Raw genomic sequence first — 57,671 nt, 5'->3', positions numbered from 1 at the left:
TGTTTAAACTGGGCCAAGTCTCCTTTGGAGGATGCATATAAATATGCAGCACCTAAGTCTAGTTGTTTTTTCTGTCCAGCGGCGAAATCTGTAGAGAGTGTTAAGAATTGATTAAGCATAAATGGTGGCTTAATTCCCATTTGGCCAGCCAGATTGACTGACTTTAAATACTTATCGGCTTTATCAATATGATGTTGCTTGCATATTGCTAATGCTGCCTTGGCGGCTAATTTTTCAAACTGTGGGTTATTGGCACTTGCTTGCTGCAATTCAGATAATTCCAGCCGCGTTTGTAAATAAAAATCAGAGTCAGTTATCATTCTCAAAATATCACGACTATCTAATACATCATGATTTAAGTTAAAAAATTCAGCAAGTGACGTTTTACTCTCAGCACATAGTTCCGTTATTAATATTCTTTTTCCACTAATCGATCTAATATATCAATAACCTTTTTAGTTCGTGAACTAAGCGACTCTAACTCGAATTTATATACTGCTATTTCACTGTACGTTTCTGTTTTAACCGCTTCTGGAGAAAATAAGGTGGTGGATTTTTTAACTACACCTTTAGTTAAATCAATATCCATGACTGATGGATTATCATTTTTGTAGTTTATTAACATATTGATATTATATCGTAGATCTTTTACAGCACTATCAAAGCTATCAGCAGGGATATGGATATTAAATTTATTATCCACAGCCGTTACCTCTATCACTACGTTTTTAACCCGCCATTCCCCTGATACTCTTTTTTCAAGAGAATAGTCAATCACTTTTGCCGTAGACTTTGATGGTAAATCAAAGATGATTTTATTTTCTTTTAATGATTTGACAATATAGGCTTGCTCACCCTCTTGTGCTTGTTTCCATATGCTATTATCTTGACGCGGTCTATCATCACCTTCAAATAGACTATAACCAACACTAATCTCCATATTTTTAAGTTTTTCTTCTGAAAAACCATATAGAACTCCTATCGGTATGCCTTTCGTTTTAGAGTTAGGTATAGTATTGGGCATACGCAGAAAATCAAATACACCCTGTTCAAAATCTGCATGACTATTATATTGTTTTGCCCCAAAATTTGGATCAAAAAAAGTCCAATGAGTATTATTATTACTATCTATGATGACAGATATTGCCATAGCGTGATTAGGCGAACTAATAGTTATATAGCTATTTTTCTTAACATCGGCTAAATCATTAATCAATAAGTTAAGTTTCCTGCTACCTTCAAAATAATCATTTTTCATCCGAGTACGTCTGGTTTCTGCATCACCATAGCCAACAATGAGCAACCCCCTATCTTGTAAATAACCTCCATAAACGTTGTTTGAACGAACCTTTTCACTATTAATTGCAACACCCAGCATCTCGCCAAATATGTTTGAAGTTACCTTATCTACCTTACTAGCCAGATACTGCCCATTTTCTTCTTTAACACTATTGCCATTCATATGTTGTTTGGCTAAATTATCTATTATAGCGCTAATTAAATATATTTTATTCTTACCCTTTTCTCGTGAATTACTTATTGATTTTTTAAAATCATTATCGTCACTTACTATATATTTTCCAATAACATCTATTAAGTCGTTGTTGGATATTTTCCCTGCTATCGACCTCTCATGTATCTCTTGCGTAAATGCATAAACATCCACAATAGCATTAATTTTTTTATTATTTTTCAGAACGGAAATCACCCCTTTAAGATCACCATCTATACTTTGATAGTTTATTTTTATATTTTGGCTGTTATGTATTGTTTGTATTCTTTCTAACTCAGTATAAAGAAACTGTCTATCATACTGCATAAGTATCTTTGCCGTTATATTATCAAGATCTCCACTTACTATCTGAGCATTCCCTTTATAACTATTAATTGCCTTTAACATAAATTCAAAATACTTTTTACCACCGCCAGAACCATTACGTTCCGCAGCTATAAATTCTGCAGATAATGCGTAACATAACCCTGTAGTAAGCCTTTCGGCAGCAACTGCATCTCCTGGCGTAACGGAGTAATAGTTTATTTCATAAATTGATTTCTTAATTTTGGTGAGTAAATCACGGCTTTGAGAAAACTCAAAAGAATAGTTTATTTCAAATGACATATATATCCCCCATGTTAAATTTTATGTTTAAAATTACATAATTGTAATTGAAATAATATCAATAAACATAAGGAAAATATAATTACAAAGTATTTATAACATTATATAAATATTTATTAACCAATAAATAATTGAAATAAGACACAAGTAAATATGGAAATATATAATTAATGGATGACTGCGAAAGGATTATTAAAACCAGAGGTTGCGGGATAGCTCGATTGACTACCCCGCCAAAAAGGTTACTTCAATACACCAGAAAGGAACTGCTGCAAACGGGGACTTTTAGGATGGCCAAACAGCTCGGCGGGCGGGCCTTCTTCTTCAATTAGCCCTTTGTGCAAAAAGATAACATGGCTGGAAACATGGCGGGCGAACTCCATTTCATGGGTGACTACCACCATCGTTTTGCCCTCTTCAGCCAGTTTCTGCATAATGCGCAATACTTCACCGACCAACTCAGGGTCTAGCGCGGAGGTAGGTTCATCAAACAATAAGACATCCGGCTCCATTGCTAAGGCACGCGCAATAGAAACACGCTGTTGCTGACCACCTGACAGGTGCACAGGGTATTTGGCACGCGCGCGCTCATCAATCCCCACCTTATCCAGATAACGAATGGCTCGCTCTTTAGCCACTGGCTTACTTAATCCCAACACTTGTACCGGCGCTTCCATCACGTTTTCCAACACCGTCATATGGCTCCACAAATTAAAGTGTTGGAACACCATCGTCAGACGAGTACGCAACAATTGCAGCTCTTTTTTATCAAAGACTTTTAGCTGCCCGTCTTTATCACGTACCAACCGGATATTCTGATTATTAACACTAATAGAGCCTTCACTGGGTTTTTCCAAAAAGTTAATACAGCGTAAAAAGGTACTTTTCCCCGAGCCGGATGAGCCAATAATAGAGATAACATCTCCTGCCTTCGCTGACAGCGATACACCTTTTAATACCTCGTGCTCCCCATAATGTTTATGCAATTCAGTTACAGACAGTTTGGTTTCAGCGATTTTAGTTTCTAAAGTATTAGTCATAATATCTCCATACTTAATGCGATGCCTGAGGTTTTATATGGGCCAGCCAACGTTTTTCTGCCTGGCGGAACAGGCTAATTAACGTATAGGAGATAATCAGATAAAGTACGGCAGCAATACCAAATGCATAAAACGGCTGATAAGTTGCAGCGTTAATATCGCGTGCTATTTTCAGTATATCCGGCACTGTCGCAGTAAAAGCCAGCGCCGTAGAATGCAGCATTAAAATGACTTCATTACTGTAGGCCGGTAAAGCAATACGCAGTGCGGAAGGTAAAATAATACAGCGATACAGTTTAAAACGTGAAAATCCATAGGCTCTGGCGGCTTCTATTTCACCGTGTGGCACTGCACGAATAGCACCCGCAAAGATTTCTGTAGTATAAGCACAGGTATTCAGTGTGAGAGCTAAAATAGTGCAATTCAATCCACTGCGGAAAAAGGCATTTAGCAGGTCATTGCCTCGGATAATCTCCAAACTGTATACGCCAGAATATAACACCAATAATTGTACATATAATGGCGTGCCGCGAAAGATATAGGTAAAAACCAGACAGGTAAACGGACCCAGCGCCGCTCATCAACCCGAGCTACCGCTAATGGGATGGCCACTAACCCCCCCATCACTACCGAGGAAATGAGTAACCACAATGTAATAGCCACACCTGTAAAGCGGTAACCATCACTCCAAAGCAGTGCTTGCCAGTATTGATGTAGAATATCAATCATAGCTCAGCCCTCTTCACCCCGTGGGAATAACGCCGCTCCAACCACAGCAGCACTCCGTTCGATAGTGTAGTGAAAATCAGGTAAACCGCCCCAGCCACTAAAGCAAAGAAGAAAGGTTGATATGTCCCCTTGCCGGCTAACTGTGTGGCTTTGACCACATCATTCAAACCCAGAATAGAAACCAGCGCTGTCGCTTTAAGGATAACCTGCCAGTTATTACCGATACCAGGTAAGGCATAACGCATCATGGCAGGAAACATAATTCTGCGAAAAATCTGGCTGGATGTGAAACCAAATGCAATGGCAGCTTCAATTTGCCCTCGAGGAACCGCCATATAAGCACCGCGGAAAGTTTCAGTGAAATAGGCACCATAAATAAAGCCAAGAGTAATTATCCCGGCAGAGAGAGGGTCAATATTGATTTGTGCAAAACCAAAGAATTCAGTAATGCTATTTAGGGTTATCTGCAAACCGTAAAAGATCAGTAGCATCAAGACCAAATCAGGCACACCGCGGATCAACGTGGTGTAGCACTCAAATAAACCAGATAACAGCCGGTTTGATGATAGCTTTCCTCCGGCACCCATCAGGCCGATAACCACCGAAAGCAGCACTGAACTCAGTGCCAGTTCCAGTGTCACCAGCGCACCCTCAAATATCAGTTTCGAATATCCATCCAGCATCTGGGTTATCCTATTTTACTGAGTAAGGAGTCTGGTTAATGACTTTGGGTTGCCCCATAACAGCCCCTGCCCAATTTAGGCAGAGGCGGTTACAGCAAACGGAATTAACCGCCGTAAACATCAAAATCGAAATATTTTTTCGCGAGCTTATCGTAAGTGCCATCTTTGCGCATTTCTGCAAAGGCTTTATCCAGCGCGGCTTTCAGTTCTACGTCATCTTTACGCAGCCCCATCCCCGTACCGACACCAAAGAATTCATCATTTTTAACTGATGGGCCAGCGAAGGCATACCCTTTACCTGCCGCTTGTTTCAGGAAACCTTCACTCGCTGCAACTTCATCCTGGAATGCTGCGTCAATGCGGCCTGAGGCTAAATCAGCATAAATCAGATCCTGATTTTGGTAGGCAACAACATCAATCCCTTTTGGCTGCCACTCAGCATTGGCATAGGCTTCCTGAGTCGAACCTTGTAATACCCCAACACGCTTACCTTTTAAGGCGACGAGTGTTGGCTCAACTTTGCTGCCTTGCGTCGCGATCAAGCGAGAGTTAGCAGCGAAAAGTTTGTCTGTAAAGGCAATTTCTTTTTGGCGTTTCTCAGTGATAGAGAGCGAGGAGATAATGGCATCAATTTTTTTAGCTTTCAGTGATGGGATTAAGGCGTCGAAATCACTTTCTACAAAAGTGCATTTAGTATCAATACGTTTGCATAACTCTTTCGCTATATCGATATCAAAACCCACCAACTCACCGCTGGCATTTTTAGATTCAAAAGGCGCGTAAGTAGGATCAGTTCCAATTTTGACATCTTTTGGAATAGCAGCAAAAGCACTGCTCGCAGCAGCTAGTGCTAATACCAAAGGAAGGACAAACATCTTCTTATTCATACGTAACCCTCAAATTGATTTTCGATGTCACAAAGCGCGCTAGATTTCTATACAAGCCCGAGCTGTCATAAATCAATTTGCACTAATCATGCCAGTAATCGTCTGGAAGGAAACTCTGTTCCGCCCAGCTATTTTCTTGCACTATCATCACTAAAATCGATAAACGCGAAGGCATCAGATTGTAAACAGAAACCCAATACGCAATTCATGCCACAGTACGCAAGGTGAAACAGGATCATTGTGGTGCATAATCCGCCTCATTTCAGTGCGATGTTGCACAAATGTATCAAATTAGTGAGAAATGTTAACTGTGACCTTGCCAACGGATAAATAGATCGGTAGGGAGTTCGATATCGAATTGATCGACGATACGATTGACTGTCTGATCAACAATATCCTGAATAGTTTGTGGTTGATGATAGAACGCGGGCATAGGCGGCATAATGACAGCACCCAGTTCAGCAGCCTGTACCATTAGACGCAAATGGCCCAGATGTAGCGGGGTTTCGCGCACGCAAAGTACCAGTGGGCGGCGCTCTTTGAGTATCACATCGGCAGCTCGAGTCAGTAAACCGTCCGTATAACTATGAACAATGCCAGATAATGTTTTGATTGAACAAGGTAAAATGACCATACCACAGGTCTTGAATGAACCTGAGGAGATACAGGCTGCGATATCGCGTGAATCGTGGACGACATCAGCCATTGCCTGCACATCTTTAACACTGAATTCGGTTTCCAGCGCCAACGTCTGACGCGCCGCATTACTGAGAATCAGATGAGTTTCCACCCCCTCGACCTGCTGCAACACCTGCAAGAGCCGCACACCATAAATGGCTCCGCTGGCACCACTGATGCCGATAATAAGTCGTTTCATGGAAAACTGCCCCTCGCGCTGGCATTGCACTTTTTAACTAAAGCACAATATGAAGAAATATCGGCAAACTTTGCCGCATCAAGTAGGGATTAGCAAGTCATGCTTCCGTATCTTATATCCAATAAATTTCAAGATACAGGCAAGCTGAAAGGCATATAACAAAAAAGGTGCACCGCGCCGAAACGTAGGTTGCACCTTTTTGATTCAAACTCTCTTTCCAGCGGTGGCAGCACACAGCCTCTGCCACCTACGGATGTAACTTGGGGTATCAGCCCTCGTTATGCATCTCCAGATTTTCTGCTTCGTTATGATTACGTAATGCCTGCGCATCATCGTTACGTAACGACTCAAGATACTCCAGATAGCTCTGATCTACGTCTTTAGTGACGTAAATACCGTCAAAAACCGAGCACTCGAACTGGATGATATCTGGGTTATCTTCGCGAACTGCCTCGATAAGGTCACTAAGATCCTGAAAAATTAGCTCATCAGCACCAATCAACTTACAGATTTCATCCACTTCGCGGCCATGTGCAATCAACTCATTGGCACTTGGCATATCGATGCCGTACACATTCGGAAAACGGATTTCCGGTGCGGCAGAGGCAAAATAAACTTTTTTTGCACCAGCCTCGCGCGCCATCTCGACAATCTGTTCTGATGTGGTTCCACGCACGATGGAATCATCCACTAATAACACGTTCTTACCACGGAATTCGGCGCGGTTGGCATTCAGTTTACGACGTACAGATTTACGGCGTTCCTGCTGCCCCGGCATGATAAAGGTACGACCCACATAGCGATTTTTTACAAAACCCTGGCGGTACGGTTTATCCAGAATACGGGCAATTTCCAGCGCGATGTCACAGGAAGTCTCTGGGATAGGAATAACCACATCAATATCCAAGTCTTCCCACTGCTTAGCAATTTTAACACCCAACTTCTGGCCCATGCGCACGCGGGCGCTGTAGACAGAAATTTTATCGATAAATGAGTCAGGACGGGCAAAATAAACGTACTCAAACAAGCACGGATTGTATTTTGGGTTCTCAGCGCATTGGCGGGTGAACAACTGGCCTTTTTCGGTGATATACACCGCTTCACCCGGAGCGACATCGCGCAGGAACTCAAAGCCCAATGTATCCAGTGCCACACTTTCAGACGCCACCATATACTCACTGCGGCCATCTGCCAGCGTACGTTTACCGATAACCAATGGGCGGATACCATTAGGATCGCGGAAAGCAACCATACCGTGGCCGATAATCATCGCGACACAAGCATAAGCTCCACGAATCAATTGGTGCATTGCAGCCACAGCCGCAAAGATGTTGTCAGATTCCAGCGGGTAATGCTGGAAACGGTCCAATTCACTGGCAAAAATATTCAGTAAAATCTCCGAGTCAGACGTGGTATTCACATGACGGCGAGAAACTTCGAATAGTTTTTTTCTCAGTTGGTGAGCGTTGGTCAGATTACCGTTATGCGCCAGGGTAATGCCGAACGGTGAGTTAACATAGAAGGGTTGAGCTTCAGAGGCACTTGAACTGCCTGCGGTCGGGTAACGAACATGGCCAATTCCCATATTCCCCTGCAAGCGCAGCATATGCCGGGTTTCAAATACATCCTTTACCAAGCCGTTTGCTTTGCGCAGACGGAACCCATTATGGGCATCAATAGTAACGATGCCCGCAGCATCCTGACCTCGGTGCTGAAGCACCGTCAACGCATCATAAATCGACTGGTTTACCGGTGTAAAACCGGCGATACCGACAATACCGCACATGTTGTCTTTTCCTCATAAGCCGCTCCGAATCGGTAATTGATTCGGCAAGAAACTCGACGTGCTCTGCAGGTAGTCAAAGAACCACCTGATGATATAACTGAACTGCGGGATCAATTGTGACTGCTTCCAGTCGGCACTTTGTGAAAAACCGGTAAACGTATCCAGAAAGAACAACATGGCGGAGACAATCAGTACGCCGCGCAATGCGCCAAAACAGACGCCCAGCACCCGGTCAGTTCCTGATAACCCAGTACGTTCTACCAATGAACCAATCACATAGTTAACAATCGCCCCGACGATCAATGTCGCGATGAACAAAATGCCGATGGCAATTCCGTTGCGAACAACTTCATCTTCAAAACGGGTGAAGTAGATAGCAAGATAAGTGTAGAAATGACTGGCAACAAAAAACGCACATCCCCATGTTACAAGTGATAATGCTTCACGGACAAAACCTCGGATCAAACTGACCAATGCAGAAAATCCGATAATCCCTATTATGACGTAATCAATCCAGACCATGACTATTCCAATGACGAAATCACCGCTACATCCTGTTCGCGGCGAATTCTAACAGAAAAAGAAAACGTTTGCGTAGGGCTTTTCCGACCCAGCAACAAATTAAAGTGCGGCGATTTTAAAAACAACAATCGCCGCACAAATGAAGCCACTAAAACCGCATGGACTCGGACAACCTAATACCCCAATCCTTAACGCGCCGTGCCATAAGGCTTCACTTGCCCATTCAGCCCACTTAATGAATTAAGCTCTGGCAAGGCCGATTGCAGTTTCGGTTTTGACGCATCCGGCCCGACAAATACGCGAGTTATCTGGCCCTGAACGGGTGTTGCAGGCACGGTAAATGCCCGGTGGCCCGACAGACGCAGTGTTGCCACAATTTCATTTACTTTAGCGGCGTTCTTCAGCGCGCCTAACTGAACCACATATGCCTGCCCAACCGGTGCTTTTTCTTCCACTACCGGTTTGGTTTCTGGCTGAACGTCCGGTTTAACTTCAGGTTTAACCTCTGGTTTAGGTTTTACTTCCTGCGGTTTTTTCTCTGCCGGAGTGGGTTTAATTTCAACCGGTTTCTTCTCGACAGGTTTCACCTCAACCGGCTTACTTTGCAGCGGTGGTGGTGTCACTATCGTCGGCTCTGCGGGTAGATTACCGGCATCATTCGCGGCCTGAGAACCCGAATTATCTTTCGGCGGTTCCACCGCTTGCGCAGCACCTTCCGGTGGAGCAATAGGCAGAGGTTGGCTGACTGGCCCAACCGCATCAATCTCCTGGCTATCGCCCGGTTTTGGCACTAATGGGATGGCTGCGAACTCATCCTCATAATGCTTTTTTTTACCATCCAGTAGCCCCGGCAGCACAATCACGCCCAAGGCCACCAGAATGATGGTTCCGACTAAACGGTTCTGGAACTTACTTGCCACTCGCACTCCCCAATTCAATGCCTTGATAAACTCACGCTGTTACAAATCCATTGCCGCCATCACATGGGCAACAGTATGGAAAGAGCCACAGACAATGACGACATCCTGTCGTTCCGAATCTTGCATGGCCTGACGCCAGGCCGTTGCTACATCGCTAAACTGACGAGACACCATCAGATGATCGGCTAGCTGCTGCGCAGTCGCCCCACGCGGCCCTTCCAGCGGCGCGCAATACCATTCATCAACCTGCTCGGATAAGCACGCCAGCGTACCACCAATATCTTTATCTGAGAGCATCCCGACCACGGCTCGTACTTTACCCCGTTTCGGCAAATGGGCCAGCTTATCGGTCAGATAGCGAGCCGCATGTGGATTATGAGCCACATCCAGAATCAGCAAGGGTTGCTCACTGACTATCTGAAAACGCCCTGGCAAACTTGCGGCCATCAGCCCTTGTCGGATAACCTCATCACTCAATGGCAAGCCGGAGTAATGCAGCACCGCCAACGCAGTAGCTGCATTGGCTAACGGTACATTAGGTAATGGCAGGTTAGCCCATTGATGGTCAACACACTGCCAGCTCCAACTGTTTTTTTGCTGACTTAATGGCTCCTGCTGACTAAATTGCCACGTATCATCGCGGCGATACAGTTTTGCCCCCAGCTCTGCGGCAACATCCGCAATTGACTGCGGCATATCTGGCTCGCCCACGACGGCAGGCTTACCTGCGCGGAACACGCCCGCTTTTTCGCGGCCAATGCTCTCACGCGAGAATCCAAGCCAGTCAGTATGGTCTATTGCGATACTGGTGATAGCCGCCACATCAGAATCAACAATATTGGTCGCATCCAACCGCCCACCCAGCCCTACTTCGAGGATCACCACATCAAGCTTAGCCTGCTTAAATAATTGCAGCGCAGATAAGGTACCAAATTCAAAGTAAGTCAGCGAGATACCGGCACGACCGGCTTCGATTTGTGCAAAGGAGTGGCTATGTTCCGCCTCAGATAATTCTTGCCCCTGAATGCGAACGCGCTCGGTATAACTCAAAAGATGAGGTGAACTGTAAACGCCGACTCGCAGGCCAGCCGCGAGCAAGATTGATTCCAGCGTACAGCAGGTGGTGCCTTTGCCATTGGTACCTGCAACGGTAAAGACTTTGGGGGCAGGTTTAAGCAAGTCCAAACGCTCAGCAACCTGTTTAACACGTTCCAAACCCAGCTCAATGGGCTGAGAATGCAAACGTTCAAGATAGTCAAGCCACGCGGCCAAAGGCGACGTGGCTTGGGGAATTTGATGATTGTCCATGAGTCCCACCACTGGCCTTTATACCCATCATACTTCAAGCTGCATATGCGTTGGCTGCTTTCATTCACCCGAATCATTGACTGGCGTCGACTCATCAGGATTATGAGCCTCCTCTGAGGCTCACCCTGCGGGCCAGCTCAAGCGTTGTTCAAACCGCTCTCCGACCGATTTGTCACTCAATTGCCGCCTTCCTGCAACTCGACATATTTTGGATAAACATTTTCTTTTTTAAAGCGACAAATGCTCAAGCTACAACAATGCACAGTAATCGGACACCACCGTATTAGGGTGATGCCCGTTAGGTTAATCAGGCATCAGCTTGATTGTCTGTCGTAACAGCATCGGCTTTGACTTCAACCGCGCTTGGCTGCGACTGATGAGTCAATTTAGACAAGATGCTCGCCAGTGTCTGGCGCATCACCGGACGACGAACGATCATGTCGATCGCACCTTTCTCAATCAAAAACTCACTGCGCTGGAAGCCCGGCGGTAGTTTCTCGCGTACGGTCTGCTCAATAACCCGAGGGCCGGCAAAACCGATCAGCGCCTTTGGCTCCGCAATATTGATATCACCCAACATTGCCAGACTGGCAGAAACGCCACCCATAGTAGGATCGGTCAGCACGGAAATATAGGGTAAACCGCGCTCTTGCATTTTAGCCAGTGCTGCACTGGTTTTTGCCATTTGCATCAATGACATCAGTGCTTCTTGCATACGTGCGCCGCCACTGGAAGAGAAACAGACCAACGGGCAATTATCTTCCAGTGCCTGTTCAACTGCGCGAACAAAGCGAGCGCCCACAACAGATGCCATTGAACCGCCCATAAAGGCAAATTCAAATGAGACGGCAACGATAGGCATCCTCTCTAAAGTCCCTTTCATCGCGACCAGAGCATCTTTCTCGCCCGTCTCTTTTTGTGCAGCAGCGAGGCGATCTTTATACTTTTTGGAATCCTTGAATTTCAGGAGATCCTTCGGCTCCAGTTCGCTACCCAATTCAACTTCACTGCCTTCATCCAATAGCATATGTAGCCGTGCTCGGGCTGTCATTCGCATATGATGATCACACTTAGGACAAACTTCCAGATTACGCTCCAGCTCGGCACGATAAAGTACCTGGCCACAGCTATCACATTTTGTCCACACCCCTTCAGGAATACTCGCTTTACGGGTTTGTGTGATGTTGCTTTTGTTAAGAATTCGTTCAATCCAGCTCATCGATGACCTTTCTGTTTGAACCTGGCTGTTGCCAGTTCGCTGTTCATGCTTTAACCATCTCCCTGAAAACCCCCCAATAAAAAATGCCTAAGATATACACCAATACGGCGTAACTAAGGCACTTAACTCGGGTTGTCCGCAGGAACAGACCATAAATGTTACTCATTAAACCATATTGGCTCGACAGTGTAGATAAAAAACTGGTCGAACCCGCAGCTTAGGCAACGTTTTTACTGATTTTTCTGACGCGCTGCTGCCCGCCGATGCCGCCAAACCTCGAATACACCCGGCAAGATTGACACCACGATAATAGCGACAATCAGCAATTTCAGATTATCCTGAACAAAAGGCATGTTGCCAAACCAGTAGCCAGCATAGGTGAATAACAGTACCCATACCAACGCGCCAATCACGTTATAGGCTGCAAAGTGGCGGTAGGACATTTTACCCATTCCGGCGACGAAGGGGGCAAATGTACGGATAATTGGAACAAAACGCGCAAGAACAATCGCTTTTCCACCGTGTTTTTCGTAAAACTGATGGGTTTTATCAAGATAGCTGCGACGAAAAATTTTGGAATCCGGATTACTGAACAGTTTTTCACCGAAAACCCGACCAATAGTATAATTAATAGCATCACCGAGAATAGCAGCAACCACCATCAAGGCAACCATCATATGCACATTGAGATCATTAGACGGTAATGATGCCAGCGCACCTGCCACAAACAGCAAAGAGTCACCAGGCAGGAACGGAGTGACCACCAACCCGGTTTCACAGAATAAAATCAGGAATAAAATGGCATAAACCCAGATACCATATTGCGCCACCAGTTCAGCCAGATGGACATCAATATGCAGAATAAAATCAATAACGAAACGTATAAATTCCATAAATACTCTCAAGTCATAAACGTAACGAATATCTCACCAGATGAATGAGATTAGCTGAACTTCCTTAGGTATTCCTTAGCCTGAAGTCTGCCTCAACTCAAACCTATTATTCGCCACGATCTATCATTTTAATAAACTCAATCATCCGCCAGAAACAGCGGTCCCATCGGTACTTTTGGTAAACCAAAGTGTTCAGGATAGTCGACCGAGACTAAATAAAGCCCTTCTGATTTCGCGGTTGCAGCGGCGCGCGTTCTATCTTTGAGTGCCAGCAACTGAGCCATCCAGGTCACATCTTGATTACCGCAGCCAACTTCAATCAAACTTCCCACGATATTGCGCACCATGTGGTGAACGAATGCGTTGGCCTTGATATCTATCACGATATACGCGCCGTGTCGGGTAACTTTGATATGTTTTACATTTCGCCACGGCGTGCGGGACTGACATTGTACTGCGCGGAACGAGGTAAAGTCATGCTCACCCAGTAAGCACTGCGCGGCCTGTTTCATCTTTTCGGCGTCCAGCGGCATATAGCAATGGGTCACCCCTTGCGCCAATACCGCCGGGCGATAACGATGATTGAAAATAATGTAACGATAACGCCGTGCGGTGGCGCTAAAGCGTGCGTGAAAATCATTATCGACGGTTTTCACCCAACGCACTGCAATATCTGGCGGCAAATGGGTATTCACGCCCATAGTCCAGGCCGCATCTTTACGCACTGCGTGAGTAACAAAATGTACCACCTGCCCGGTGGCATGAACTCCGGTGTCCGTGCGGCCCGCACAGAAAACACCAATAGGTTCATTGGCCACTTTCGACAACGCAGCCTCCAGGCTAGACTGTACGCTCACGACATCCAACTGCCGTTGCCAGCCAAAATAGCGGCTACCGTTATATTCAATACCCAATGCAATTTTCAGCCCGGCATTCTTAGCCGTTTCTTGCTCAACGAACGTATCTTGCTGAGCCAACTCAAGTTCGGACATCAGTATAGTTGCTCCTGCAACAGGCGCTCCGCCGTTTCAATTGCCATCAACGCACCGCCAAAACGAATGTTGTCGGCCACTGACCAGAACTGCAAAATTTCCGGAATACCGTAGTCATTACGCACACAGCCGATACTCAACACATCGCTGCCAGAGGCATCACTGACCTGAGTGGGGTAGTCATCTTCTTCAGATAACTGAATATCTTCGCAATTTTCCAGTTCGCTGCGGGCTTCATCAGACGACATTGGGCGCAGCGCTTCCAGATGTACCACCTGTGCCTGACCATAAAATACTGGCGACTGAATACAGTTCACTGAGATAGGTAAACCTCCGTCCTGCAATACTTTACGTACCTGATCCACTAAGCGGCGCTCTTCACGCACACTGCCCTCGCCATCCGCCAGCAGCGGTAAGACGTTAAATGCCAGTTGCTTGGGGAAGAAACCCGGTTCGGCAGGAATACCATTCAATAATTTCGCACTTTGCCCTGCCAGGTCATCCACAGCGGTTTTACCGTATGCGGAGGCGGAAATCAGCGCGGTGACATGTAATCGGGATAAACCGGCTTGCTCGGTCAGCGGTTTAATTGCTGTCAATAATTGGCAGGTTAAGCTATCGGCTACCGCCACAATATTGCGATTGCGGTATTCCGCCAGCACTTGTGGATTCACACTTGGCACCACCAGCGGCACATCCGGCTCCATTGCGAACAAGCCGCTGCTGTCGATGACCAGACAACCCGCATTTGCCGCTTCTTCGGCATATTGCTGCGAGGCTTCATGCCCCGCGACAAAAAAGGCTAACTGGGCTTGGGACCAGTCAAACTCGGCGGCATTTTCAACCAGCAGACTTTTGCCGTTAAAACGCACGGTCGCACCGGCACTGCGCTCACTGGCCAGTGGATACAATTCACCAACTGGGAACTGGCGCTCATTTAGCAGCTCCAGCAAGGCTTCACCTACTGCGCCCGTTGCTCCTAACAGAGCAATATTCCAGCCGTCAGACATGTTGGTTTTCTCCACAATGATTCATTGAATTACAAGGATTTATACAAATACAAACAGGCGGTAGAACACCGCCTAATAATCAATATGTTATCGGCTTATCGTCACTGAGTACTAAACCCTAACGCCTGCAACAGCTCCGCACTGGCAGCGTCATCGCACTGGACACAAAGTGATGACCATTCGCGCCGTTCCTGATAGTGCTTACGCAACCGGTCAAACTCACCGCGAATGCCAGCAACACGGCGCAATGGCGCATCATCGCGGCGCACATCATACACTAAGTGCATCAATCGTTTTAATTTGCCTTCATCCAGCGCACCATTGAGGCGCACATGACTGAATTCAGGCGATGGTAGCAATGAAGCCAGTTCGACCGATTGCGGTTGCCCCAAATGCTGACTAAAGGCTTCAAACACTTGTGTCGTCCCTCGAGCCTTACCCTCCAGCGTATAACCTGCAATATGTGGCGTACCGATATCGACACGAGCTAGCAACGGCAACGATAGCTCCGGTTCCGGCTCCCAGACATCCAGTACCACGCTGAGTTTTTTACCTTGCTCCAGCGCCTTTAACAGTGCGGCGTTATCCACCACCGCACCACGGCAGGCGTTGATCAGAATACGGCCATCGGGCAGTGCTGCCAGTAATGCGTCGTCGGCCATGTGCACACTTTGGTAAACACCGCTTTTATTTAGCGGAGTATGGAAAGTAAGTACATCGGCTTCACGCACCAGTTTTTCCAACGGCCAGAAAGTTTCGTTATCACCACGATCGGCACGCGGAGGATCGCACAATAACGTGCGAACGCCCAGCGCTTGCAGGCGTGCATTCAGCCGCGAACCGACATTACCGACGCCGATAATACCAACCGTTTTATCACGTAACTGGAAGTTGTCACGTTCAGCCATCATCATCAACGCAGAAAAGACATACTCAACGACGGCAATCGCGTTGCAACCAGGAGCCGCAGAGAAGCCAATGCCTTGCTGTCGTAGCCAGTTGTCATCGACATGATCGGTACCGGCAGTCGCCGTGCCCACAAAGCCAATTGAGGTGCCTTGCAGCAACGCTTCGTTCACTTTGGTCACCGAGCGCACCATCAGGGCATCGGCGTCAGCCAGGGCATCGCGGGGAATTGGCCGCCCCGGTACCGCCTGTACATGACCTAAACGCCGGAATAGCTCATCGGCATACGGCATATTCTCATCGACCAGAATTTTCACTTTGTTCTCCGGCAGTTTACTGCCCCATAAAGTAGGCGTTCAGTATATACCCAAAGCGTTTAGAGTTGCAGCCAACACCCTGCGGCGTCAAGGGCGCAAGGGATTGTATCGGCGAAAACGTTCTGGCGTAGTCCCTGCGATTTGTTGGAACATGGCGATAAAAGCGGATGCCGAGCTATAACCCACATCCAGCGCCACACTTTGTACGGTTTTCCCTTGTTCTAACAACGAAATAGCATGGAGAAAGCGTAACCGCTGCCGCCACTCGCTAAACGCCATGCCTAACTCTTGCTGGCAGCGGCGCGATAAGGTGCGCTCAGTGGTATAAACCCGTTTGGCCCAGAGTGCCAGCGAGGTGTTATCCGAGGGGCAGCGCTCTAATGCCGCCAAAATGGGCGACAGCAGTTTGTCTTGCGAGGTCGGCAGATAGGTGCGCTGTACTGGTGAGACTCGGAGCTGATCAATCAAAACGCGCGCTAAGCGTATATCCTGTTCACTCTCCGGCATCAATAAACCACGGGAGAAGCAATCCTCGACAATGGCATTAAAAATTGGGCTAACATTCAGCAGGCAGGCAGAATCCGGTAACTCATCGCAAAATTCCAACGCAATATCAATGGCGCGAAACTGCATCGGCTTACGGTTATAGCTGGAATGCTCCACTCCGGCAGGTATCCAAACGCTGAATTCCGGTGGAGCGAGAAAGCGCTGACCAGAGATACTCATAGCCACCACACCTGATTTTACGCAAATCAATTGCCCGTAGGGATGGGTGTGTGGCAGGAATTCAGTATTGGCATTAAATTCTTCACAGCGAAAAGACAACCTCGGCACAACCGTGTTTATCACCGCAGGGAAAGAGGGTTCAGTCATCGTAAGCTATCTCCTGTAAAAGTAATTCTCGCCGAAATTGTCCTAATTACAGCAATTATTGTCTGGTTATCAGTATATAGAATAAATCAGACAACTGTAGACTACGTCACATATTATTTAGATGAGAATTATTACCATGAATGCACTATTCCCCTTGTTTGCGGTGATCATCTGGTCAATCAATGCCGTTGTCAGCAAGGTTTCTGCTACTGCCATTGACCCTGCCGCAATCTCGTTTTACCGCTGGCTGCTGGCGTTATTGACACTCACCCCTTTTCTATTGATGGGGGTTATCCGCAACTGGCAGGCAGTCCGTATTTATTGGTGGAAACTAATGATTCTCGGTCTGTTGGGTATGGTGCTGTATCAAAGCCTGGCTTACTACGCAGCCCACAGTGTCAGTGCGCTATTTATGGGTATTCTCAGTTCACTCATTCCGCTGCTCACTGTGCTTATCAGTATTTTGCTATTACGGGTAGTGCCCACCATCGGCATAGCACTGGGTAGCGTGCTGTCACTGGGAGGATTAGTGTGGCTGGTCAGCGCGGGGAACCCGGCAGAGCTACTGCAACATGGCATTGGCAAAGGTGAATTAATGATGCTGGCCGCCTCGATGTCTTATGCCCTTTACGGCGTATTGACTAAGCGCTGGTCGATTCCGCTCCCTAACTGGCAATCTCTTTATATGCAAATCGTCTTCGGCGTAGTGCTGTTATTGCCTAATTTTCTTATAGCTTCGGATGTACAACTGACCGCGCAGAATATCCCATTAGTGTTATTTGCCGGAATTCCGGCCTCAATTATGGCACCTTATTTATGGATTCAGGGAGTGATGCGCTTAGGGGCAAATACCGCGTCTATCTTTATGAACCTGACACCGGTCTTTACTGCCATCATTGCGGTAACCTTACTGCATGAGCAATTGCACAGCTACCACCTGATTGGCGGTAGCATAACCCTTGCGGGGGTGATATTAGCCCAGCGCCTGCGCACGCCGTTACGAAGAGCCGTTACGCCGTAAAAACAAGCTTGGGGCCAATTATGGCGTTAATCTGCGGGAATATCGTGCGATGAAATGCGGCGATTTATACACATCTCGCCGCCTCTAAACTGCACATTTCAGTGGCGGACTTACTGCACCTGGGACACGACTGCCCTTTATTTGACGTTGTCGGCCATCTGATTTCAATGTGTACTTTTCAATCAGACAAAAAACCCGGCATATAAATGTGCCGGGTTAGACGATAAAAACGTTAAATCAGAAAGTGGCCAGCCACATGCGCAGTTTCATGCCCCAATAGCTGGTCCAGCCGCTGGTGTTTTGCACCATGTTACCTTGATAGAGGATGACCAGAGTCGGTGTAACACCTATTTGCCAGCGCGCCGATAACTCGCCACGGGGGTCATTAATCACCGGCAACTGATAGCCTTTTTTCGCCAGCCAGCGCTCGAGCTGTGGAGCCTCGCCGGAGCGCAGGGCCACCGTCAGTACATTCTCCCCTTCCTTAACCAACTGATTGACACTGGGAGTCGTGAATTTACAGACACCACACCAGGTCGCCCAGAAGTAGATAAGCAGCGGTTTCTCCTGGCTCATCTCCTTGAGCGAAACCGTCTGCCCCGCCAGCGTTTGTAATGGCACATCGCCCCAATCAGCCGGTACCTGCGGGCTACGTAGCCAGTCCATACCCAAAGAGACTGCCGCGATCAGTAGCAGTAAAATAACCAGTTCTTTGCCCCAACGTTTTAATCGATTCATTTACCCGCCTGTGCCAGTTGCTGTTTCACCATTTCCTCCAGTTGCTCATAGGAAATCGCTCCTGGCACTATCTGATTGCCAATCAAGGTCGCAGGGGTGCCCTGGATACCCAGTTGATCGGCCAGTTTCAGGTTAGTGCGCAAAACATCGAAGCTCTGCTCGCTCAATGGAGCTGGCGTAACGCCGGTTTTTTCTGCGCCGCAGCAAGACTATCAGCATCATGGAACCCTTTTTTCGCCATCAAACGCTGATGGAAGGCCATAAATTGATTCGGATGCTGTTGCCATAAGGTCAGTGCTAGTCGGGCGCTGGTCACCGAGCTTTCTCCCTTAAACGGCAGAGGTTTTATCACCACCGCCAACTGAGGGTACTCTTTCACGATTCTTTCCAGCAACGGATCGAATGTTTTACAGAATGGGCAGTTGTAATCAGTAAATGAAACCAGTGTCAGTACAGGTACGGCGGCGCCGAAACGTGGGCTTCCGGGGTCCTGAAACAGCACCTGTTTATTGGCGGCGATAAACTGATCCAGTTGCTGCCCTTGTACCTCATTGGCTTGTTGCTGCAACGCGTTAATGGATTGTTCAAGAATATCGGGATTAGCTACCATCGTTTCACGAATTAACGCTTTAATCCGCAGCTCCTGCTCTGGAGTAAAAGGAGCTGCCGCCCAAAGCGGAGTAGAGGTCAGCGCGAACAACAAAACCATTATAATTTTCATTCTTTATTTCCTTTAGCATCGGCCAAAACGTTCAATAGCACGTCACGCTCCAACAATGGCGAGAGCACGGTGCCCTGCGGCTGCTGTGGCCCATAAATTTGATTGAAGGGGATGGCGACACTGTCACGTTGCCGTAAAAATTCGGTAATTTCAGCCGACGGACGCGTCCAGTCACCGCGTAACGCCACCACATCTGGCGCTTGCAGAGCCTGTTGAACATCATCGCGCATCAGCACATTGATTTTGTTAACTTTACAGGTCACACACCAATCGGCGGTGACATCGACAAATACCCGCTTATGCTCCAGCAATGCTTTCTTAATGGCAGATTCGCTCAGCGGTTGCCAATTAACATTGTCATGCAGTGGCTTACGCCATAAATTGGCAGTCAACGAACCGGTCAACAGCCCTCCCCCTACAACCAATACGCAGAGCAAACTGACAATGGCTGCGACACGGGGACCATAGCGCCAACCAATAGCCAGCAACAGCGCCACCAAGAGTATCGCCCCCATAATCAATACACTTGACCAACCAATGTGGCTGCTCATCAGGCTCAGTAACCATAAGCTGGAGGCCAACATCAGCCCCCCCATAGCAATGCGCAGATGGTTCATCCAACGGCCAGGCCGAGGCAGGCACAGCGCCAGTTTTGGCCAGGTGGCAATCGCCAGCCACGGCAGGCTCATCCCAACACCGAGGGCAGTAAATATCCCCCATAATGCCGGTAAAGGCGCAGCCAGTGCGAAGGCCACCGCGGTGCCAAGGAACGGGGCAGAACAAGGTGTTGCCAGCAAGGTCGCCAACGCCCCTTGCCAGAAGTGCCCCGCCATGCCGCGCGCGCCTGATTTCTCCACACGGGGAGCAGCAATGCGGGTATTAAACGAAGAAGAGAGCTGGATTTCGAATAAACCGAACAAGTTGGCGGTAAACAGGGCGGTGACCAGCGCCATAAAACCGATAAACCACGGGTTCTGGAACTGTATTCCCCAGCCAAGGGCATGATTACCAAGGCGTAACGCGGTCATCAGCAATGCTAACAACCAAAATGAGGTTACAATCCCAGCGGAAGAGGCCATAAACTGCCAGCGCACCTGACGACGACTTTGCTGCTCAGTCTGAAGAATCGATCCCAGTTTCATCGCCAATACCGGCAACACGCAAGGCATCAGATTGAGGATAAGCCCCCCCATCAGCGCCATCAGCACCCAAGACCAGAAGGTGGCGGATGACTGTGGCAAGGTAAGCGCAGGCCCAATAGTGACGCTGGCCTCCTGCGCCAGGCCGCCATCGGTAATCACCATTGTCAGCCGCTTACCAAGCAGGTCTGCACTCTCTTCTCCCCAGCCATCGGTTGCCGGGACCCGCACCGATAACTGGTTACCCAGCACCGTCACGATCGGCTTACCAAGATCGGCGTCCTCCAGCGTATCAAAGAACAATTCAGGCTGTTGCCAACCCTCATTACGCTGTGCCAGAACTTGCAATTCACTGTGACCAAAACCGGCCTGAATCTGTTTGGTCAACGCATCAGCGATGGGCACCTGCCCCATTGCCTGCGCAAAATCGTGCTCAAATTGCTGCAAATTCTCAGTATTTGTCGCCGCAGACAAGTCGAGGCTAAAGGGGTAGTCAGTCAAAATGCAGACATTACTACAAGTTGAGAGCGTTAATGTGCCACTGAGCGTTTTGGGTACGTTGGCGGAAATCACGATGGGCAGCACCGCTTGCTCATGATAGCCCTGCGTTGAAATCCCAGAAACATCAAAACGTTGCGGTACCGGCCAGAACCATTTGACCGCGTTAAGTGGGGGTTCCCATTGGATGGTCGGTGCAATCCCCCCTTCCCCTGGTGAACGCCAGTAGGTCTTCCAGCCTTTTTCCAGCTTAACGGTAAGTAACAGACGGGTTTCACCACCGAGAGCGGATTCAGCACGAATACGAACCTGAGCATGGTCATTTTGTGGGCTGACCAACCAGCCGCTATCCGCCGCCCACAGGGTCGGCATCCATAGCAGCAACAGGCAGAACAAGGCTGCCTTGCGTAAATTGAGCATGACTTTCTCCGAGAATAAAACAATCACAGCAATGGGTGAATCGCTGTAGTTATTCATTTAATACAGTAAGTTATGGTGCACAGTTAGTTAAAGTCTGTGGCTATTCTCGGAAAATACATAATCGCAGATGCACCCGTAAACCACTGGGTGAGATGACTCTGGGTGGCGGGAACCTCATGCTGGCCGGGATGATTGGCACTAATAGCAGGAGTAATAACCCAAGAGAGAATATGGCTAATTCAAACAGTACGGGGGGAGACGCCAGTAAGGATTTGGCGCTCAACTCACAAGGTGCCGGGGATTCGTCTAAATCGGCAATGAGTTGTGAAGATGATGTCAGGGTAAGGTTTTGTACCAACGCGTGCAGGCTGGCAATGCGTTGTGTCATACAAACCAGTATGACCAGGCAAGCCAGACAGAGGAACCACTTTGCAGCGCGTTGTTGTTTAACCATTATCGTTGTTTAATCATCTTAAAATTGTTAAATCATTTCCATTCAATCCTGAACGCCCATCTTAGCGGCATAATCAGGATTATCAACGTTTGTACCTAAACAATTACCCAATAAGACAGTTAATGACAAACTCATTTATTTAAAAAATATGATATTGCCGATGCATTTACAGGTATTATATTGTAGGTCTGTGCCCCGCACCGGGTATTCCTTTATTTCTTCCACAGCGAAGGACTGGTTATATGCAACCTTTGAACGGCCCGGGAGTTCACATTGCCAATAATAGCAATGTCGCACCGACTAAAATGCCCCATCAGGGGCCAGTGGAAGATCAAGCACTTACGCCGGCACAGCGCACCACGCTGGAGAAGCTGATCGTGCGGATTATGGCACTCAGCCCGACCAAATCTGCTGAGATCTGGGCCGCCCTACGCCATGATTTATCCCTTAGCAGTACCAGCGAGATTCTGGCACGCCATTTCCAACCAGCGGAACAATTGCTGCAAAATCGTCTGTCGCAGGTGCAGGAAAATCACGCTAATCACCAGCTGCGCCAGCAATTGACTGAACTGTTGCCGCAAGGCAATAACCGGCAGGCGGTGAGCGATTTCATCCGCCAGCAATTTGGTCATACGGTGCTAAGCCAATTAAGCCACACTGAATTGCAACAAGTTCTGATAATGCTGCAATCCGGAACGCTGAATATTCCACAACCACAACTGACAACCATAACCGACAGGCCATTATTGCCCGGGGAGCATCAGCATATCCAATCATTGGTGGCGAAACTCAGTGCCGCAACCGGTGAATCGCCAGCAAAAATCTGGCAAGCGCTGTTTGAGATGATTGGCGTGAAAAACGCAGCGCCACTGCCAGCACGTCATTTCCAGATACTCAGCCAGTTCTTACAGACTAAAACCGCGCTCAGTCAGCAAACAGCCCCGACGCTGATTAACCTGCAAACAGCGCTAAAGCAGCCTGTTGACACGCAGGAACAGCAACTGTTGATTGATTTCAGCCAAAAACGTTTTCAGGCTACCCTGACCACGCCGCTGACCCAGGCGCAGTTGAACGATATTATCAATGTGCTGTTTGCCGCCCGACTAGACCGGGCAAATTCGGCCCAGCGCCTGGAAGAAGAACCACACCCCGTTCAACCATTGATTAATCCACTGATTGTTGCACTGCCAGAATCGTTACAGTCGTTATTGCAAAAACCGTCACTGATATTCGTTTCACTGATTATTGTGATAATTTTTTTGCTGGCCCTGTTTCTCTGAACAAACCCCAAACTGGCTCAGGTCACCTCTTGAGCCAGTCGCTACGATAACAAGCCCCATCCTACCAGCGCGCTCCAGAGCAGAAATGGCAGCGAGTAAGCATGGAATTTCAACCAGATTGCGGGTTCATTGGCCATTCTTAGCGCAATCAGATTTGCCATTGAACCCAAGGCAAAACCAAAACCACCAATATTGACCGCATAAGCTACCAGCGCGCTGGATGGCAAATAATTGAGCAATAAGATCGTGGCTGGCACATTACTGATGAGTTGTGACAAACCGATACCCATCACATAACTTGCTGATATAGAAAGCATTTTAACTTCGCCAAATAACGATTGCAAGACGGGTAATTCAGTCAGTAATCGCACATCAATAAACATCGCTATAAAGACGACAATCAAGCTCCAGTCGATAGCCAGCAATACCCGCCGCGCCAGCAGTAACAAACCGGTAAAAACCAGCAACAAACCATAGCCAGCCCACCCCAGATCCACGCTGATAACAAAGATGACATAAAGCGCCAGACAACTCAGCAGTAAGGAGAATTGGTAGGGGTAAAGTGGGCTTGTCGCCTGTTTAACTATTTTTCGCGCAGGGAAGCTCCACCAGGTAACGGCCAGCAGTGTCAACAAAATCACGCCTGTAAGAGGTGCCATCTGGCGGGTAAAACCAATAAATGACAATCCAGAGCGGCTCCACAACAAAATATTTTGCGGGTTACCAATTGGCGTTAATAGTGATCCTGCATTCACGGCTAATGCAGAGAAAATAATCAGGCGAGAAACAGGAACCGACGATATCTTTTTCAGCGTTAAAATTAATGGAATTAGGATAAACAGCGCCACATCATTAGTGAGAAAAGATGACAATAGCGCTGCTGACAATACCAAAAACAGCGCCAGATACCGTTCGGTATGTAATGTATTAATAATCTTCCGACCGATAAAATCGAAGTAGCCACTGACCTCGACACCTTTTGTCAGTAACATCAGTCCCAGTAACGTAACAATGGTGGTCCAATCAATAAACTGTGAAAATGCCGAAATCTTTGTTGGCGTTAACACCGTTAGGACAATGCCTAAAATCAACAAAATATGCAGCAGGCGGTCTTTCAAAAAAGGCCTGAAAACAGTTTTTACTGCACGATGAGTAGTCGCGAATAGTGTCATCAAAAAATCTACAAATAGCAGGGCTGACAAATAGAAGGCCACGTTAGCGCAGCCTATTGTTTTATGCCAGCCCCTATTCTCTGCTTCTGGCTAAATCGGGAGCCTGTTACTTCAAACTAGATCTGAGTATTCTTTTTCATCGCCTTTCTAAAATCATCCATTGAACAAAATCCTTTCGCATCAATCGGGCACCCTTCAATTTCCAGCGTGACACGTTTTGCTGGTTTCTGCCGTGTCAGTGGCGTTTTATTACGAATTTGCTCAGTGGAGAGATAGATATATTCAATCTTCATCATATTTTTATTTTGTTTAATATCTTTCCAGCGTTCAAATACCACCTTGCCACTGATTGGCGTTCTCTCATATTGGTCTGGCAGTTGATACTCTTTAGTTTTGAGTGCAGCCAGCAGTGAAGCGATATTCGAATCATGACCGACTAACACAGCCAACTTCGCCTTTTGTGCTGCTAATTCATTGGGCGTTTTTTCACCTATAGGGTCCAGCGCAGCACCAATGAAACTCACCAGTTTTTCAGCGGCATTATCGGCGATAGTCGGTGAGCCGAATAACGTCTCGTGGTAGAGATTTTTGATATCGATTAACTTACGCCACTCTTCTGGAGTCTGAATTCGCCCCCATGCCACATCTTTAACCGGGAAACCCTCGTAATATTGCAGCATAAAGGCATCTGAGGCACCCGTGCCTAATCTCAATGGGCCGGTGATCCCTGGTTCTTTATTCTGCACTAAGACGATATTCGTCGGCTGGGTGCTCCAGTCACATTTTTTATCCACCAGACAAGCAGGAGAATTTTTGTAATCCAGTACTCTGGACAATAAATCATAATTAGGCTGTAAACGTTTATTTAAACCTTCCACCCCACCCGACCCAGCATGTTGATTAATAGATGCCAATGCTTTCTCTTTAAACTCTGGCGTTACATCCAATGTGATTATTGGGTTAAATACCGGATCCATCTTGCCAATCTCTTTCTGATGAGTCACCGGAACATTACAGCCGGGGAATGCGCCAAATAAGAAATGCTGCGCTGTATCGATGGTTCTTGGCAAACTATTCGCATAGGTAAATACGGTGCTCGTTACCGGGCATCCCGTTGCTTTCAGTAATTTGCTATCAACCAGCCACTCGCGGAAATACCCGCCCATCATCTCCTCAAGCTCTGCCCCTTTCGGTGTTAAATAGCCACCGGGCGTAGTCCACTGTGGCCATTTATCCGGCGTAGCACTCGAAAGTATATCGCCATAATTTACCAAAGGCGCTCGAATGCCATGTCTGCTCATCACTAATACTTGTTCAAGCTGATAGTTGTCACTCTTATCTTGAGCAAGGACACTGGTTGAGGTTGGTAAGAGTAATGCTAATACTGTCAGGGTATATGCCGTATTTATTTTTATCATCCTAATCTCCGTCATCCTATTGATTATCATGGTATAAAATAGATAGAAGAATAATACATTTTCAGATTGCCACAGATTTATTACAACAAACATGATAGCTATAGATAATAGGTTTAGTTGGAGTCTTGTCACAGTTCTACTCATTACTTATGCCGACAAATCTTAGTGTTTCTGCATAGTTGAGTTTTTATCCACAATCAGTACGAGTATTTGTACAGGAATAAACTAATGAAAATTTTGGGCCTTATTGGTGGTATGAGTTGGGAATCAACTATCCCCTATTACCGGGTGATCAACCAGCAGATTAAAGAACAACTTGGCGGGTTACATAGCGCAAAAATCATTCTCTACAGTGTAGATTTTCATGAGATTGAACAGCTTCAGGCTAAAGGTGATTGGCATACAGCGGCTCAAGTGTTGGCTGATGCCGCAGTTTCATTAAAACATGCTGGAGCAGAGGTTATTGTCGTGTGTACGAATACCATGCACAAAGTAGCTGATGATATCGAAACAGCCTGCGGTTTGCCTTTATTGCATATAGCTGATGCTACGGCGGCACAAATTAAGCAACAAGAGATAAACAAGATTGGTTTATTAGGTACCCGCTACACAATGGAGCAGGATTTTTATCGTGGCCGCTTAACGGAGAAGCACCATATTGAGGTGGTAACCCCAGAGAGTACCGATCGTGAAATTATTAACCGTATTATTTATGAAGAACTCTGTTTAGGAATAATCAGTGAAACCTCGCGTAATGAATATCGCCGTATTATGGGGGAATTAGTACACCAAGGCGTGCAAGGCATTATCTTTGGTTGCACTGAAATCACATTATTAGTAAACGAAAATGATACCTCGCTCCCGGTGTTTGATACCACCGCAATACATGCCAGAGCTGCCGCCGAATATGCGCTAAAACTCTAATCGTCATTCGCCGCGGATAGTATTCTTGCCTGCGGCTTTGGCGTTATAGAGCATTTTATCTGCGCGGATAAGTAATTGATCCTGACTTTCGTTTTGTTGTAATTCGACAATACCTAAACTCATAGTCACATTGATATTGCTGTCCACTGGTATAGTTTCAACAAGTTTGCGGATTTTCTCAGCAATGGCTTTCGCTTCATCTAATTGCGTGTTAGGTAACACAATCATAAATTCATCCCCTCCCCAACGGCCTAAAACATCAACTTCTCTAATATTATTCCTAATAATATCAACGATATGGGTCAGCGCCAAATCACCTACGATGTGTCCATACTTATCATTGATAGATTTAAAGTTATCGACGTCCAGTGAGAGTAATGACAACGGCTGACAAAACCGTTTAGCCCGGTTATATTCATGCTTCAGCACTTTCTCCAGTAAATAGCGATTGGCTGTCGATGTTAATACATCTGTTTCTGAAAGATTTTTCTTGATTTTCAATTGTTGCTGTAAGCGGAGATTGGCTTCGCGTAATTCTACCGTTCGCTCTTCTACTAATGCTTCGAGCGATTTATTCTTTAACTCCAATTTCTCCAGAAGATGCTTTCTGTCATGAATATTCCGATGAGCACCAATCATCCGTGATACTGAACCATCACTATTACGTTCAATCACCTTACCGCGATCTTCAATCCAAATATAATTGCCATCATGTGTTTGGCAACGATATTCAATTTGGTATCGTTCGGTTTGGTTATTAATATAAGCATCGAACTGGAACATAACTCTTTCAAAATCATCAGGATGGATGATTCTCTCCCACGTATGCACTGTATTTTCAAACACATGAGCGGGGTACCCCAACATTTCATACCAACCGTTATTGCGGTAAACAAACCCACTGTTAGCATTCCAATCCCAGATACCATCACTTATAACTTCCAGAATTTCATGAACAACGCGCTCGCTTAAATCGGTAATCTTAATATTCTGATCACTTTGATTATGGCTCATTGAACTACCCTGCTGTGTTGGTAAATTAAATGGCAAAGAACAGATTCGTTTAATTATTGTTATGATATAGTGAATTAACGTTTTCAGGCAGGCAAGGATTTCATAACTGCAAGTATGGCTTAAGAAAAGCAAACTAATGTTGAGATAGATTAAATTCAAGTTGATGCATTAGCAATCAACTACCTACTTGCCATACTGTTATAAACCTAAGTTATTTAGTATAAGATATTTTTATAAGAAAAGTAATCAACCATAGATCTTTTATATAAAAGATGAAGTGGATAAAAAAATCATGATTATCTTATAATCAGAGAAGTCTATTTAGTGAATTTAGTCAGTAAAAAGGCCCGCAATCTCTTGCGGGCCTTAACTGTCGGTTTCAATCAACAGAAATCACTGTGATTGACCTTACTTCGGGTATTTGCGCATAACCAATGTGGCATTAGTGCCACCAAAACCGAAGCTGTTAGACATAACAGTCGTCAGCTCACGTTCGGTTGGCTCAGTGATGATATCCATCCCTGCCGCCTGCTCATCCAGATTATCGATATTGATGCTTGGCGCAATAAAACCATGCTCGACCATCAACAAACTGTAGATAGCCTCATGTACACCCGCAGCACCCAGTGAGTGGCCAGTCATCGCTTTAGTCGAGGAAATTGCTGGAGTGTTATCGCCGAACACTTCACGAATTGCACCCAGCTCTTTCACATCCCCTACCGGTGTAGAAGTGCCATGTACGTTCATGTAATCGATTGGTGTATCAACGCCTTCCATTGCCATTTTCATGCAACGTACTGCGCCTTCACCTGATGGAGCAACCATGTCAGCGCCATCGGAAGTGGCACCGTAGCCCACAATTTCAGCATAAATGTGCGCGCCGCGTGCCAAGGCATGTTCCAGCTCTTCTACCACCACCATACCGCCGCCGCCCGCGATGACGAAACCATCACGGTCTTGATCATAAGTACGGGAGGCTTTCTCTGGGGTGTCGTTGTATTTAGTCGACAATGCACCCATTGCATCAAACTCGCAGGACATCTCCCAGCACAGCTCTTCACCGCCGCCAGCAAATACTACATCCTGTTTGCCCAGTTGGATCAATTCCACCGCGTGGCCAATACAGTGAGCTGAAGTTGCACAGGCAGAACTGATGGAGTAGTTCACCCCTTTGATTTTGAACGGGGTAGCCAGGCAAGCAGACACGCCGGATGCCATCGCTTTAGTGACCATATACGGGCCAACGCCTTTCAGACCGCGCGGGGTACGCATGGCATCAGAGCCGGCAACCTGGTTACGTGGTGAACCACCACCTGAACCGACGACCAGCCCACTGCGGAAATTAGAAATTTGCTCTTCGGTCAATTTAGAGTCAGCTATCGCTTCCTGCATGGCAAGATAAGCATAAATTGAGGCGTCGCTCATAAAACGCAGCACTTTGCGGTCAATGAGATCTTTAGGCTCGGACTCGAGCTTAACAGCGCCCCAGACATGACTGCGCATACCTGCGTCTTTAAATTCCTGAGAGAAAGTAATACCTGAGCGGCCTTTCCGCAAAGATGCCAGAACTTCCTGCTGGTTATTACCAATGCTGGAAACAATACCCAAGCCAGTAATGACTGCACGCTTCATTAAATACCTCTTCCACTAATTTTACATTCGGGATTTTGCAACGCACTTTAGCGTACACTTGTACGCCGAACAAGTCCGATCAGCGTAATATAGCCAGAAAATTTTACGATTTGCACCCAGCAGGCCACATAGTTAGAATCGCTCCACCCCTTGAGATACGAGTCTTTCAACGTGAACCAACGCCCAATCCAAACGGCAATACTAAGCTGGAATGAACAGGGTACACCTGTATCGGAACAGTTTGGTGATATCTATTTCTCTAATGAGGACGGCCTGGAAGAAACCCATCACGTTTTTCTCAAAGGGAATGGTTTTCCCGAACGTTTTGCCGTTCATCCACGGGAAGTCTGCATTTTTGCCGAAACGGGTTTCGGTACTGGATTGAATTTTCTGACATTATGGCGCGACTTTGCTCAGTTTAAGCAGCAGCAGCCCGCAGCTAAACTCCAACGGTTGCACTATATCAGCTATGAAAAATACCCTCTTCAACTAGCAGATTTAGCTGCCACCCATGCCGGCGTACCTGAAGTGGCCTGCTATGCGGAACAACTGCGGGCACACTGGCCACTTCCTCTCGCGGGATGCCATCGCCTGCTGCTGGCTGAGGGGGCCATCACGTTAGATTTATGGTTTGGCGATATTAATGCCCTGCTGCCAGATCGGGATGCCAGTTTGAATAATCAAGTTGATGCCTGGTTTCTGGATGGATTTGCGCCATCTAAAAACCCGGATATGTGGAATGAGACGTTATTCAGCGCAATGGCACAGATGGCCCGGCCAGGCGGGACTTTTGCCACATTTACCGCCGCAGGCTTTGTCCGCCGAGGCTTACAGCAGGCTGGATTTAACGTCGCCAAAGTCAAAGGTTTTGGTCAAAAACGCGAAATGCTGACCGGCACCTTACCCACAGATAATCCTGCGTCACAGCGTGTCACCGCACAGTCTGCGCCTTGGTATCACCGCCCATCAGCCAGCCGCTGCGATGATATCGCCATTGTCGGCGGTGGTATTGTCAGTGCGTTGACAGCACTGGCATTACAGCGTCGTGGTGCTCAAATCACGCTCTACTGCGCCGACACACTGCCAGCACAGGGAGCATCAGGTAATCGTCAGGGCGCGCTCTACCCGCTGCTGAACGGCAAGAATGATGCATTGGAGATTTTTTTCACCCACGCCTTTACCTTTGCTCGCCGCCAATATGACTATCTGCTCGCGCAGGATATCGCCTTTGACCATCAATGGTGTGGTGTCAGCCAATTAGCCTTTGATGAAAAAAGCCGCAATAAGATTGCCAAAATGCTGCAAACCCAATGGCCGGAACAACTTGCTCAAGGGATGAGCCGTGAGCAACTTAGTGCGCTGGCCGGGCTAGATTGCGCCCACGATGGCATCCATTATCCGGCAGGTGGCTGGCTCTGCCCTTCAGACCTCACCACGGTATTGATAGCACTGGCGCAACGCAATGGCATGATTTGCCATTATCAGCATGAACTGCATCAGCTAGACCGGGTTAACGAACGGTGGCAGCTCTGTTTCCAGCAGCCCGTGGTGGACAAACACCATGCTACGGTAATACTTGCCACCGGTCATCGTTTGCCTGAATGGGAACAAACTCAGCATCTGCCGCTGTCAGCGGTGCGCGGGCAAGTCTCACATATTCCTACCACGCCACAACTTAGCCCGTTACGGCAAGTGCTGTGTTATGACGGTTATCTAACACCGGTGAATCCCGCCAATCAACACCACTGCATCGGTGCCAGCTATCAACGTGGCGATACCGCTACTGATTTCCGAGCCGCCGAACAGCAGGAGAACAAACAGCGGCTACTACGCTGCCTGCCACAGGTCAGTTGGCCGCAACAAGTGGATATCAGCGATAACCAGGCCCGTTGCGGGGTGCGCTGTGCGATCCGCGATCATTTGCCGATGGTCGGTGCGGTGCCAGATTATGCTAAGACGCTGACGCAATATCAGGATTTACCCGGTAAAATTCAACGTAGTGATGAAATAATGCCCGCTCCGGTGTGGCCGGAATTGTTTATGGTTGGAGCATTAGGGTCACGAGGCTTGTGCAGTGCGCCGTTAGTCGCAGAGATTTTGGCGGCGCAAATGTTTGACGAACCGCTACCATTGGATGCAAAAACGCTGGCTGCATTGAACCCAAACCGATTTTGGGTTAGAAAATTACTGAAAGGCAGGCCGGTGCAACAGCGCTCCGGTATATCCTTATCCGGAGACTAACGGAGCGACTGCGCACTATTTTTTCTGCGGCTCAATGACGAAGTCAATGCCCAAAGTCGTTGGAGCCGCAGCGAGTATCTCTGTGGCTTCAAGGACAAAGGGGATTTTGGGCTTGCTCAAGTAAACGATCCCACAACCCCAAAACCAAAACTTGATCCGGAGGGGAAAGCTCACCGGCTTTGATGGCTTTATCCAGGCTGGTCTGCACTCTGGCATGTAGCTGCTCGGCGGTGTGTTCACCAAACTCTTCAGACTCAGCAACCGCCAGAGTCAGATGCCCGCGCAGGTAGCCACCGGCAAACAAATCATCATCACTGGCGTGCTCTACCATGTCGTCTATCTGCGCTAAAATATGCGTTTCGAACTCTGCGATCATCATTTCCTCAATATATTCATTTTCTATCCGAAGTCATTGGCGTTGCAGGTAGGCTGCAAGAACCCCCTGCGGCTTCAAGTACCAAGGATAGTTTTAAAGCAGGTCTTCCGGGTAAGGGAAAAGCGCGGGTGCCAACGGTGGCGTATTGTAAAACGATTGCAGTGCCTGAATAAAGCCTGCGGGTCGTGGGGATATGCCATTTTCCAGATACCAAAGCACCTGTTCGCGTACTTTCCGCTGGAATGTTATGCGGTCTGGCTCGCAATCGCCTTCAAGGTTGTCACAACTGACATTGAAGGGAAAACCGGCAGCGACACAAAACATCCACTCCAATGCTTGTGGCTTGATTTCTACCGCTTCAAATTGGCTCTGGGTTAAAGCATCACGCCCGTCCGGGCAATACCAGTAGCCAAAATCCACCAACTTGCGCCGTTCTTCACCGGCAATACACCAATGGGATATTTCATGCATTCCACTGGCATAGTAGCCATGAGCAAAAATCACGCGATGATAAGGAAATTCGGCATCGGCGGGGAGATAGATGGGTTCATCGTCGCCTTTCACCAATTGCGTATTATATTTATCGCTGAAACAGGTATTAAAAATATCGATTAATTGCTGATAGTCGTGAGTCATGCTCTGATCCGTAAGAGGTGGCATCAGCAGTGGTACTCAAACGTACCGCTATAGCTGATGCCTTAAGTTATGCGAAAACGTGTAGTCCCAGCCAGGAGGAGATCTCGCTACCGTGGCTGTCGTATAACAGCTTGCAGCTCATTACAAATGAAACCACGACGATCATTGGGCGGATCAATTTTTGCCCCTTGGTCAATACCATATGTGCGCCAAGGCGTGCGCCCAGCACCTGACCAACCAGCATCACCAGCCCGATACTCCACACCACTTTGCCGCCAACAATAAAAAATATCAGGCTGCCAGCATTGGAGGTAAAATTGAGCACTTTGGCATGAGCGGTGGATTTCGCCAGATTAAAACCGCATAAGGTAACAAATGCTAGCGCGTAGAAGGAACCGGCTCCGGGGCCAAAAAAGCCATCATAAAACCCGACGCCACCACCGGCAATTAAGGCGAAGGGTAATGCAGATAAACGGCGCTGTTGGTCAGCTTCACCCAACTTTGGCGTAACCAGAAAATAGACACCAATCCCTATCACCAGCAGCGGCAATATTTGCCGCAGAATATCAGCCCGCATATGCTGAACTAAAATCGCGCCCAACATTGAACCAACCACGGTCAGCGCTATAGTCAGCTTTTGCTCTTTTAAATTAACCGCTCCACGGCGAATAAAATAGAGGCTGGCAGAGAAAGACCCGCCGACGGATTGTAATTTATTGGTCGCCAATACCTGAGCAGGCGGTAACCCTATCGCCAGCAATGCCGGGACGGTAAGCAAGCCGCCGCCACCCGCAATTGAATCAATAAACCCGGCCAATATAGCGACTAAAAATAATATTCCCAGAACTGCCGGGCCCAGCGCAAACCAATCCATGATTTATTCCGCAGCGAAATGGTTATCCAACAAAGCCTGACATGAAGGCGGCAATGGAGGGGGTAAGGTTTTACCCGGTTTAGCACTTGATTGATGTGGCTGGAACCAGCTTTCTAGTTCCGCACCGCAACCATCACCCGGTGGTGGGGTGTCTTGATCCAGGCACTCCAGGCTATCTGCCGGGCAGCGTAATCTTACATGCATATGAGCACGATGACCGAACCAAGGCCGCACTTTGTGTAACCAATTGCGATCAATTCCAGCATCCAGACACAACTGTTTTTTAATCGCCGGATTGACAAAAATCCGTGTCACTTCATTATCTTTAGCCGCCAGCTTAATCAGACTCTCAACTTGCGGTTGCCATAGCGCAGGCACGACTCGTTTACCGTCGCTGGCAACCAAATCAATCGGTTGGGGTTTCAGCAATTGTTGCTGACTCCAGCGTTGTTGTGGCAGTTGCAGCCAGATATCAACATCCAGACCAGACTGATGGCTGGCATGACCACTGCTAAAACGCCCACCGGCGGGCATTGCCATATCACCAATCAGCACAGTACCCAACTGATGTTTATCCGCTTGCGCACTTAAACGATGGATAAAATTCAGTAAATCGGGGTGGCCGAAATAGCGACGTTGATCTGGCCGCATAACCTGATAATCTGCCGACTCAAGCGGTAACGGCAATGCACCTATTACACATCCATTGGCAAAACCACCAATCGACTGCGCAGCACCTGCCACCGGGTGCGTAATCTGTTGCCAGGGCGTCGCTGCTATTGCCGTGCCAGTAAGCACAACGGCACCTACCAGCGCCAACCACGGCACTGCGATCCATTTTTTCATTGCGCCTACCAGCGAGGAACGTCTGAAATCACATCACCGCATTGCGCACGCTGGCGTAGCAGATGATCCATTAACACGATAGCCATCATCGCCTCAGCGATAGGCACGGCACGGATGCCAACACAAGGATCATGGCGACCACGGGTGACCATCTCGACGGCTTCACCCTGCCGGTTAATGGTTCGCCCCGGCACCATAATACTGGATGTCGGCTTCAACGCGATGTGAGCAACGACCGGTTGCCCGCTGCTGATCCCGCCTAAAATCCCCCCCGCATGGTTACTCTGGAAGCCTTGCGGCGTAATTTCATCACGGTTTTCACTGCCACGTTTGGTCACCACAGCAAAACCATCACCAATTTCAACGCCTTTCACCGCATTGATACTCATCAGCGCATGAGCCAAGTCCGCATCCAGACGATCGAACACCGGCTCACCCAAACCAACTGGCACGTTTTCCGCAACCACCGTAATCTTGGCTCCGATGGAGTCACCGGCCTTTTTCAGCTCGCGCATTAAGGCATCGAGCGGCTCCAGCTTACTCTGATCCGGGCAGAAGAATGGGTTCTGTTCGACCAAATCCCAGTCAAGTAAATCACAGCTAATATCGCCGATTTGTGCCAAATAACCGCGTACCTGCACGCCAAACTTCTGTGCCAGATACTTTTTAGCAATTGCCCCCGCCGCGACGCGCATCGCCGTTTCACGGGCGGAAGAACGGCCACCACCACGGTAATCGCGCATACCGTATTTTTGCTCATAGGTATAATCAGCGTGGCCCGGACGGAACACATCTTTAATGGCGCTGTAATCTTGCGAACGTTGATCCGTATTTTCAATCATCAAGCCGATACTGGTACCGGTGGTAACTCCGTCAAACACACCGGATAGAATACGCACCTGATCCGGTTCGCGGCGTTGCGTGGTATAGCGTGATGTGCCCGGACGACGTCGATCGAGATCCAACTGGATATCAGCTTCAGTGATCGGAATACCCGGTGGCACACCATCAATAATACACCCCAAGGCGATGCCGTGAGATTCACCAAAAGTGGTGACGCGGAAAAACTGCCCAATACTGTTCCCAGCCATCACAGCTCCTTTAAGTCAAAAATTGTGGTTAATATACCCCAACGACGTCGAGCGAGGGCAGCCTCTCCTGCGCCTTGAAGACGATGGGGGTATTAACACATTCGGTTAGTCGCGATACATAGTAAAATGTAGCGCACAATCAATTAGTTGCTGTTTAGTTAGCATAAATACGCCATCACCGCCATTGTCAAACTCCAGCCAGGTGAACGGCACATCTGGATATTGATCCATCAAATGCACCATGCTGTTGCCCACTTCACAAATCAGCACGCCATCATCTTGCAAAAAGTCCGGCGCACAAGCCAGAATACGACGCGCCAGTTTTAAGCCGTCGCTGCCCGCCGCCAGCCCGAGTTCAGGTTCGAAACGGAACTCTTGCGGTAAATCGGCCATATCTTCAGCATCGACGTACGGGGGGTTGGTGACAATCAAATCATATTTAATCGGCGGTAAATCGCGGAACAAGTCAGAGCGAATCGGCGTGACTTGATGCTCCATCGCGTGCTGCTGGATGTTGTGTTCGGTTACTGCCAACACGTCATTGGAGATATCCACGGCATCCACTTCCGCGTCAGGGAAAGCATAGGCGCAAGCAATGGCAATGCATCCGCTGCCGGTACACATATCCAGAATATGTTTAGGTTGATGGCGAATCAGCCCATCAAAGCGGTTATTGATCAGTTCACTGATCGGTGAGCGCGGTACCAGAACGCGCTCATCAACATAATATTCCATGCCACAGAACCAGGCTTTGTTAGTCAGGTAAGCTACCGGAATGCGCTCGTTGACTCGGCGAATAACTCGCTCAACAATGCGGTGACGCTCGCTGGAGGTCAGGCGCGCACTGCGTATTTCCTCTGGAATATCTATCGGCAAAAACAGACTTGGGAAAACCAGTTGTACGGCTTCGTCCCACGGATTATCCGTGCCGTGACCATAGAAAATGTTGGCGGCATTAAAACGACTCACTGTCCAGCGCAGCATATCCTGAATGGTGTGCAGCTCATTGACTGCTTCATCGACGAAAATTTTGTCCAAGGTATTCTCCAGCTACTGTATGTAACATCATTACGAGCGTAAATTCACTATTTATGCCCTAGTTTGCCATGAAGCCCGCGACAAATCAGCAGCAATAGATCAGTTGAATGATAACCGAATAATAAAATACGCCTTGAAGCCGCCAACTCTATATCCACATTTATTTAGACAGATGACTCTCAACAGGTAAACTGAGGTAATTGCATAAGTACAATGAATCGATAATGAAAAATAAATATCACCTGACGACTGATGAGTTACAGCTATTTAAAGAATCGATAGCCGGGACAAAAAAGCTCAAACAAGACACCATTCTGCACCGGGAGCCACCCAAATTAGGGAAGAGAATTGCCCCTGAACGATTGCTGCAAGAACAGGTTGATGCCAGCTATTATTTTTCTGATGAATTTCAACCGCAACTCGATAGCGAAGGCCCGACGCGCTATGTACGACCTGGCGTTGACCATTTTGAAGTAAAAAAATTACGCCGTGGCGACTACCCACCTGATATGTTTTTGGATTTACACGGATTAACACAAAAACAAGCCAAGCAAGAGCTGGGCGCATTAATTGCGGCGTGCAAACGTGAACATGTGCATTGTGCCTGCGTCATGCATGGTCATGGCAAGCATGTTCTGAAACAGCAAACACCGCTGTGGCTGGCGCAACATCCCGATGTACTGGCATTCCATCAGGCGCCCAAAGAGTGGGGTGGAACGGCGGCACTCTTGGTATTAATTGAGTTGGCGCAGTAGTCAATATCAGCAGGTTATACAAAATAGCGTTTGGCAGAAAAACAAAAGCGCGACAGAGATGCCGCGCCATTTGAACATTGATTAATACCATGTTAGCCGTGACATGCCTTGGCCATCAATTGTGACGGGCTGACTTGCCAATCGAACGTACCTCTTCCGGTATCACCATTCAGGTCAACACAGGCAATAGCCGAGGTAGCAAACATCGGCGGACACTGATCTGGGCAAAGTTCTGAAACCAGATACCCAACCAGCGGCAAGTGCGAGATTATCAACACTGAAGCGCAATCTTCTTTTGCCAACACCTGCAAATAGGAACAAATAAAAGCCGCATCCCCACCCGGCGTTAACTCTGGCATGACTTCCTGCTCTTGTGGCAGAACCATCACTTCACGCACCACATCCAATGTCTGCCCTGCGCGCAAATAAGGGCTGACCAGAATCTGCTCTACATCCACAGACTGATCGTTTAGCCAGCAGGCTATCTGACGTGATTCATCCTGACCACACAGAGTTAGAGGCCGTTGAGCATCACTTGCTGCATCAAGGGCCGCGTCACCGTGACGCATAATGAAAACTTGCATATTGCACCGTTTTTGTTAACAAAATAACGCTATACAGAAACGCTTCGCGTGCTGTATCGCCGAAACCTTTGCCCAAGAGCAAAGAAACTTCATAACGATATCGCGCCGTCTCTCTATGGCGGCCGGGCATTTTGCCTGAAACTTAACGTAAAGAAAATGGCTGTTTTTTACTCCGGTAAACCAGCAGCCAACCCTAACTGGTTACATAATAACCTTGTCAACAGCTTAATCTAAACTCTATAACCTTAACAATAAATGGCTTTTAATTCATTTTCACACAAATGGTTACTTCGCGTGATTCAGGCTAAGGTAGCGCGGGTTGCCCCGTGTGTACAGCCACCTTAGCGCTAAGAATTACAGGTGGTGATCCTGCTCACACTCTTAATTATAGACGTTCGGCCACTTAACGTTAGTCATCAAATTACTCAATAAGTGGCCTAAATTGTCTATTCTGCTGGTGCCGTTTCCTGTGGATAAAATAGCTGCTGCTGCTGCGCCATTGTCACCAACCGCTGGCAAGGCTCAAAACGCTCGCCATACTGCTGCGTCAATAACTGAAGCGTTTTTACCACCTTCTCCGCCCCCAGGCTATCCAGATAACGGAAAGGGCCGCCGAGGAACGGCGGGAAGCCAATGCCGAACACCGCGCCGATATCCCCATCTCGCGGGTTACGAATAATAGACTCATCCAGACAGCGCACAGCTTCGTTCAACATCATCATGGTACAACGCTGTGCAATCACCGTGGCTTCGAGATGAGCCTTCGGAGTGATGCCCAGAAGAGTGTAAACACTTACATCCACCTGTTTTGGCGGGCGTCTCTTCCACGTAAAGCCTTTGGTTTGCGTAGTTGGATATACCGCTTTTGGATATAAATAAAAACCACGGCCATTTTTCCGCCCTTTGCGCCCATCCTTCAAGATCACCTCAAAAGAGGGCGGAGCTGCAAAACGTGGCCCTAATTGCTCAACCAAGATAGGCATAATTTTGGTCCCGACATCAATTCCCACTTCATCAAGCAGCGTAATCGGGCCAACCGGAAAACCAAAGTCCACCAACGCTTTATCGATGGAATCGATAGGCTCGCCGTCTAGCAAACAGCGCGCGGCTTCATTGATATAAGGAGCCAAAATACGATTTACATAGAACCCGGCACGATCAGCTACCACAATGGCTGTTTTACCCTGTTTTCGAGCCAAAGCGACTGTAGTAGCAATAGTTTCTTCACTGGTTTTCTCATGAGGAATAACCTCTACCAGTGGCATCTTATCTACCGGGCTAAAGTAGTGCAGACCAATTACCTGCTCTGGCCGCTGCGCTTGTGCGGCTATCTGGCTAATGGGTAACGAGGACGTATTGGAGGCAAAAATAGTGTGTGGCGCACCGACACGCTCGATATCGGCAACCATTTGCTGCTTCAATGCTAAATCTTCAAATACTGCTTCAACAACAATATCTACATTATCAAAACCGCAATAATCGGTAGTACCGGAAATCAGCATCATCTGGCGCTGCCGCTCCGCCGGGCGCATTCTCTTATTGCGCACCCGTTTACCCAGCGCATCCCAGGTATATTTCAACGCCAGATTAATTCCCTGTGGGTTGATATCTTTAATTCGCACCGGCAAACCCGCACGGGTAGCGGTTACATTGGCAATACCGCCACCCATCAGACCGCCGCCTAAGACGCCAACACGATGGATAGCACGAGGTTGTGCCGCCCCCCCCGTCTCTTTTTTCAGCGAGGTGGTGGCAAAGAACAAACTGCGTAATGCGGCAGATTGAGGGGACATCGCCAAATCACCAAATGCTCTGGCCTCAGCTTCATAACCGCTCGGGCCGCCATGATCCAGGCCTTTGCGTATCACATCAATAATGTGTTCAGTTGCAGGATAATGACCTTTGGTCTTCGCCCGTGTCTTCTTACGCACCACGTTAAATAATATTGCCTTACCCAGCGGGCCACTGAGCAAACGCTCTTGCCACGGCAGTGTTGGGCGGTCAAGCCAGCCAGCCTTGGCGCGTGCGATAGCGACATCCAATAAGATATCCAGTGGCACGATATCATCCACCAGCCCCATTTTAAGTGCCTGACGCGCGCGAACCTGCCTGCCGGTCAGTATCATATCCAGCGCCTTGCTGACGCCAATCAAACGTGGCAAACGTTGCGTTCCCCCCGAACCGGGAAGTAAGCCAAGCTGCACTTCCGGCAATCCAAGCACCGTTTTATCATCCAGAGAACAAATTCGGCTATGACAAGCCAGAGCCAATTCCAGCCCCCCGCCCAAACAAGCACCGTGGATAGCAGCAACCACCGGCACCGGAAAGGCCGCGATTTGTGCCAGCGTTGCTTGCCCTTTTTGTGCCAATACCCGAGCATCCTGTGCCGTACGGCAAGCGGCAATCATGGCGATATCCGCACCAGCAACAAATGAGTCTGGTTTGCCAGATATAATTACCAGCCCCTGCAATCCGGATAAGGCCTGCGCTTGTTGCAATATCTCGGTGATTTGTTCAGCAAATTCAGCCTTTAAGGTATTTACCTTTTCGCCCACAACATCAATGGTGATAATACCAATATTGTCTGGCCGCACACTGAGGGTAAATACTGAAGTCGCTGGTGCTATTGCCTTTGGCATAAGCACATCATCACTGTTATGGATAATATCTTCCTGGCTCATTACTCCACCTCCAGAATCATCGCTGCACCTAAGCCACCAGCAGCGCAGGCGGTGGTTAGCCCTAATCCACCACCACGACGGCGCAATTCATTCAATGTTTGGGTAATCATCCGCGCCCCCGTTGCGGCGAAAGGATGCCCATAAGCGATTGATCCACCTAAGACGTTGAATTTACTCATATCAACTTCACCAATCGCATGATTTCGGCCCAATTTTTCACGGGCAAAAGTATCACTGGCAAACATTTTCAAGTTTGCCAGTGTTTGTGCCGCGAATGCTTCATGCATATCAATCAGGGTCAAGTCCGCCAGCGTAATACCGGCACGATCCAGCGCCAACGGCGTGGCATAAGATGGCCCTAACAGCATATCCTGCCAGACATCAATGGCGGAAAACGCAAAACTGCGCAGATATCCCAGCGGCTGTAACCCCAACGCTTTGGCTTTCGACTCACTCATCATCATGACCGCAGCGGCCCCATCCGTCAGCGGGGTGCTGTTCGCCGCAGTGACACTGCCGTGTTGGCGATCAAACGCTGGGCGCAATTTGGCGTATTGCGCCAATGTAGAATCTTTGCGGATATTATTATCTTCAGAAATAGCATCTCGGTACGGCGGAATGTAGGCGGTCATCACTTCATCATGTAATAACCCTTGCTGCCAAGCTTGTGCCGCCATTTGGTGGGAGCGCAGAGCTAAAGCATCTTGATCTTCACGGCTTATCCCATAGGTTTTTGCCATCTGCTCGGCGGTGTCTCCCATCCGTAAACCGGTGGAATATTCTGCTACTGCTGGAGCGACCGGCAGCAGATCACGCAGCTTCAGCCGGCTGAATAATGTCAGCCGTTGGGATAAAGTTCGGGCTTTATTCACATCGACCAAGGTTCGCGCCAGCGCTTTACTCACGCCGATAGGCAACACCGATGAAGAATCTGCGCCACCGGCTATCGCGACGGTCACTGAACCGGCAATAATACTTTCAGCTACATTGGCTACCGCCTGAAAGCTGGTCGCACAGGCACGCGAGACGCTGTATGCGTCAGTGTGAACACTCATACCGGTACCTAACACAATTTCGCGGGCAATATTAGGCGCTTCAGGCATTTGTACCACCTGGCCAAACACCAGTTGATCGATTAACTCAGGAGCAACCCCACTTCTGGCCATCAATTCGCTTACGACCATTTTGCCTAAGTCTACAGCCGGTACGCCATGATAAGCAGTTGCCTGCTTGGCAAAAGGAGTGCGCAGGCCGCTGACTATTGCAATGCGACCGCCCTGGTGCGTCACTAGCGGTAATGGCTTACTCATAAACGCTCCTGATAAATAAAAGTGGCTTTCACTAAAGAGTAATAAATAACAGGTCTGACCTGATCCCATCATTGTTAACCAAACATTTACATTTGGCAAACCGACAGAACAGGAAAGTGGGAGCAGGAGCAACTTTTCAGAACAAAAAAACCGGCGGGAAATTCTGTGAGGCAAAATAACATCACGTTAAGATGATAAAGCTAGCTAAATAAATTCACGCGAGGAATGATTAAAAAAAAACGCAAAGCAATTAGCTTCGCGCTTGGTATTATTTGTCTCACTTTTTTGCTTAAAGTGCTTGCTTAGACCTTAACGCAGCCCAAGCTGGAAAATCATCGTTTCTGCCTGGCAAGCAAAAGTGAAATCAATGGTTAAACGAACACCGCCGTCCGTCTCTTCCAACGTATGCTCAATCAGACAAGGGTCGGATTCAACCGCACGCGCTTTTTCACTCAACGATTTCAGCATGGTTTCAGCTTCAGCACGGTTATCAAACACGCAACTGTAAGAGGCTGTGCAGTCAGTATTGTCCATTATCGTGCCGACATCGACGCAGCAGCAAGCGGCAGTTTCTTCAGCGCTACAGCGATTGTTTGTTGATCGAATACTTGCATCTGACATCTTCAATTCTCCTCAACGGACATTTCAAAATAAGTCCTATTGCCGATTAACTCGCACAAAACAGACATGGCACAAAAATATTTTCTCTTTCTTCATTTTACTACTGCAATGCGCAAGGCACTAGGACTTACTGTTTATAAGCCTATTAAGTGACGGAAATCACACTAAAATTGTTTGTTCGCTCATCAATAATGTAATAATTGCTGCTAAATTGTGAGATTTTTGTTAACTACGTCTATTTTTTGCAATTGAAATTGAACAAATCACAAAACATACTTGCAACACTCACACAGGTCAGACCTATACTTCAGCCACTGGTCTGCTTTGTCTGACCGAAAACGGACCCTACAATCCCGCATTCTCTTGTTACGGTATGTAACATTAATTAAAATAATGAGGTTTTGGTCATGAACCAGAAAAACCTGTTTACCCGATCAGCTCTGGCAGCTGCAGTGGCAATCATCTCTTCGAACGTTTCTGCGGCCGGCTTTCAGTTGAATGAATATTCAGCCGCTGCCTTGGGACGCTCTTTCTCTGGTGAAGGCGCTGTTGCCGACAACGCATCTGTTGGTAGCCGCAACCCCGCCGCAATGACTTTGTTCGATCGCCCTTCTTTCTCTGGCGGCTTCGTTTATGTTGATCCAAGCGTTGACATCAGCGGGACGTCACCAAGCGGCAGAAGCACTAATGCCAACAATATCGCACCATCAGAGTGGATACCGAATATCCACTTTATTATGCCATTAAATGAACAATGGGCGATTGGTGCGTCCGGTACCTCAAACTACGGCCTGGCGACCAAATTCAATGATGACTATGTCGCCGGCTCATTGGGTGGCGAGACTGACCTGAAAACCGCTAACCTGAATCTAAGCGCGGCTTACCGTCTGAATGAAAACTTCAGCTTCGGTTTAGGCTTTGATGCGGTTTATGCCGATGCCAAGATTGTGCGTCATCTCGGTGAAGCCGGTGGCGGTCGTTTACCGTACAGTACTGAAGTCACCCGTATGGAAGGGACAAAATGGGGCTATGGTTGGAATGCGGGGGTTCTGTATGAAGTTGATAAAGAAAACCGTTATAGCTTCACCTATCGTTCCAAAGTGAAAATTGATTTTGATGGCGATTACAGTAACCAATTACCTCGCCAAGCAGGTGGATTGGGCGGTCAAACAGTCCCTGGTGCTCTAACCCTGAATCTGCCTGAAGTCTGGGAAGTGTCCGGCTACAACAAAGTAGCACCACAATGGGCGATTCACTACAGCATGGCGTACACCAGTTGGAGCCAGTTCCAAGAACTGAAAGCAACCGGTACGAATGGCCAGACACTGTTTGAAAAGCATGAAGGCTTTAGAGACGCCTACCGTATTGCGCTGGGTACCACCTATTATTACGATGACAGTTGGACCTTCCGTACCGGTATCGCCTTTGATGATAGCCCGGTTCCCGCAGATAACCGTACCATCTCGATTCCAGACCAAGATCGTTTCTGGATCAGTGCCGGTACGACCTACGCTTTCAACAAAGATGCCTCTGTTGACGTGGGTATTTCCTATATGCACGGCCAGAACGTGCACATCAAGGAAAAAACCCCTACAGCATTGGGCGCAACAACCTATGAGTTTGACTCTAAAGGTACTGCACTGCTGTACGGCGTGAACTTTAACTACACATTCTAATAACCGATTATTTCTCGGATTATGTCGATAAAAAAGCGCCGCAAGGCGCTTTTTTATCGACTAGTGTCAGAAGCGATATCAGTTGGCTGAATCGATACTGTCCAGATCGTTCTGAATAGCTTGAGCATTCGAGTTAACTTCTACTTTCAATTGGCCACCGCTCGCCAGGAAGTCATTACGTTGGAAGTAAGCTTCGCGCATCATCAAATAAGGGTCTGATGAGTTACGCAGCAAACCATCCGAATCCAACAACTGCGCCCGGGTTTCAATGCCTTCAACCATCCATTTGCCCGCCGACATCCAGAACGTCAGATAACTCAGCACCGGATAGACGTAATCAACCGCGTTACCGCCATCCTCACGGATCGTAAAGCTACCATAACCCGGTAGTACCACGTAAGGGCCGTAACCGACATTATAATGACCTAACGTACTCCCAAAGCGATGAGGAACTTGTTTAGCCAGTTTTGGGTTAGCCATACTGGCAACATCGATAAGCCCCCCCATCCCCAGTATGGTATTTAGGAAGAAGCGGTTGAAGTGCTTCATGGCGTTATACGGATCACCGACCAGGAAGCTATTCACCATACTGGCTGGCTCTTCCAGATTGCTGAGGAAGTTACTCGTGCCATTACGTGCTGGCTGTGGCACGTAATCCCGCCAAACAACCGCCACCGGGCGGACAATATAAGGGTCAAGAACCTCATAGTTAAAATTGAACATTGCCCGGTTAAAACCTTCGAGTGGATCCGAGCGCCCCTGCTCCATGTGATCCGGCGAGCTACTGGCGCACCCTACTAATAGCACGGTTGCAAAAGCCAGCCCAGTCAGGCGGTAGTTCATATTCTTCTCCATGAAATCTTGCTAGCCCCTTTCACTTAAGGGGTTTGTCTGTTTATCTGAACACTAATAGGTTGAATACCTACTTTTTGATTGCCTGACTGCCCCGCCCCATTAAAGTCCTGCACCATACTCTCACCGAACCAGTCGCCAGATTGCGGATTGGCAGTGCCATCCAGTGAGATACGTGCACGCACTTTCACCTGATGCAAGGATGAGAGCAAACGCTCAGGCATCATTGCATTGCTATCATCCAGCGTAATTGATAGCGGGAAACGGTTCAGCGGCAGTCGCTTTACAGCAACCGGTATCGGATTTGTACCGTCGGTTACCGATATAATCAGTGTTCCCCGTCGAGGTAAATTTTGGGCGGCATCTGAAGATAATGATACCTCTATTCCCAGTGTAGCTGTTTCCTGCCCTGCCTGCGATTTGGCTTGCGCAATACTGCGTTTTATCACGTCGACGCGAGAATCACCAGCAGGCAACAATTTTAGCATAACTTCCCACGCACCAATGGCTTGTTTGAAATCACCCTGTTCAAAAGCATTAAAAGCCAATAAGCTCATCGCACGCAGATTGGTATGATTTTGCCCAACCATTGTGCGCAACATCTGGGTAGCTAACTGATTATCCTGCGGATCATTGGAGCGAGTCAGCACTTCGGCATAGCCGAGTCTGACCTCTTCATTATCGGGTGCTAACTGATATGCTTTCGCAAAAGCTTGCGTTGCGGTTGTCGCATTGTTGAGCGCCATCCCCACTCGCCCCAGCATCATCCAGTCGTTGACGTTACCTGTATCCTGCTGCAATGAGGTGCGCAGCCCCAGCCCTAAACGTGCCACCTCTTCCATTGTCAAAGGTTCAGCCCGTTCGTTAGCGACTCTGGCTCGCAACTCAGGCATTTGCGCCTCAACCTGATGCCATGCCTGCACCTGAGCCAACCCACCGGTTTTCAGATATAACCCCACAGCAACAACCACCATAACCACCACACCGGGTAATAATGCCCAACGGTTGATTGGGCCTATTTCGCCAGCCGATGGCAGTTGAGTGATGCTGCTTTGAGCACCCTCTGGTTGTGGGATGTCGGTCAGCAAGTTTTGTTGCAGCTCTTTAATCAGCTCAGGCCGTTGTGCTACCACGCCCTGCGCTTCATCTTCTGCCAGTTCAGATAACCGGTCCTGATAAATCGCCTTATTTAGCTCATCACGGGTGGTTACTGGGGTATTCGCATTTTGTCGCATGGCCGGAATGACGAATAAGGCACCCGCGACCGCCAGCAAAATGATCACTATTAACCAAAATGCCATTATGGTTGTTTCCTGTCAGTGGGGTTTTGTCGGACCGGCACATTTTTTCCAGCCTGTACGTTTTTTTCAGACAACAAATCTTGTAGCCGCTGCTGCTCTTGCGCTGAAAGTGGGGCTTCTTTTTCCACCCGACGCCGAGCGCGCAATATCACTATCGTCGTCCCCATCAACACAAACAGTATCGGGCCGACCCAGAGAATCAAGGTCGCGGCAGTCACGGGGGGTTCATAAGTTACGAAATTACCGTAGCGGGCCACCATATAATCAATAACTTGCTGTTTGGAATTTCCCTGCTGCTGCAGTTCATACACTTTGGCGCGCATATCCGCAGCAATAATGGCATTAGAATCAGCAATGCTATTGTTCTGACACTTAGGGCAGCGCAACTGCTCGGTCAGTTCACGATACTGCTGCTCCTGCGCCTCTGATTTGAAAGTATACGTATCGATCGCGGCGAACACACTGCAACTCAGCATCAAGCCAAACATTAGGCTAAGTAACCTCATGCGCCCCCCTGATACTTGTTATACAGCGGCAAAATTTCCTGCAACCAAACGCGATCGTTGAGATCACCGGCATGGCGATAACGGATAATACCCTGACCGTCGATCAGGAAAGTCTCCGGTGCGCCATAGACACCAAGATCCAATCCCAACATGCCATCACCATCATACAAACTCAGCGCATATGGGTTACCGAGCGAATTGAGCCACTGCACCGCTTTGCCGCGATCATCTTTATAATTCAGCCCAACCACGCGGATGCCCTGCGCGGCCAGTTTATTCAGATATTGATGCTCCGCCCGGCAAGTTGGGCACCAGGTTGCCCAGACGTTGAGCAACATCGGCTTGCCGTCATGCAATACCGCTTGATCAAAGATTTTACCCGGTTTATCAAGGGATTCCAGTTTAAACGCGGGCACGGGTTTACCAATCAGTGCAGACTCCAGCATCGTCGGATCATCGCCATTGGCATTACGGGTCAGTTGCACTAAAAACGCCACCACCAGCAGCAAAAACAGCACCAGCGGAATAAACATCAGCTTATTAAATGAAGTCGGTGCTTTCATTATTTTGCCTCCGATGCGGCCGCGCGTTTTAGCTTTTTACTCATCCGATAACGTGGATCGAACATACAGAAGAGGCCGCCGAGGGCCATAAATACCCCGCCAAACCATATCCAGCGCACAAATGGCTTGTAATACAAGCGTACCGCCCATGAGCCATCATCCAACTCTTCACCTAGCGCGGCGTAAAGGTCACGGGTAAAACCGCCGTCAATGGCAGCTTCTGTCATCATTGAACGGGAGACACTGTAATAGCGTTTTTCCGCATGTAAGGTGGCTTCCACCTTGCCATGACGGGTGACATCAATAATACCAACACCACCGGTATAGTTCGGCCCTTTAATATCGTGAACATCGCGGAAAACGAAGTGATAATCATGGATATCAATGCTATCACCGGCCTTCATGCGCACATCTCGCTCAACACTGTAGTTCTGGCTAAAAGCAATGCCTATCACCGTGACGGCAACCCCAAGATGGCCCAGCACCATTCCCCAGTGGCTGCGGGAAAGGTGAGTCAGGCCACGCCAGAAGCTATATCGATGTGTTGCTCGCTCATGCAGTTCCATCAATGTCAGGATAATGACCCAAATGGCCATCATCAACCCGACCACCGTCATACCGGCAATGGTGTCCTGCATCAGCCACGGTACCAATATCGATAACAACAGCGTGACAACCAGCGCTACGCCCAAACGCGCCCATAGCTTACTGGGTTCGTCTCTGCGCCAGCGCACCAATGGCCCAATCCCCATCAGCAGCGCCATCGGTGCCATCAACCAGGTGAACATGGTATTAAAGAACGGCTCTCCGATTGAAATACTGCCCAGCCCAAGCTGCTTGTGAACCAGCGGCAACAAGGTACCCAGTAACACCACCAGCATCGCGGCAATTAGCAACACATTGTTACTGAGCAGGAAAGTCTCACGCGAGAACACCTCATGTTGTGTACGGCTGCGTACTTGTGCGCCTTTTACCGCATACAACAGGAGCGAACCACCGATGACAATCACCAGATAGGCGAGGATAAACATGCCACGCGCCGGATCAGAGGCAAAGGAGTGTACTGAAACCAGCACGCCGGAACGCACCAGGAAGGTGCCCATTAAGCACAGTGAGAATGCGGTAATCGCCAGCAATACCGTCCACGCTTTGAAGGTGCCACGCTTCTCGGTAACTGCCAGTGAGTGAATCAGCGCAGTACCGGCCAACCACGGCATAAAGGAGGCATTTTCCACCGGATCCCAGAACCACCAGCCACCCCAGCCTAATTCATAGTAAGCCCACGCCGATCCCAGTACGATCCCCATGGTCAGGAACACCCATGCCGCTTGTGTCCAGGGCCGCGACCAGCGCGCCCAGGCACTGTCCAAGCGGCCGGCCATTAATGAGGCAATGGCAAAAGCGAAAGCGACCGAGAAACCGACATATCCCATATAAAGGAGAGGAGGATGGAAAATCAACCCGACATCCTGCAACAGTGGGTTCAAATCGCCACCATCAATCGGGAACCCCGGCAAGGTGCGGCTAAACGGATTTGAGGTCAGAATAATGAACAGTAAGAAACCGCCGGTAATCATCCCCAGCACTGACAACACGCGAGCCACCGCATCTTCAGGCATCGAACGGCTAAACAGCGCAACGGCCAGTGACCAGCAACTCAGCAGTAATACCCATAGTAATAGCGAGCCTTCATGTGCTCCCCAGGTGGCAGCAATACGGTAATAGACCGGTAATTGCGAGTTTGAGTTCGCCGCCACATAGGAGACGGTAAAATCATTCACTACAAATGCATATACCAGACATATAAATGACAGGGTGATGGTGGCAAACATGCCGTAGGTGAGCGGCCGGCCCACGGCCATCATGCGAGCATCCTGGCGCGCGGCTCCCCACTGCGGATACAAACTCAGCAATAGCGAAATTGCCAGCGCCAAACATAATAAGAAACTGCCAATTTCAGGCATCATGAGGCATTGCCCTCACCATAGGCCGCAGCCGGGCGGGTATGATTCTCTTTCATCGCTTCTTCAACCTCTGGCGGCGTATATTTTTCATCATGCTTGGCTAAGACTTCTTTAGCATTGATAGTGTTACCTTCGGCGAATACCCCTTGTGCTACCACCCCCTGCCCCTCACGGAACAAGTCCGGTAAAATGCCGGTATAAGTGACGGTGACCGCACCACGGGCATCATAGACCTTAAAACTCACCTCCAACGTCTTGGCATCACGTTTCACCGTACCAGGCATCACCATGCCGCCAATCCGAAGGCGCTGGCCAATCTCTGGCTTCTCATGGCGCTCACCTTTCCCTTGCAGAATTTCGCCAGGCGTATAAAACAAGTCAATATTTGAACGCAACGCATACAGCACCAAAGTGACGGTCAGACCGACACCGATCAGCACCACAATGGCCAAATAGAGCCGGCTTTTCCTACGTGGATTCACGGTTGTTTCTCCTGCAAACTGATGTCGCTGTTTGTCTGGTTTAATTGTGCCTGACGAATACGTTGTTCTCTGGCCTGGCGGCGCTGAATATCGGCTAATAGCTGTTTATGCTGCCAGCAAGTGTGTACCCACAAACCGAGCAGAGATAAGACGGTAACCGCTACCGCCAGCCAGACATAAAAGGCATAACCGCCCATCATAAAAAAAGCCATCCACGAGTCAAAGGCTGGGGTCATATGCGTGGCTCCTTACGTAACAGGGCGGCAACCCAAGGGCGATGGCGCTCTTGCTGCAAAATCAGATTGCGCAAACGCATTAATGTCAGCGTGGCAAAAAACAGCAAATAAACCGAAAATCGCCCAACGCAACGGTGAGCGCATACTGGGATCAATGCTTTGCTGCATATTGGTTGAACCTTGGTGTAGGGTGTTCCACCACACCACGGAGAAATGAATGATAGGTATATTGACCACGCCCACCAGCACCAGAATGCCGGCAGCCCGCCCCGCCAGCTTGCGGTCTTCGAAGGCGTTATACAGCGCAATTACGCCAAGATAGAGAAATAACAGCACCAACTCTGAGGTCAAGCGGGCATCCCAAATCCACCAGGTTCCCCACATCGGTTTGCCCCACGCAGAGCCAGTGACCAGCGCAATAAAGGTGAATACCGCTCCAACCGGAGCCATCGCCGCAACAACGTTATCAGACATTTTCATTTGCCACACCAATCCGACAAACGCAGCGATTGCCATCGACATATATATGCCCATCGACCATATCGCCGCCGGAACATGCAAATAAATGATGCGGAAACTGTTACCTTGCTGATAATCCGAAGGGGCGAAACCGAATCCCCACACCCAGCCGACGATCAGGCAAACAAATGCCCCAATGCCAAGCCACGGGATAAACCGGCCACATAGCTGATAAAGTCGCTCGGGTTTAGCGAATTGATGAAACCATTTCCACATTTTTCATTGCTCACTGTAAAAATTGGGCTGACATTGCCGCAGCGGTAATACCGCTGCAAGGTACGGCGCACAATCTGCTCTGACTGCGTTGGCTACCGTATTTAACCTTTTGAAAATATGTATTTTTTACGACTTCTTTTTATGGCATCAAATATAAATAGTTAGTGCACACTGACTCTCAACGCCGCCGCTGTAGCAAAAGGCGCAAGCGTTGCACTCCCTGCCAGCATCGCCCCCAGAATGGCCAGATAACCATCAATCGGCATCGACATCGATGCTGCATCAATGGCAGCGGTAGCAAATATCAACACCGGGATATACAGCGGCAGAACTAATAAACTCAACAACACACCGCCTTTGCGTAACCCAACCGTCAGAGCTACCCCAATAGCCCCGATAAAACTCAATGTTGGCGTGCCCAGCAGTAGCGTCAGCGCCATTGCGATGGCGGTATTGCTATCCAGAGAAAGGAGCAATGCCACCAGCGGCGATAAAATAAGTAACGGCAGCCCAGTCACCACCCAGTGAGCACACACTTTGCCTAATACCGTGAGTGGCAGCGGCGAGGGCAACAGCAGCAGTTGTTCAAGCGAGCCGTCGTAAAAATCATCACGAAACAGCCGCTCTAGCGAGAGCAGCGACGCTAACAACGCAGCCACCCAGACAATCCCCGGCGCAATACGCGCCAGTAATTGCGGCTCAGGGCCGATCCCCAGCGGGAATAACGTGATGACGATCAGGAAAAACCAGAGCGGGTTAACAATTTCCGCGCCTTTTCTGAACGCTATCTTTAATTCACGGCGCAACACGCTGATAAACATTAGTTCTCCTGCGCGTTGGTTAAACGGATCTTACGCACATTCTGGCTAACGCCATGTAAATCCTGATGGGTAGTCAGCAACACCATGCCCCCGTTAGCAGCATGATGCACAAACAGATCCAGTAATGTGCTAACACCTTGTTTATCAATCGCCGTCAGCGGTTCATCCAAGATCCACAGCGGTGCCTGACTCAGCCATAAACGGGCCAATGCGACCCGACGTTGCTGCCCAGCGGAGAGTTGCGACACAGGCAGGTCTTCGTAACCCACTAGCCCAACTTGCGACAACGCCTGCCAAATAGCGGCGCTGTCCGCTGGCTGAAATACCGACTGATAAAATGCCAAATTCTCAAACGGGGTCAGTACCGATTTAATCCCCGGCTGATGGCCCAAAAACAATAAATCCTGATGGTATTTGGCACGATCACGGCGGATGTTCGCCCCTTGCCAGTACACCTGCCCTTCATCGGCATCGGCCAACCCGGCTAAAATCCGCAATAAGCTGGTTTTCCCCGCGCCATTCTGCCCTTCAACCTGCACTATCTCTCCCGCCGCCACACAGAAACTTAACTGTTGAAATAAGCTTCGTTCATCTCGGACACAGGTCAGATTTTTAGCTTCCAGCATGAAGGATTTCTTTCCATTCGTCAGGGTTATAATTATGGGAAAACCGAATGATAACATAAGGCCGAATCCTTACGTAGCGTGGGCCTAACACTCCCACTACCCATATAGGGGTAATATTCGGCATAAGATCAATTTTCTGTAGAAAAAAACAACAAAGTTAAAGTTTTGTTACTTTTTATGTTACATCACGTAGATATTTTATCCACTGATTGCCTCCCTGGTTTCCTTCCGTAAACAATAATTAGGACTACGCTTATTACTTTAGTATCTCCTCATTTTATTGTGATTAACCCATATCAATTATTTTCGCTGTCAATTGGGAGAGCCTGATGGATGATGAGAAACCGTCTCAGAATAAGGGGGAACTGAAAGTAGGAAGTGATGAACAAAAACAGGGAAAAGAGATTGAAGTTAATGAAAAGAAGCTGCCCTCGAAAGCGGCAGCAATTCATGAACTCATCCGCCTTGATGGTGAAAAAGAATTAGAACGTGATAGCTTTGCGCTGCTGTGGTCAGCCATCGCTGCCGGACTTTCGATGGGGGCTTCCCTGATAGCAAAGGTATTTTCCATGCCAGGTTACCTGACAATCCAGCCAGTTTTTTACTGGAAAATGTCGGTTATACCTTCGGTTTTATCATTGTTATCATGGCGCGTCAGCAGCTATTTACTGAGAATACTGTCACCCCTGTGCTGCCCATCATGCAAAAACCCAGTTTAAGAAATTTTATTCTATTATTCCGACTATGGGGGTTGGTGTTATTAGGCAACCTGATAGGTACCGGGCTGGCGGCCTACTCCTTTATTCATATGCCGGTATTCGACGAGGACACTCGCACAAGGGGTCATGGAAAACTCACCGGCCGAGATGTTCGCCAATGGGATATTCTCTGGCTGGATAATTGCCACGATGGTATGGATGATACCCTCGGCTGAGGGAGCCAAGATTTGGTTGATCTTCCTGATGACCTATTTAGTTGCATTATGCGACCTGACACATATCGTTGTCGGTTCGGTAGAAATCTTCTATCTGGTGTTTAACGGTTCTTTGCCGTGGCAACAATTTGTTTATCCATTCGCTCTGCCAACACTCGCGGGTAACATCATTGGTGGCACTTTTATTTTTGCGTTGATAAGCCACGCGCAGATCCGAAGCGACATGACACATCAGCCTAAAAAGGTGACGAAATAGCCCAAAAGCCATCATCGTCACAGGAATAACCGCAGGTAAACGTGATAAAAAGTCTAAAATATGTGATCATAGCTATAGTAGTTTACTATTTATCACTTTTTAATATTTATTCAATTTAATTTCAAGAGGTTACCGTGCAGGATTTACCAAACTGTCCAAAATGTAGTTCTGAATTTACATGGCAAGAAGGGGAACAACTGAATTGCCCGGAGTGTGGTCATGAGTGGTCGGAAAGCACCCCGTCTGCAACGTCGCAAGACGACCTGGTGGTACGAGATGCCAATGGTAATTTGTTGGCTGATGGTGACTCAGTGACAGTGGTTAAGGATCTGAAAGTGAAAGGCAGCTCTTCAACGCTGAAAATCGGTACTAAAGTGAAAGGCATCCGTTTGGTTGAAGGGGATCATAATATCGATTGTAAAATTGATGGGTTTGGCCCAATGAAGTTAAAATCAGAGTTTGTTAAGAAAAGCTGATGCCGTAACCTGCCATTTGCTCCGAAGCCATACTATTTTTATCGTTTTTCAATCTGTTATGGCCTCGGGGCAGTTCAGCCCTTCCTTTCCCAAACACCCAACAGAACGTAAGATATCGTCATAAATTATTGTCTTTTTGTAGTAACCACTACTTTTTCACCCTAAGTTGGTGACAGAGTAACCAAACAGGCAGTCGACTGCTTATTATCTGGCTCAAAATGCGTATAATACCCCGGCAGCACACTTCACCGGCAACCACTCAGCCGATGACCGGGTCCCCGTAGTTAAACGGATATAACAAGCCCCTCCTAAGGGCTAGTTACTGGTTCGATTCCAGTCGGGGACACCATTAGCACTTCTCAAGATGTTCAATAAAGTCTAAAAAACCTTTAAAAACAACTGTGTTATAAAAATCCACGTCCAAAGAAATCTCAAAAATACCCGTAACAGCTACGCAAAACTTGTATAGAATGTTGTATAACGCTAGGTTCGATCTTATGGTTATACAAAAATGCTGCTAAATGACTTCAAAATCCGATCCGCCAAGCCGACAGACAAGGCTTATACACTCAATGATGGCAAAGGCTTATCACTCATCATTTCCCCTAATGGAGTGAAAGGTTGGCGTTTCCGTTATCAATTTGGCGGCAAGGCTCATATGATTTCATTTGGTGTCTATGGCCCCGTATCACTGGCTGATGCTCGCCGCCAACGTGAAGAAGCAAAATCAGCTTTAGCCAATGGCACCAACCCCAGTGATGCCCGTAAAGCGGAAAAGATTGCCTTAAAGTATCCGGCTAAAAATACCTTTGAAGATATTGCCCGCGAATGGCACACCTCCAAACTTGCGACATGGACACCAGAATATGCGGATACCGTCATGCGTGGCTTCGATAACAACGTATTTCCTTATATCGGCAAGCGCCCAATTGACCAGATAGCACCGTTAGAACTACTGACCGTTCTGCAACGCATTGAAAAGCGCGGCGCACTGGAACTCACCGGAAAAATCAGGCGGCGCTGTGGTGAAGTCTTCCGCTATGCCGTAGTGACCGGGCGGGCCACTTATAACCCAGCCCCTGATCTGGCCAGCGCACTAAACCGCCCCAAGAATGGCCATTACCCTTTCCTGACTGAAAGTGAGTTACCCGAATTTATTCAGGCATTGGATAACTATAAAGGCAGTAAACTGACCAAATATGCCACCCAGTTGTTAATGCTCACGGGCGTAAGAACTATCGAGCTACGGGCCGCTGAATGGTCTGAATTTGATCTGGATAATGCTCTGTGGGAAGTCCCCAAAGAAAGGATGAAGAAACGCCGCCCTCACCTTGTGCCGCTTTCCACACAGGCCTTAGCGATACTTGAAAAGCTCAAGGTGCTGACAGGGAATTATAAGTTAGTGTTCCCCGGCCGCAATGACGCCGGTAAGCCAATGAGTGAAGCGAGTATCAATAAAGTGATCAAGATGCTGGGTTATCATGGCAGGGCCACCGGTCACGGTTTCCGTCACACCATGAGCACTATCTTGCATGAGAAAGGCTATAACAGTGCGTGGATTGAAACCCAGCTTGCCCATGTTGATAAAAATTCCATCCGTGGAACTTATAACCATGCACAATATCTTGAAGGGCGTCGGGATATGTTGCAGTGGTATGGGAACAAATTAATAAATAAAACAAACAGTTAAAAAAGTTATATGAATATAATAGTAATATCCTCTTCCATACAGTAATGTAATTGAAAATTATAATATTTTTGTAATAAAACAAAATAGTCACTCTTCTTTACTAAATTATTTATTTTTAAGATAAGGAGTTCTTCCATGGCCAAAGTTGTATCATTAATCAATATGAAAGGTGGTGTGGGTAAATCAACACTATCAGTAAATCTTGCATGGCATTTAGCTGCATATAGTAATTGGAAGAAAAAAGTATTAGTAGTTGACCTCGATCCTCAATTCAATGCTAGCCAGTATTTAGTCGGTGTTAATAAATACAATAAAATGTTAGAAGATGGGAAACCGACAATTTGGGATATATTCGAACAACATACAAAAACGCCAACAAATAAAGTGGGAAAAAAAATAAAAGCCACTGAAGTAATTCGTAATATTGTGAAGTATCGAGGTGGTGGTCAAATAGATTTAATTCCATCTCGATTAGAACTATCTCTTTCTTTAAAAAGCTCATCGCAGAGACCACACTTACTCAATAAATTACTTAATGAAGTTAAAGATGACTATGATATTGTTTTGATTGACTGTGCACCAACAGAATCAATGCTTACAACGGCAGCTTATATATCCAGTGATTATATCCTCGTACCAGTCAAGCCTGAATATTTATCTACAATTGGTTTACCTTTGCTCAAAAGTTCCGTTGAGAGTTTTTTAGATGAGTATAATGAAAATGAGTTAGAAGTATTAGGTATTATTTTTAACGGAACTGAAGGATATATTCCAGAAGAAAACAAATCAAAAAATGAAGTTAAAGCGATGGCCATAAAAAATAACTGGACGATCTTTGACTCTGAAATTCCTTATTCACGCTCTTACCCTAAAGGAGCCAGAGAAGGAAAACCAATTTTTGGGACATCCTATGCAAGAACTGTCCAATGTGATAACTTCCGGGAATTCGCAGACGAATTTGGACGCAGAGCGGGGTTGTAATGACAAATAACGAGCTGAAATTATTAATTGATCTATGCCGTCAAATAGATAAACACGGCATTGATACTTTTATAAGTCTAGTTGAAAAGATAAAGGATACAGATACTTTATCGAGTCTAGAACTCCTTGTTCCGGTAATAAAAAAACGGCAGGTAAAGCCTGAAAATGTCTCACACTACGATAAAAAATCCATCGAGATAATTGAAAAGGAAGAAGTAAATGGAAATAAATTTCATAACAAACTAATGAATGTATATGTATATTTAAAAGATAAGAATTCAGCTTCAACAGTACGAAAAATAAAATATTTCCTAGATACTAATGGAAAAGCTAGTGCAGGCCTCAATGGAAAAGAAAAATCTATTAATTACTTAATTAGAGAATTATCAAAAGATGGGAATCTGCTAAATGAAGCAAATAGTTTCTTCAATGATAGTGATGACCGGACGTTATCAGCTTGGAGCGATGCTATCATGAAAAACAAACTATCTTCTGATGAGAAGTAATTTTAAGTAGCACTAATCGGATACTACATTTTATAACGTGGTATCCGATTTAAAGCAATCTTCTATCTTGATATAGTTTTCTTTAAATTTCAGACATAAAATTTGATTAATTTTTCATATAAAATTCAACTACCACCTCTATAAATTTTCATAAATTCCTAGCCAATATTCCTTTAAGACATAAACATTCCCTCCACAGAAACGGCACTACACCGCACCCGCCTGCACACTTTGCTTTATAAACTTATTTCAGTTTTAAATTCCTACAAACCCTAGCGCCAGCCCGCGCCGTGGCTGGGGTTCTGGCTGAAAATCCCAACTGAAAAGATTGAAAAGAATTTCACTAAATTTCAGTTTCGCTTTTTCTAACCTTACCGCTTAAAGTTTTAATTATATGATTTAAAACAAGTATTCTATTTTACGTGGCGAGGATGGGAAAAGTTGGGTGAGATAATAGCGTGGGGGAAATGTTGAAACCCTTGCCGGGCGTGGCTTCGCGGT

General features: G+C 47.7%; 52 protein-coding genes, 1 tRNA gene and 4 pseudogenes (1 of these 57 running past the window's edge). 12 read left to right on the top strand and 45 right to left on the bottom strand.

Annotated elements, in window-relative coordinates; translation table 11 throughout:
- The 17 genes and pseudogenes from YALDO0001_RS10715 to YALDO0001_RS10635 form a co-directional block, all read right to left on the bottom strand.
- Nucleotides 1–320, bottom strand: partial view of a hypothetical protein gene (locus YALDO0001_RS10715; protein ID WP_004702950.1) — the beginning only. 2,017 nt of this gene lie to the left of the window's left edge; the window shows 320 of its 2,337 coding nt (coding positions 1–320); its start codon is at nt 318–320; its stop codon lies beyond the left edge, outside the window.
- An 89-nt stretch (nt 321–409) separates the two neighbouring features.
- Entirely contained in the window at nt 410–2,119 is a 1,710-nt protein-coding gene (locus YALDO0001_RS10710; RefSeq protein ID WP_004702949.1) for a YopT-type cysteine protease domain-containing protein, read from the bottom strand.
- A gap of 242 nt (nt 2,120–2,361) precedes the next feature.
- Nucleotides 2,362–3,159, bottom strand: a complete 798-nt coding sequence (hisP, locus tag YALDO0001_RS10705; protein ID WP_004702947.1) for a histidine ABC transporter ATP-binding protein HisP — start codon at nt 3,157–3,159, stop codon at nt 2,362–2,364.
- Between the two features lie 13 nt (nt 3,160–3,172).
- A pseudogene (locus YALDO0001_RS10700) lies at nt 3,173–3,888 on the bottom strand (ABC transporter permease).
- The gene (locus YALDO0001_RS10695; RefSeq protein ID WP_004702944.1) at nt 3,885–4,571 is read right to left on the bottom strand and encodes a histidine ABC transporter permease HisQ; all 687 of its coding nucleotides are present in this window, start codon (nt 4,569–4,571) and stop codon (nt 3,885–3,887) included. Before YALDO0001_RS10695 ends, YALDO0001_RS10700 begins: the two are co-directional and overlap by 4 nt.
- 104 nt (nt 4,572–4,675) lie before the next feature.
- A complete protein-coding gene (gene hisJ / locus YALDO0001_RS10690; RefSeq protein WP_004702942.1) occupies nt 4,676–5,458 on the bottom strand; it encodes a histidine ABC transporter substrate-binding protein HisJ in 783 nt (260 codons plus the stop codon).
- A gap of 304 nt (nt 5,459–5,762) precedes the next feature.
- Nucleotides 5,763–6,335 (bottom strand): UbiX family flavin prenyltransferase, encoded by a 573-nt coding sequence (locus tag YALDO0001_RS10685; protein WP_042546466.1) that lies wholly within the window; start codon nt 6,333–6,335, stop codon nt 5,763–5,765.
- Between the two features lie 268 nt (nt 6,336–6,603).
- Complete coding sequence (gene purF, locus YALDO0001_RS10680; protein WP_004702938.1) at nt 6,604–8,121, bottom strand: amidophosphoribosyltransferase; 1,518 nt, start codon at nt 8,119–8,121, stop codon at nt 6,604–6,606.
- A gap of 12 nt (nt 8,122–8,133) precedes the next feature.
- Nucleotides 8,134–8,643, bottom strand: a complete 510-nt coding sequence (gene cvpA / locus YALDO0001_RS10675; RefSeq protein WP_004702937.1) for a colicin V production protein — start codon at nt 8,641–8,643, stop codon at nt 8,134–8,136.
- Between the two features lie 188 nt (nt 8,644–8,831).
- A complete protein-coding gene (gene dedD / locus YALDO0001_RS10670; protein ID WP_004702935.1) occupies nt 8,832–9,563 on the bottom strand; it encodes a cell division protein DedD in 732 nt (243 codons plus the stop codon).
- Between the two features lie 39 nt (nt 9,564–9,602).
- Nucleotides 9,603–10,871: a bifunctional tetrahydrofolate synthase/dihydrofolate synthase gene (folC, locus tag YALDO0001_RS10665; protein WP_004702933.1), complete on the bottom strand. Its 1,269-nt coding sequence runs from the start codon at nt 10,869–10,871 to the stop codon at nt 9,603–9,605.
- A gap of 307 nt (nt 10,872–11,178) precedes the next feature.
- Nucleotides 11,179–12,090 carry an acetyl-CoA carboxylase, carboxyltransferase subunit beta gene (gene accD, locus YALDO0001_RS10660; RefSeq protein WP_004702930.1) on the bottom strand — a complete coding sequence of 304 codons (912 nt, stop codon included), beginning with the start codon at nt 12,088–12,090 and terminating at the stop codon, nt 11,179–11,181.
- 230 nt (nt 12,091–12,320) lie between these two features.
- Nucleotides 12,321–12,983 (bottom strand): DedA family protein, encoded by a 663-nt coding sequence (locus YALDO0001_RS10655; protein ID WP_004702928.1) that lies wholly within the window; start codon nt 12,981–12,983, stop codon nt 12,321–12,323.
- Between the two features lie 137 nt (nt 12,984–13,120).
- Complete coding sequence (truA, locus tag YALDO0001_RS10650; RefSeq protein ID WP_082167907.1) at nt 13,121–13,975, bottom strand: tRNA pseudouridine(38-40) synthase TruA; 855 nt, start codon at nt 13,973–13,975, stop codon at nt 13,121–13,123.
- Nucleotides 13,975–14,985: an aspartate-semialdehyde dehydrogenase gene (locus YALDO0001_RS10645; RefSeq protein ID WP_042839780.1), complete on the bottom strand. Its 1,011-nt coding sequence runs from the start codon at nt 14,983–14,985 to the stop codon at nt 13,975–13,977. The genes truA and YALDO0001_RS10645 overlap by 1 nt, the downstream gene beginning before the upstream one ends.
- A 101-nt stretch (nt 14,986–15,086) precedes the next feature.
- Nucleotides 15,087–16,208, bottom strand: a complete 1,122-nt coding sequence (gene pdxB, locus YALDO0001_RS10640; protein ID WP_004702924.1) for a 4-phosphoerythronate dehydrogenase PdxB — start codon at nt 16,206–16,208, stop codon at nt 15,087–15,089.
- A gap of 87 nt (nt 16,209–16,295) precedes the next feature.
- Nucleotides 16,296–17,081, bottom strand: coding sequence for an AraC family transcriptional regulator (locus YALDO0001_RS10635; protein ID WP_004702922.1), 786 nt, complete (start codon nt 17,079–17,081; stop codon nt 16,296–16,298).
- Nucleotides 17,082–17,217: 136 nt separating this feature from the next.
- Between YALDO0001_RS10635 and YALDO0001_RS10630 the strand changes: the two genes are divergently transcribed.
- Nucleotides 17,218–18,102 (top strand): DMT family transporter, encoded by an 885-nt coding sequence (locus YALDO0001_RS10630; protein WP_042839779.1) that lies wholly within the window; start codon nt 17,218–17,220, stop codon nt 18,100–18,102.
- A gap of 237 nt (nt 18,103–18,339) precedes the next feature.
- Here the strand turns inward: YALDO0001_RS10630 and YALDO0001_RS10625 are convergent, their stop codons facing one another.
- From YALDO0001_RS10625 to YALDO0001_RS10610, 4 genes and pseudogenes are all read right to left on the bottom strand, one after another.
- The gene (locus YALDO0001_RS10625) at nt 18,340–18,840 is read right to left on the bottom strand and encodes a protein disulfide oxidoreductase (RefSeq protein WP_042839778.1); all 501 of its coding nucleotides are present in this window, start codon (nt 18,838–18,840) and stop codon (nt 18,340–18,342) included.
- Nucleotides 18,837–19,561 (bottom strand): annotated as a pseudogene (locus tag YALDO0001_RS10620) (DsbA family protein). Before YALDO0001_RS10620 ends, YALDO0001_RS10625 begins: the two are co-directional and overlap by 4 nt.
- Complete coding sequence (locus YALDO0001_RS10615) at nt 19,558–21,618, bottom strand: protein-disulfide reductase DsbD family protein (RefSeq protein ID WP_042839776.1); 2,061 nt, start codon at nt 21,616–21,618, stop codon at nt 19,558–19,560. Before YALDO0001_RS10615 ends, YALDO0001_RS10620 begins: the two are co-directional and overlap by 4 nt.
- 100 nt (nt 21,619–21,718) lie before the next feature.
- Nucleotides 21,719–22,072: a hypothetical protein gene (locus YALDO0001_RS10610; protein WP_004702910.1), complete on the bottom strand. Its 354-nt coding sequence runs from the start codon at nt 22,070–22,072 to the stop codon at nt 21,719–21,721.
- Nucleotides 22,073–22,314: 242 nt separating this feature from the next.
- On the opposite strand from YALDO0001_RS10610, the gene flk reads away from it, so the two are divergent.
- On the top strand, nt 22,315–23,352 hold the full coding sequence (gene flk, locus YALDO0001_RS10605; RefSeq protein ID WP_004702908.1) for a flagella biosynthesis regulator Flk: 1,038 nt from the start codon (nt 22,315–22,317) through the stop codon (nt 23,350–23,352).
- Between the two features lie 41 nt (nt 23,353–23,393).
- Here the strand turns inward: flk and YALDO0001_RS10600 are convergent, their stop codons facing one another.
- Together YALDO0001_RS10600 and agp are read right to left on the bottom strand one after the other, a co-directional pair.
- A complete protein-coding gene (locus tag YALDO0001_RS10600; RefSeq protein WP_042839787.1) occupies nt 23,394–24,524 on the bottom strand; it encodes an SLC13 family permease in 1,131 nt (376 codons plus the stop codon).
- 116 nt (nt 24,525–24,640) lie between these two features.
- Nucleotides 24,641–25,942 carry a bifunctional glucose-1-phosphatase/inositol phosphatase gene (agp, locus tag YALDO0001_RS10595; RefSeq protein WP_042839775.1) on the bottom strand — a complete coding sequence of 434 codons (1,302 nt, stop codon included), beginning with the start codon at nt 25,940–25,942 and terminating at the stop codon, nt 24,641–24,643.
- Between the two features lie 228 nt (nt 25,943–26,170).
- Between agp and YALDO0001_RS10590 the strand changes: the two genes are divergently transcribed.
- Nucleotides 26,171–26,866: an aspartate/glutamate racemase family protein gene (locus YALDO0001_RS10590; protein ID WP_004702902.1), complete on the top strand. Its 696-nt coding sequence runs from the start codon at nt 26,171–26,173 to the stop codon at nt 26,864–26,866.
- A gap of 3 nt (nt 26,867–26,869) precedes the next feature.
- Here the strand turns inward: YALDO0001_RS10590 and YALDO0001_RS10585 are convergent, their stop codons facing one another.
- Together YALDO0001_RS10585 and fabB are read right to left on the bottom strand one after the other, a co-directional pair.
- Entirely contained in the window at nt 26,870–27,880 is a 1,011-nt protein-coding gene (locus YALDO0001_RS10585; RefSeq protein ID WP_042839774.1) for a sensor domain-containing diguanylate cyclase, read from the bottom strand.
- A 408-nt stretch (nt 27,881–28,288) separates the two neighbouring features.
- Complete coding sequence (gene fabB / locus YALDO0001_RS10580; RefSeq protein ID WP_004702898.1) at nt 28,289–29,512, bottom strand: beta-ketoacyl-ACP synthase I; 1,224 nt, start codon at nt 29,510–29,512, stop codon at nt 28,289–28,291.
- Nucleotides 29,513–29,683: 171 nt separating this feature from the next.
- Here fabB and mnmC point away from each other — a divergent pair, with 171 nt between their 5' ends.
- Nucleotides 29,684–31,753: a bifunctional tRNA (5-methylaminomethyl-2-thiouridine)(34)-methyltransferase MnmC2/FAD-dependent 5-carboxymethylaminomethyl-2-thiouridine(34) oxidoreductase MnmC1 gene (gene mnmC, locus YALDO0001_RS10575; protein ID WP_004702897.1), complete on the top strand. Its 2,070-nt coding sequence runs from the start codon at nt 29,684–29,686 to the stop codon at nt 31,751–31,753.
- A gap of 88 nt (nt 31,754–31,841) precedes the next feature.
- Here the strand turns inward: mnmC and YALDO0001_RS10570 are convergent, their stop codons facing one another.
- The 6 genes from YALDO0001_RS10570 to prmB all read right to left on the bottom strand — a co-directional run bounded on the left by YALDO0001_RS10570 (nt 31,842) and on the right by prmB (nt 36,614).
- Nucleotides 31,842–32,129, bottom strand: a complete 288-nt coding sequence (locus YALDO0001_RS10570) for a YfcL family protein (protein WP_042839772.1) — start codon at nt 32,127–32,129, stop codon at nt 31,842–31,844.
- A 93-nt stretch (nt 32,130–32,222) separates the two neighbouring features.
- Nucleotides 32,223–32,765, bottom strand: a complete 543-nt coding sequence (locus YALDO0001_RS10565; protein ID WP_004702894.1) for an elongation factor P hydroxylase — start codon at nt 32,763–32,765, stop codon at nt 32,223–32,225.
- A 67-nt stretch (nt 32,766–32,832) separates the two neighbouring features.
- The gene (locus YALDO0001_RS10560; protein ID WP_004702892.1) at nt 32,833–33,639 is read right to left on the bottom strand and encodes a sulfite exporter TauE/SafE family protein; all 807 of its coding nucleotides are present in this window, start codon (nt 33,637–33,639) and stop codon (nt 32,833–32,835) included.
- Between the two features lie 3 nt (nt 33,640–33,642).
- Nucleotides 33,643–34,485: a penicillin-insensitive murein endopeptidase gene (gene mepA, locus YALDO0001_RS10555; protein ID WP_004702889.1), complete on the bottom strand. Its 843-nt coding sequence runs from the start codon at nt 34,483–34,485 to the stop codon at nt 33,643–33,645.
- 5 nt (nt 34,486–34,490) lie between these two features.
- Nucleotides 34,491–35,576 (bottom strand): chorismate synthase, encoded by a 1,086-nt coding sequence (gene aroC / locus YALDO0001_RS10550; RefSeq protein WP_004702887.1) that lies wholly within the window; start codon nt 35,574–35,576, stop codon nt 34,491–34,493.
- A gap of 105 nt (nt 35,577–35,681) precedes the next feature.
- Nucleotides 35,682–36,614 carry a 50S ribosomal protein L3 N(5)-glutamine methyltransferase gene (gene prmB / locus YALDO0001_RS10545; protein ID WP_004702886.1) on the bottom strand — a complete coding sequence of 311 codons (933 nt, stop codon included), beginning with the start codon at nt 36,612–36,614 and terminating at the stop codon, nt 35,682–35,684.
- A 224-nt stretch (nt 36,615–36,838) separates the two neighbouring features.
- On the opposite strand from prmB, the gene smrB reads away from it, so the two are divergent.
- Complete coding sequence (gene smrB, locus YALDO0001_RS10540) at nt 36,839–37,369, top strand: endonuclease SmrB (RefSeq protein WP_004702884.1); 531 nt, start codon at nt 36,839–36,841, stop codon at nt 37,367–37,369.
- A gap of 92 nt (nt 37,370–37,461) precedes the next feature.
- On the opposite strand, the gene sixA is transcribed toward smrB, so the two are convergent.
- The 4 genes from sixA to YALDO0001_RS10520 form a co-directional block, all read right to left on the bottom strand.
- Nucleotides 37,462–37,953, bottom strand: coding sequence for a phosphohistidine phosphatase SixA (sixA, locus tag YALDO0001_RS10535; protein WP_004702883.1), 492 nt, complete (start codon nt 37,951–37,953; stop codon nt 37,462–37,464).
- A gap of 446 nt (nt 37,954–38,399) precedes the next feature.
- A complete protein-coding gene (gene fadJ / locus YALDO0001_RS10530; protein ID WP_004702879.1) occupies nt 38,400–40,634 on the bottom strand; it encodes a fatty acid oxidation complex subunit alpha FadJ in 2,235 nt (744 codons plus the stop codon).
- Entirely contained in the window at nt 40,634–41,944 is a 1,311-nt protein-coding gene (gene fadI, locus YALDO0001_RS10525) for an acetyl-CoA C-acyltransferase FadI (protein ID WP_042839771.1), read from the bottom strand. The genes fadJ and fadI overlap by 1 nt, the downstream gene beginning before the upstream one ends.
- 309 nt (nt 41,945–42,253) lie before the next feature.
- Nucleotides 42,254–42,565 carry a YfcZ/YiiS family protein gene (locus YALDO0001_RS10520; RefSeq protein WP_042839769.1) on the bottom strand — a complete coding sequence of 104 codons (312 nt, stop codon included), beginning with the start codon at nt 42,563–42,565 and terminating at the stop codon, nt 42,254–42,256.
- Between the two features lie 407 nt (nt 42,566–42,972).
- Here YALDO0001_RS10520 and fadL point away from each other — a divergent pair, with 407 nt between their 5' ends.
- A complete protein-coding gene (gene fadL, locus YALDO0001_RS10515) occupies nt 42,973–44,241 on the top strand; it encodes a long-chain fatty acid transporter FadL (protein WP_004702874.1) in 1,269 nt (422 codons plus the stop codon).
- A 78-nt stretch (nt 44,242–44,319) separates the two neighbouring features.
- Here the strand turns inward: fadL and mlaA are convergent, their stop codons facing one another.
- The 10 genes and pseudogenes from mlaA to ccmA all read right to left on the bottom strand — a co-directional run bounded on the left by mlaA (nt 44,320) and on the right by ccmA (nt 52,327).
- Nucleotides 44,320–45,084, bottom strand: coding sequence for a phospholipid-binding lipoprotein MlaA (mlaA, locus tag YALDO0001_RS10510; protein ID WP_082039554.1), 765 nt, complete (start codon nt 45,082–45,084; stop codon nt 44,320–44,322).
- 35 nt (nt 45,085–45,119) lie between these two features.
- Nucleotides 45,120–46,394, bottom strand: coding sequence for a c-type cytochrome biogenesis protein CcmI (gene ccmI / locus YALDO0001_RS10505; protein ID WP_004702871.1), 1,275 nt, complete (start codon nt 46,392–46,394; stop codon nt 45,120–45,122).
- Entirely contained in the window at nt 46,394–46,900 is a 507-nt protein-coding gene (locus tag YALDO0001_RS10500; RefSeq protein WP_042839767.1) for a cytochrome c-type biogenesis protein, read from the bottom strand. The genes ccmI and YALDO0001_RS10500 overlap by 1 nt, the downstream gene beginning before the upstream one ends.
- A complete protein-coding gene (locus YALDO0001_RS10495; protein WP_042839765.1) occupies nt 46,897–47,463 on the bottom strand; it encodes a DsbE family thiol:disulfide interchange protein in 567 nt (188 codons plus the stop codon). The genes YALDO0001_RS10500 and YALDO0001_RS10495 overlap by 4 nt, the downstream gene beginning before the upstream one ends.
- Nucleotides 47,463–49,430, bottom strand: coding sequence for a heme lyase CcmF/NrfE family subunit (locus YALDO0001_RS10490; protein WP_042839764.1), 1,968 nt, complete (start codon nt 49,428–49,430; stop codon nt 47,463–47,465). The genes YALDO0001_RS10495 and YALDO0001_RS10490 overlap by 1 nt, the downstream gene beginning before the upstream one ends.
- Nucleotides 49,427–49,909, bottom strand: coding sequence for a cytochrome c maturation protein CcmE (gene ccmE / locus YALDO0001_RS10485; protein WP_042546498.1), 483 nt, complete (start codon nt 49,907–49,909; stop codon nt 49,427–49,429). Before ccmE ends, YALDO0001_RS10490 begins: the two co-directional genes overlap by 4 nt.
- Nucleotides 49,906–50,145 carry a heme exporter protein CcmD gene (gene ccmD, locus YALDO0001_RS10480; protein ID WP_042546499.1) on the bottom strand — a complete coding sequence of 80 codons (240 nt, stop codon included), beginning with the start codon at nt 50,143–50,145 and terminating at the stop codon, nt 49,906–49,908. Before ccmD ends, ccmE begins: the two co-directional genes overlap by 4 nt.
- A pseudogene (locus YALDO0001_RS10475) lies at nt 50,142–50,880 on the bottom strand (heme ABC transporter permease). Before YALDO0001_RS10475 ends, ccmD begins: the two are co-directional and overlap by 4 nt.
- 161 nt (nt 50,881–51,041) lie before the next feature.
- Nucleotides 51,042–51,701 carry a heme exporter protein CcmB gene (gene ccmB / locus YALDO0001_RS10470; RefSeq protein ID WP_004702864.1) on the bottom strand — a complete coding sequence of 220 codons (660 nt, stop codon included), beginning with the start codon at nt 51,699–51,701 and terminating at the stop codon, nt 51,042–51,044.
- Nucleotides 51,701–52,327, bottom strand: a complete 627-nt coding sequence (gene ccmA / locus YALDO0001_RS10465; protein ID WP_042839763.1) for a cytochrome c biogenesis heme-transporting ATPase CcmA — start codon at nt 52,325–52,327, stop codon at nt 51,701–51,703. Before ccmA ends, ccmB begins: the two co-directional genes overlap by 1 nt.
- A gap of 329 nt (nt 52,328–52,656) precedes the next feature.
- Here ccmA and YALDO0001_RS10460 point away from each other — a divergent pair.
- The 6 genes and pseudogenes from YALDO0001_RS10460 (at nt 52,657) to YALDO0001_RS10435 (ending at nt 57,170) form a co-directional block, all read left to right on the top strand.
- Nucleotides 52,657–53,517 (top strand): annotated as a pseudogene (locus tag YALDO0001_RS10460) (formate/nitrite transporter family protein).
- A 134-nt stretch (nt 53,518–53,651) separates the two neighbouring features.
- Nucleotides 53,652–53,993 carry a zinc ribbon domain-containing protein YjdM gene (locus YALDO0001_RS10455; RefSeq protein ID WP_042839761.1) on the top strand — a complete coding sequence of 114 codons (342 nt, stop codon included), beginning with the start codon at nt 53,652–53,654 and terminating at the stop codon, nt 53,991–53,993.
- Nucleotides 53,994–54,267: 274 nt separating this feature from the next.
- Nucleotides 54,268–54,342, top strand: a tRNA-Arg gene (locus YALDO0001_RS10450).
- A gap of 162 nt (nt 54,343–54,504) precedes the next feature.
- The gene (locus YALDO0001_RS10445) at nt 54,505–55,683 is read left to right on the top strand and encodes a tyrosine-type recombinase/integrase (protein WP_004702856.1); all 1,179 of its coding nucleotides are present in this window, start codon (nt 54,505–54,507) and stop codon (nt 55,681–55,683) included.
- 135 nt (nt 55,684–55,818) lie between these two features.
- Entirely contained in the window at nt 55,819–56,664 is an 846-nt protein-coding gene (locus YALDO0001_RS10440; protein WP_004702854.1) for a ParA family protein, read from the top strand.
- On the top strand, nt 56,664–57,170 hold the full coding sequence (locus YALDO0001_RS10435) for a hypothetical protein (RefSeq protein ID WP_042839760.1): 507 nt from the start codon (nt 56,664–56,666) through the stop codon (nt 57,168–57,170). The genes YALDO0001_RS10440 and YALDO0001_RS10435 overlap by 1 nt, the downstream gene beginning before the upstream one ends.
- Nucleotides 57,171–57,671: the final 501 nt, after the last annotated feature.

Origin of the sequence: Yersinia aldovae ATCC 35236 (assembly GCF_000173735.1) — a bacterium.
Lineage (GTDB): Bacteria > Pseudomonadota > Gammaproteobacteria > Enterobacterales > Enterobacteriaceae > Yersinia > Yersinia aldovae.
The sequence above is the reverse complement of the archived record's forward strand: the minus strand, read 5'-3'. Positions and strand labels throughout refer to the sequence as shown.

Coding starts and splice junctions, on each gene's coding strand:
- folC (WP_004702933.1), bottom strand. CDS start 10,871: ATGGACAATCATCAAATTCCCCAAGCCACGTCGCCTTTGGCCGCGTGG.
- fabB (WP_004702898.1), bottom strand. CDS start 29,512: ATGAAGCGTGCAGTCATTACTGGCTTGGGTATTGTTTCCAGCATTGGT.
- YALDO0001_RS10685 (WP_042546466.1), bottom strand. CDS start 6,335: ATGAAACGACTTATTATCGGCATCAGTGGTGCCAGCGGAGCCATTTAT.
- fadL (WP_004702874.1), top strand. CDS start 42,973: ATGAACCAGAAAAACCTGTTTACCCGATCAGCTCTGGCAGCTGCAGTG.
- ccmD (WP_042546499.1), bottom strand. CDS start 50,145: ATGACCCCAGCCTTTGACTCGTGGATGGCTTTTTTTATGATGGGCGGT.
- mepA (WP_004702889.1), bottom strand. CDS start 34,485: ATGAAAAAATGGATCGCAGTGCCGTGGTTGGCGCTGGTAGGTGCCGTT.
- YALDO0001_RS10495 (WP_042839765.1), bottom strand. CDS start 47,463: ATGAAAGCACCGACTTCATTTAATAAGCTGATGTTTATTCCGCTGGTG.
- YALDO0001_RS10710 (WP_004702949.1), bottom strand. CDS start 2,119: ATGTCATTTGAAATAAACTATTCTTTTGAGTTTTCTCAAAGCCGTGAT.
- aroC (WP_004702887.1), bottom strand. CDS start 35,576: ATGGCTGGGAACAGTATTGGGCAGTTTTTCCGCGTCACCACTTTTGGT.
- YALDO0001_RS10585 (WP_042839774.1), bottom strand. CDS start 27,880: ATGAGCCATAATCAAAGTGATCAGAATATTAAGATTACCGATTTAAGC.
- YALDO0001_RS10590 (WP_004702902.1), top strand. CDS start 26,171: ATGAAAATTTTGGGCCTTATTGGTGGTATGAGTTGGGAATCAACTATC.
- YALDO0001_RS10520 (WP_042839769.1), bottom strand. CDS start 42,565: ATGTCAGATGCAAGTATTCGATCAACAAACAATCGCTGTAGCGCTGAA.
- fadI (WP_042839771.1), bottom strand. CDS start 41,944: ATGAGTAAGCCATTACCGCTAGTGACGCACCAGGGCGGTCGCATTGCA.
- YALDO0001_RS10645 (WP_042839780.1), bottom strand. CDS start 14,985: ATGTCTGACGGCTGGAATATTGCTCTGTTAGGAGCAACGGGCGCAGTA.
- YALDO0001_RS10635 (WP_004702922.1), bottom strand. CDS start 17,081: ATGACTGAACCCTCTTTCCCTGCGGTGATAAACACGGTTGTGCCGAGG.
- hisP (WP_004702947.1), bottom strand. CDS start 3,159: ATGACTAATACTTTAGAAACTAAAATCGCTGAAACCAAACTGTCTGTA.
- YALDO0001_RS10600 (WP_042839787.1), bottom strand. CDS start 24,524: ATGACACTATTCGCGACTACTCATCGTGCAGTAAAAACTGTTTTCAGG.
- YALDO0001_RS10440 (WP_004702854.1), top strand. CDS start 55,819: ATGGCCAAAGTTGTATCATTAATCAATATGAAAGGTGGTGTGGGTAAA.
- truA (WP_082167907.1), bottom strand. CDS start 13,975: ATGTCCGAACTTGAGTTGGCTCAGCAAGATACGTTCGTTGAGCAAGAA.
- agp (WP_042839775.1), bottom strand. CDS start 25,942: ATGATAAAAATAAATACGGCATATACCCTGACAGTATTAGCATTACTC.
- cvpA (WP_004702937.1), bottom strand. CDS start 8,643: ATGGTCTGGATTGATTACGTCATAATAGGGATTATCGGATTTTCTGCA.
- accD (WP_004702930.1), bottom strand. CDS start 12,090: ATGAGCTGGATTGAACGAATTCTTAACAAAAGCAACATCACACAAACC.
- ccmA (WP_042839763.1), bottom strand. CDS start 52,327: ATGCTGGAAGCTAAAAATCTGACCTGTGTCCGAGATGAACGAAGCTTA.
- YALDO0001_RS10490 (WP_042839764.1), bottom strand. CDS start 49,430: ATGATGCCTGAAATTGGCAGTTTCTTATTATGTTTGGCGCTGGCAATT.
- YALDO0001_RS10615 (WP_042839776.1), bottom strand. CDS start 21,618: ATGCTCAATTTACGCAAGGCAGCCTTGTTCTGCCTGTTGCTGCTATGG.
- mlaA (WP_082039554.1), bottom strand. CDS start 45,084: ATGAACTACCGCCTGACTGGGCTGGCTTTTGCAACCGTGCTATTAGTA.
- fadJ (WP_004702879.1), bottom strand. CDS start 40,634: ATGAGCCAGGAAGATATTATCCATAACAGTGATGATGTGCTTATGCCA.
- YALDO0001_RS10655 (WP_004702928.1), bottom strand. CDS start 12,983: ATGGAATTTATACGTTTCGTTATTGATTTTATTCTGCATATTGATGTC.
- purF (WP_004702938.1), bottom strand. CDS start 8,121: ATGTGCGGTATTGTCGGTATCGCCGGTTTTACACCGGTAAACCAGTCG.
- YALDO0001_RS10560 (WP_004702892.1), bottom strand. CDS start 33,639: ATGGATTGGTTTGCGCTGGGCCCGGCAGTTCTGGGAATATTATTTTTA.
- smrB (WP_004702884.1), top strand. CDS start 36,839: ATGAAAAATAAATATCACCTGACGACTGATGAGTTACAGCTATTTAAA.
- YALDO0001_RS10610 (WP_004702910.1), bottom strand. CDS start 22,072: ATGGTTAAACAACAACGCGCTGCAAAGTGGTTCCTCTGTCTGGCTTGC.
- YALDO0001_RS10435 (WP_042839760.1), top strand. CDS start 56,664: ATGACAAATAACGAGCTGAAATTATTAATTGATCTATGCCGTCAAATA.
- hisJ (WP_004702942.1), bottom strand. CDS start 5,458: ATGAATAAGAAGATGTTTGTCCTTCCTTTGGTATTAGCACTAGCTGCT.
- YALDO0001_RS10565 (WP_004702894.1), bottom strand. CDS start 32,765: ATGACTCACGACTATCAGCAATTAATCGATATTTTTAATACCTGTTTC.
- YALDO0001_RS10625 (WP_042839778.1), bottom strand. CDS start 18,840: ATGAATCGATTAAAACGTTGGGGCAAAGAACTGGTTATTTTACTGCTA.
- ccmI (WP_004702871.1), bottom strand. CDS start 46,394: ATGGCATTTTGGTTAATAGTGATCATTTTGCTGGCGGTCGCGGGTGCC.
- flk (WP_004702908.1), top strand. CDS start 22,315: ATGCAACCTTTGAACGGCCCGGGAGTTCACATTGCCAATAATAGCAAT.
- YALDO0001_RS10695 (WP_004702944.1), bottom strand. CDS start 4,571: ATGCTGGATGGATATTCGAAACTGATATTTGAGGGTGCGCTGGTGACA.
- YALDO0001_RS10570 (WP_042839772.1), bottom strand. CDS start 32,129: ATGATCGCAGAGTTCGAAACGCATATTTTAGCGCAGATAGACGACATG.
- YALDO0001_RS10630 (WP_042839779.1), top strand. CDS start 17,218: ATGAATGCACTATTCCCCTTGTTTGCGGTGATCATCTGGTCAATCAAT.
- YALDO0001_RS10445 (WP_004702856.1), top strand. CDS start 54,505: ATGCTGCTAAATGACTTCAAAATCCGATCCGCCAAGCCGACAGACAAG.
- ccmB (WP_004702864.1), bottom strand. CDS start 51,701: ATGTTTATCAGCGTGTTGCGCCGTGAATTAAAGATAGCGTTCAGAAAA.
- YALDO0001_RS10500 (WP_042839767.1), bottom strand. CDS start 46,900: ATGAGGTTACTTAGCCTAATGTTTGGCTTGATGCTGAGTTGCAGTGTG.
- sixA (WP_004702883.1), bottom strand. CDS start 37,953: ATGCAAGTTTTCATTATGCGTCACGGTGACGCGGCCCTTGATGCAGCA.